General features: G+C 69.8%; 49 protein-coding genes, 1 tRNA gene and 1 pseudogene. 3 read left to right on the top strand and 48 right to left on the bottom strand.

Annotated elements, in window-relative coordinates; all coding sequences use genetic code 11:
- The 33 genes and pseudogenes from AB0L21_RS25095 to AB0L21_RS24935 form a co-directional block, all read right to left on the bottom strand.
- On the bottom strand, nucleotides 1-286 hold a 286-nt coding region (locus AB0L21_RS25095), incomplete at its 3' end, for an IPT/TIG domain-containing protein (RefSeq protein ID WP_365786486.1).
- Between the two features lie 148 nt (nucleotides 287-434).
- Nucleotides 435-1,181 carry an IPT/TIG domain-containing protein gene (locus AB0L21_RS25090; protein ID WP_365700558.1) on the bottom strand — a complete coding sequence of 249 codons (747 nt, stop codon included), beginning with the start codon at nucleotides 1,179-1,181 and terminating at the stop codon, nucleotides 435-437.
- A 498-nt stretch (nucleotides 1,182-1,679) separates the two neighbouring features.
- Nucleotides 1,680-2,738 (bottom strand): right-handed parallel beta-helix repeat-containing protein, encoded by a 1,059-nt coding sequence (locus tag AB0L21_RS25085; protein WP_365786549.1) that lies wholly within the window; start codon nucleotides 2,736-2,738, stop codon nucleotides 1,680-1,682.
- Nucleotides 2,739-3,169: 431 nt separating this feature from the next.
- Entirely contained in the window at nucleotides 3,170-3,616 is a 447-nt protein-coding gene (locus AB0L21_RS25080; protein ID WP_171152787.1) for a DUF2550 domain-containing protein, read from the bottom strand.
- Nucleotides 3,617-3,767: 151 nt separating this feature from the next.
- A complete protein-coding gene (locus AB0L21_RS25075) occupies nucleotides 3,768-4,142 on the bottom strand; it encodes a F0F1 ATP synthase subunit epsilon (RefSeq protein ID WP_356341311.1) in 375 nt (124 codons plus the stop codon).
- Between the two features lie 118 nt (nucleotides 4,143-4,260).
- Complete coding sequence (gene atpD, locus AB0L21_RS25070; protein ID WP_014675014.1) at nucleotides 4,261-5,697, bottom strand: F0F1 ATP synthase subunit beta; 1,437 nt, start codon at nucleotides 5,695-5,697, stop codon at nucleotides 4,261-4,263.
- Nucleotides 5,698-6,615, bottom strand: a complete 918-nt coding sequence (locus tag AB0L21_RS25065) for a F0F1 ATP synthase subunit gamma (protein WP_365700553.1) — start codon at nucleotides 6,613-6,615, stop codon at nucleotides 5,698-5,700.
- A gap of 21 nt (nucleotides 6,616-6,636) precedes the next feature.
- Nucleotides 6,637-8,229 (bottom strand): F0F1 ATP synthase subunit alpha, encoded by a 1,593-nt coding sequence (gene atpA, locus AB0L21_RS25060; protein WP_365700551.1) that lies wholly within the window; start codon nucleotides 8,227-8,229, stop codon nucleotides 6,637-6,639.
- A 132-nt stretch (nucleotides 8,230-8,361) separates the two neighbouring features.
- A complete protein-coding gene (locus tag AB0L21_RS25055) occupies nucleotides 8,362-9,177 on the bottom strand; it encodes a F0F1 ATP synthase subunit delta (RefSeq protein WP_365700549.1) in 816 nt (271 codons plus the stop codon).
- On the bottom strand, nucleotides 9,174-9,725 hold the full coding sequence (locus AB0L21_RS25050; protein WP_365700547.1) for a F0F1 ATP synthase subunit B: 552 nt from the start codon (nucleotides 9,723-9,725) through the stop codon (nucleotides 9,174-9,176). Before AB0L21_RS25050 ends, AB0L21_RS25055 begins: the two co-directional genes overlap by 4 nt.
- Nucleotides 9,726-9,764: 39 nt before the next feature.
- The gene (atpE, locus tag AB0L21_RS25045; RefSeq protein WP_009190636.1) at nucleotides 9,765-10,004 is read right to left on the bottom strand and encodes an ATP synthase F0 subunit C; all 240 of its coding nucleotides are present in this window, start codon (nucleotides 10,002-10,004) and stop codon (nucleotides 9,765-9,767) included.
- 76 nt (nucleotides 10,005-10,080) lie between these two features.
- Nucleotides 10,081-10,851 carry a F0F1 ATP synthase subunit A gene (atpB, locus tag AB0L21_RS25040; protein WP_365700694.1) on the bottom strand — a complete coding sequence of 257 codons (771 nt, stop codon included), beginning with the start codon at nucleotides 10,849-10,851 and terminating at the stop codon, nucleotides 10,081-10,083.
- Nucleotides 10,852-11,124: 273 nt separating this feature from the next.
- Nucleotides 11,125-11,562, bottom strand: a complete 438-nt coding sequence (locus AB0L21_RS25035; protein WP_030656103.1) for a hypothetical protein — start codon at nucleotides 11,560-11,562, stop codon at nucleotides 11,125-11,127.
- A 300-nt stretch (nucleotides 11,563-11,862) separates the two neighbouring features.
- Complete coding sequence (locus tag AB0L21_RS25030; protein WP_365700544.1) at nucleotides 11,863-13,188, bottom strand: MraY family glycosyltransferase; 1,326 nt, start codon at nucleotides 13,186-13,188, stop codon at nucleotides 11,863-11,865.
- Between the two features lie 127 nt (nucleotides 13,189-13,315).
- Nucleotides 13,316-14,557 carry an ABC transporter permease gene (locus tag AB0L21_RS25025; protein WP_365786484.1) on the bottom strand — a complete coding sequence of 414 codons (1,242 nt, stop codon included), beginning with the start codon at nucleotides 14,555-14,557 and terminating at the stop codon, nucleotides 13,316-13,318.
- On the bottom strand, nucleotides 14,554-15,333 hold the full coding sequence (locus AB0L21_RS25020; RefSeq protein WP_365786547.1) for an ABC transporter ATP-binding protein: 780 nt from the start codon (nucleotides 15,331-15,333) through the stop codon (nucleotides 14,554-14,556). The genes AB0L21_RS25025 and AB0L21_RS25020 overlap by 4 nt, the downstream gene beginning before the upstream one ends.
- An 86-nt stretch (nucleotides 15,334-15,419) precedes the next feature.
- Nucleotides 15,420-17,036, bottom strand: coding sequence for an HlyD family efflux transporter periplasmic adaptor subunit (locus AB0L21_RS25015; protein ID WP_365786483.1), 1,617 nt, complete (start codon nucleotides 17,034-17,036; stop codon nucleotides 15,420-15,422).
- Nucleotides 17,037-17,099: 63 nt separating this feature from the next.
- Entirely contained in the window at nucleotides 17,100-18,062 is a 963-nt protein-coding gene (locus AB0L21_RS25010; protein WP_365786481.1) for a hypothetical protein, read from the bottom strand.
- A gap of 101 nt (nucleotides 18,063-18,163) precedes the next feature.
- A complete protein-coding gene (locus AB0L21_RS25005; RefSeq protein WP_365700538.1) occupies nucleotides 18,164-18,556 on the bottom strand; it encodes a hypothetical protein in 393 nt (130 codons plus the stop codon).
- Between the two features lie 186 nt (nucleotides 18,557-18,742).
- Nucleotides 18,743-19,981 (bottom strand): serine hydroxymethyltransferase, encoded by a 1,239-nt coding sequence (gene glyA, locus AB0L21_RS25000; protein ID WP_365700536.1) that lies wholly within the window; start codon nucleotides 19,979-19,981, stop codon nucleotides 18,743-18,745.
- 85 nt (nucleotides 19,982-20,066) lie between these two features.
- The gene (locus AB0L21_RS24995; protein WP_365700534.1) at nucleotides 20,067-20,744 is read right to left on the bottom strand and encodes a protein-tyrosine-phosphatase; all 678 of its coding nucleotides are present in this window, start codon (nucleotides 20,742-20,744) and stop codon (nucleotides 20,067-20,069) included.
- On the bottom strand, nucleotides 20,741-21,388 hold the full coding sequence (locus AB0L21_RS24990; RefSeq protein WP_132788657.1) for an L-threonylcarbamoyladenylate synthase: 648 nt from the start codon (nucleotides 21,386-21,388) through the stop codon (nucleotides 20,741-20,743). The genes AB0L21_RS24995 and AB0L21_RS24990 overlap by 4 nt, the downstream gene beginning before the upstream one ends.
- 52 nt (nucleotides 21,389-21,440) lie before the next feature.
- Nucleotides 21,441-22,286 (bottom strand): peptide chain release factor N(5)-glutamine methyltransferase, encoded by an 846-nt coding sequence (prmC, locus tag AB0L21_RS24985; RefSeq protein ID WP_030656095.1) that lies wholly within the window; start codon nucleotides 22,284-22,286, stop codon nucleotides 21,441-21,443.
- A 45-nt stretch (nucleotides 22,287-22,331) separates the two neighbouring features.
- A complete protein-coding gene (prfA, locus tag AB0L21_RS24980; protein ID WP_365700531.1) occupies nucleotides 22,332-23,399 on the bottom strand; it encodes a peptide chain release factor 1 in 1,068 nt (355 codons plus the stop codon).
- 105 nt (nucleotides 23,400-23,504) lie between these two features.
- Entirely contained in the window at nucleotides 23,505-23,729 is a 225-nt protein-coding gene (gene rpmE / locus AB0L21_RS24975) for a 50S ribosomal protein L31 (RefSeq protein ID WP_014675000.1), read from the bottom strand.
- A gap of 151 nt (nucleotides 23,730-23,880) precedes the next feature.
- Nucleotides 23,881-25,014: an LCP family protein gene (locus tag AB0L21_RS24970; RefSeq protein ID WP_365700529.1), complete on the bottom strand. Its 1,134-nt coding sequence runs from the start codon at nucleotides 25,012-25,014 to the stop codon at nucleotides 23,881-23,883.
- 339 nt (nucleotides 25,015-25,353) lie between these two features.
- Nucleotides 25,354-27,342 carry a transcription termination factor Rho gene (gene rho, locus AB0L21_RS24965; protein ID WP_365786479.1) on the bottom strand — a complete coding sequence of 663 codons (1,989 nt, stop codon included), beginning with the start codon at nucleotides 27,340-27,342 and terminating at the stop codon, nucleotides 25,354-25,356.
- A 403-nt stretch (nucleotides 27,343-27,745) separates the two neighbouring features.
- On the bottom strand, nucleotides 27,746-28,663 hold the full coding sequence (gene thrB / locus AB0L21_RS24960; RefSeq protein ID WP_365700525.1) for a homoserine kinase: 918 nt from the start codon (nucleotides 28,661-28,663) through the stop codon (nucleotides 27,746-27,748).
- A 430-nt stretch (nucleotides 28,664-29,093) separates the two neighbouring features.
- Nucleotides 29,094-30,152: a threonine synthase gene (gene thrC, locus AB0L21_RS24955; RefSeq protein ID WP_365700523.1), complete on the bottom strand. Its 1,059-nt coding sequence runs from the start codon at nucleotides 30,150-30,152 to the stop codon at nucleotides 29,094-29,096.
- A gap of 6 nt (nucleotides 30,153-30,158) precedes the next feature.
- Entirely contained in the window at nucleotides 30,159-31,448 is a 1,290-nt protein-coding gene (locus AB0L21_RS24950; RefSeq protein ID WP_365786545.1) for a homoserine dehydrogenase, read from the bottom strand.
- 159 nt (nucleotides 31,449-31,607) lie between these two features.
- Nucleotides 31,608-32,999, bottom strand: coding sequence for a diaminopimelate decarboxylase (gene lysA / locus AB0L21_RS24945; protein WP_365786477.1), 1,392 nt, complete (start codon nucleotides 32,997-32,999; stop codon nucleotides 31,608-31,610).
- 53 nt (nucleotides 33,000-33,052) lie between these two features.
- Nucleotides 33,053-34,360: an ArgS-related anticodon-binding protein NrtL gene (gene nrtL / locus AB0L21_RS24940; protein WP_365786476.1), complete on the bottom strand. Its 1,308-nt coding sequence runs from the start codon at nucleotides 34,358-34,360 to the stop codon at nucleotides 33,053-33,055.
- A gap of 542 nt (nucleotides 34,361-34,902) precedes the next feature.
- Nucleotides 34,903-35,277, bottom strand: a pseudogene (locus tag AB0L21_RS24935) (response regulator); the annotation flags it as partial.
- Nucleotides 35,278-35,443: 166 nt separating this feature from the next.
- Here AB0L21_RS24935 and AB0L21_RS24930 point away from each other — a divergent pair.
- Nucleotides 35,444-35,515 (top strand) — tRNA-Arg (locus tag AB0L21_RS24930).
- A 211-nt stretch (nucleotides 35,516-35,726) separates the two neighbouring features.
- Here the strand turns inward: AB0L21_RS24930 and AB0L21_RS24925 are convergent.
- The 14 genes from AB0L21_RS24925 to AB0L21_RS24860 all read right to left on the bottom strand — a co-directional run bounded on the left by AB0L21_RS24925 (nucleotide 35,727) and on the right by AB0L21_RS24860 (nucleotide 43,490).
- Nucleotides 35,727-36,071 (bottom strand): hypothetical protein, encoded by a 345-nt coding sequence (locus tag AB0L21_RS24925; RefSeq protein WP_365786474.1) that lies wholly within the window; start codon nucleotides 36,069-36,071, stop codon nucleotides 35,727-35,729.
- A gap of 31 nt (nucleotides 36,072-36,102) precedes the next feature.
- A complete protein-coding gene (locus AB0L21_RS24920; protein WP_365786543.1) occupies nucleotides 36,103-37,476 on the bottom strand; it encodes a tyrosine-type recombinase/integrase in 1,374 nt (457 codons plus the stop codon).
- Entirely contained in the window at nucleotides 37,473-37,646 is a 174-nt protein-coding gene (locus tag AB0L21_RS24915; protein ID WP_365786541.1) for a helix-turn-helix domain-containing protein, read from the bottom strand. Before AB0L21_RS24915 ends, AB0L21_RS24920 begins: the two co-directional genes overlap by 4 nt.
- An 11-nt stretch (nucleotides 37,647-37,657) precedes the next feature.
- Complete coding sequence (gene repSA / locus AB0L21_RS24910; RefSeq protein WP_365786472.1) at nucleotides 37,658-39,040, bottom strand: replication initiator protein RepSA; 1,383 nt, start codon at nucleotides 39,038-39,040, stop codon at nucleotides 37,658-37,660.
- Nucleotides 39,037-39,240 (bottom strand): hypothetical protein, encoded by a 204-nt coding sequence (locus AB0L21_RS24905; protein ID WP_031169608.1) that lies wholly within the window; start codon nucleotides 39,238-39,240, stop codon nucleotides 39,037-39,039. Before AB0L21_RS24905 ends, repSA begins: the two co-directional genes overlap by 4 nt.
- Nucleotides 39,240-39,422, bottom strand: a complete 183-nt coding sequence (locus tag AB0L21_RS24900) for a hypothetical protein (RefSeq protein WP_365786470.1) — start codon at nucleotides 39,420-39,422, stop codon at nucleotides 39,240-39,242. Before AB0L21_RS24900 ends, AB0L21_RS24905 begins: the two co-directional genes overlap by 1 nt.
- An 85-nt stretch (nucleotides 39,423-39,507) precedes the next feature.
- Nucleotides 39,508-40,059: a GGDEF domain-containing protein gene (locus AB0L21_RS24895; RefSeq protein ID WP_365786468.1), complete on the bottom strand. Its 552-nt coding sequence runs from the start codon at nucleotides 40,057-40,059 to the stop codon at nucleotides 39,508-39,510.
- Nucleotides 40,060-40,152: 93 nt separating this feature from the next.
- On the bottom strand, nucleotides 40,153-40,467 hold the full coding sequence (locus AB0L21_RS24890; RefSeq protein WP_365786466.1) for a SpdD-like protein: 315 nt from the start codon (nucleotides 40,465-40,467) through the stop codon (nucleotides 40,153-40,155).
- A gap of 15 nt (nucleotides 40,468-40,482) precedes the next feature.
- Entirely contained in the window at nucleotides 40,483-40,641 is a 159-nt protein-coding gene (locus AB0L21_RS24885) for a hypothetical protein (protein ID WP_107051289.1), read from the bottom strand.
- Nucleotides 40,642-40,652: 11 nt separating this feature from the next.
- Nucleotides 40,653-40,844: a mobile element transfer protein gene (locus tag AB0L21_RS24880; RefSeq protein ID WP_365786464.1), complete on the bottom strand. Its 192-nt coding sequence runs from the start codon at nucleotides 40,842-40,844 to the stop codon at nucleotides 40,653-40,655.
- Nucleotides 40,845-40,867: 23 nt separating this feature from the next.
- A complete protein-coding gene (locus AB0L21_RS24875) occupies nucleotides 40,868-41,536 on the bottom strand; it encodes a DUF2637 domain-containing protein (protein WP_365786462.1) in 669 nt (222 codons plus the stop codon).
- Nucleotides 41,536-41,694 carry a hypothetical protein gene (locus AB0L21_RS24870; protein WP_199808486.1) on the bottom strand — a complete coding sequence of 53 codons (159 nt, stop codon included), beginning with the start codon at nucleotides 41,692-41,694 and terminating at the stop codon, nucleotides 41,536-41,538. The genes AB0L21_RS24875 and AB0L21_RS24870 overlap by 1 nt, the downstream gene beginning before the upstream one ends.
- A gap of 81 nt (nucleotides 41,695-41,775) precedes the next feature.
- Nucleotides 41,776-43,131: an FtsK/SpoIIIE domain-containing protein gene (locus tag AB0L21_RS24865; protein WP_365786460.1), complete on the bottom strand. Its 1,356-nt coding sequence runs from the start codon at nucleotides 43,129-43,131 to the stop codon at nucleotides 41,776-41,778.
- A 2-nt stretch (nucleotides 43,132-43,133) separates the two neighbouring features.
- Nucleotides 43,134-43,490: a hypothetical protein gene (locus AB0L21_RS24860; RefSeq protein WP_365786458.1), complete on the bottom strand. Its 357-nt coding sequence runs from the start codon at nucleotides 43,488-43,490 to the stop codon at nucleotides 43,134-43,136.
- A 156-nt stretch (nucleotides 43,491-43,646) separates the two neighbouring features.
- On the opposite strand from AB0L21_RS24860, the gene AB0L21_RS24855 reads away from it, so the two are divergent.
- Both AB0L21_RS24855 and AB0L21_RS24850 read left to right on the top strand, forming a co-directional pair.
- Nucleotides 43,647-44,378, top strand: coding sequence for an XRE family transcriptional regulator (locus AB0L21_RS24855; protein ID WP_365786456.1), 732 nt, complete (start codon nucleotides 43,647-43,649; stop codon nucleotides 44,376-44,378).
- A 27-nt stretch (nucleotides 44,379-44,405) separates the two neighbouring features.
- Nucleotides 44,406-44,876, top strand: coding sequence for an NUDIX domain-containing protein (locus AB0L21_RS24850; protein ID WP_365786454.1), 471 nt, complete (start codon nucleotides 44,406-44,408; stop codon nucleotides 44,874-44,876).
- Here AB0L21_RS24850 and AB0L21_RS24845 read toward each other — a convergent pair.
- Nucleotides 44,864-45,793, bottom strand: coding sequence for an HDIG domain-containing metalloprotein (locus AB0L21_RS24845; RefSeq protein WP_365786452.1), 930 nt, complete (start codon nucleotides 45,791-45,793; stop codon nucleotides 44,864-44,866). The two genes, AB0L21_RS24850 and AB0L21_RS24845, sit on opposite strands and share 13 nt — an antisense overlap.
- Nucleotides 45,794-46,559: the final 766 nt, after the last annotated feature.

The following is a 46,559-nucleotide window of genomic DNA, read 5'->3' as shown; positions in this document are numbered from 1 at the left end:
CACTCGGCGAAACAGACGACAGGGACGGAACGGCGGAATAGGTGAAGGTCACGGACTGCGTGCTGGTTCCCTGGCTCGTGGAGACGCTGACGTTCACGGCGCCGGTTCCCGAGGGAGTCACTGCCGTGATCTGGGTGCTGCTGTTGACGGTGAACGACGTGGCGGCCTTGGCGCCGAACCGGACGGCCAGCACGGAGGTGAAACCGGTACCGGTGATGGTGACGGTGGTACCGCCCGATTCCGGCCCCTGGTTGGGACTGACCGAAGAGACCACAGGGGCAGCCATGGCTGTACTCCTTCATTGAGAACGGGCGTCACACACGTGTGGCCACTGGGGGCGCGGCTGGCGGGGTTGACCCCGTCCGGGCAGAGGGGGGGCTGCCGCCCGGACGGGGCGCTCTCGTCACCTCCTCAGGCGGAGGCGACCGGACCGGTCAGATACCGGGGCCCGCGACGTAGGTGAAGGCACCGACCGCGGTGTCCGATCCGGCGGGGTTGGTCACGACCACGTCGGCCGCCCCGGCGGTGCCGGGCGGGGTCACCGCCGACAGGGTGGTGGCGTTGATGACGGAGAACGGCGCGGCGACACCGTCGAAGGTGACCGAGTCCGTGCTGTCGAGGTTGGTTCCGGTGATGGTCACCGCCGTGCCGCCCGAGGTCGGTCCCGAGGTCGGGCTGACGGTGCCGATGGTGGGGTCGGCCACGTAGGTGTAGCTGAGGCCGTTGTTGGTGCCGCCCGCGGTGGTCACGCTCACCGACACCGGCCCGGCCACCGTCCCCGCGGGAACGGTGACGCTCAGAGAGCTGTCGCTGTTGACCGTCGGGGTGGAGGTGACACCGCCGAACGACACACTGGTGGCCGTGGACAGGCCGGTGCCGTTGATGGTGATGGTGTTGCCGCCGGCCAGCGGCCCGGAGGTGCTGCCCAGGGAGGACTTGAACGGGGCGCCGACGTAGAAGAACGGCACGGGGTTGCTGGTACCGCCCGGGGTGGTCACGGTGACCCCCACCGTGCCCGTCCCCGAGGGGGAGATGGCGGTGACCTGGGTCGGTGAGACGTTGGTGACGTTCGTGGCAGGCTTGCCGCCGAAGCGCACCGCGGTGGTGTTGGACAGGTTCGTGCCCGTGATGGTCACCAGGGTCCCGCCCCCGGTGGAACCCTGGTTGGGAGAGATCGGCATGAGGAAACTCCTCGTCCTCGCTCGCTGATGGGGACATGCGAGGAACCGGCAGGAAACAGGTCAGCCACTGGCTGCCGTGTACGGGAAGGAACCGCCGTCGGCCGGCTGCGCACGTCAGTCTCTTCCCGACTCTTCCGATGCGGCCGGCGCCCTCGACAGGGCCACCGCACCCGGGGTGACGAACCGACACGGATGTCCCGCGCAGCAGCGTCCGCCATCCGTCCCGGGCAAGGAAAAACCGGCAAGCGCTGCCTGTCCGAACGTTCCCCCGGCTCGGGGATGGGCAGCCCGCCGGTTCAACACTCTCAGTGACCCATACCGCCGATCGGGCGACAAGACTCGTTTACCACTAATCACCCGAACGGAGTAATCCCCCCTTTACTTCTTACCAATTTCTCCCTTCCTGTCACTTCTTGGTTATTCATTCTGTTTTGAGTCATCTCATCGAGCGAGGACGGCCAGGCCCCGTGACCTCTCGGGGCCTGGCTCCACCCGCCGCTACGGCGCGCAGCCGGGGACGGCTCCAGAAGGCGCGCAATTGTCGGGGCTGTTGCCGGAGACCTGCGTCCCTGCCAGGACCGACGGGCCGCTGGTGGTGACGCGGAAGATTCCGCCGCCCTGGCCGCCGGCCTGGTTTCCGGAAACTCTGCCGCCGACCAGGGTGGAACTGCCGGCCTGCTGGTACAGGCCGCCGCCGTCAGCCCCGGCGCGGTTGTTGTCCACGTTCGCGTTGACCAGCCGCAAGGTGCTGCCGAAGTTGGCGATGCCGCCGCCGGACGAGGCGGCCACGTTCTCCGCCACGCGACCGCCGCTGACGGTGAGCGGCCCGAAGCCCGCGATGACGCCGCCACCCTCGAAGTTACGGGTGCTGTTCGCCACGACCTCTGTACCGCTGAGGACCGTGGTGCCGAAGGTGGCCAGCCCGCCACCCGTGAACACCGCGGTGTTCCCCTCGACGGTCCCTCCGGCCACCGTCAGCCGGGCGGATTCGCCCACATGGATGCCGCCGCCGTCGCCACCGTTGTTCTCCGACACGGTGCTGCTTCTGAGACTCGCCGTCGCCCCGGGCGCGACGGCGATCCCGCCTCCGAGCCCGGAAGCGGTGTTCTGGGTGATCCGGCTGTCGACCAGGACCAGCGTCCCCTCGGTCAGGATGCCGCCGCCGGCCGTGCCGGAACCCTCGGTCGCACTGCCGCCCGACACGGTGACCCCCTTCAGGGTCAGGGAGCCCCCTCCAGCCACTTCGGCGATACGGAAGGCCGCGGATCCCGCACGGCTGATCGTGGTCCGATCACCGGTGATGGTGAGATTTCCGGTGATGGCCGGGAGCCCACTGGCACCGTTGGCGCCCTCGGTGCCGGCCGGAGCATGGAGCACGTAGGTGCATCCCGGCGCCAGCAGGATGGATCCGCCTCCGCGGGCGTTCGCCTCGGTGATCCGTTCGATCAACTCGGTGACGTCCCCGCATGCCACCCCTGTCGTCTGTCGTGCGGGCAGGGCCTGCGCGGTGGCCGGCATGGCGGTACTCACCAGTGCGGCCACGGCCAGGACACGCATCTTCTTCACGCTCAGCACTTGCTCTCCCTCGGGTCGTTTTTCTCCAACACGACCGGAAGTCACAGCGCTTGGCACCCAGGGAGATCTGGACGGGTGAAGGCGTACAGCAGCGTGGCCCAGCGGCTGCGACGGTCCGTCACACGACCGGGTGGGGCACTGGGCCATTCGAGTGGCATATGCACAAAGCCCAGCGGCTGCCGGGCGGCGAGTGGATTACTGGAATGGATCTAGCCGGTGGGCCGCCCATTCCCACCGGGGATGCGGAAGTGGGACCACCTGTGGCGTTTCTGCAGAAGCCCAGGTATCGCGCCCACATGCCGCGATGGGCACCCCGGTGGTGAACTGGATCCCGATCAGCCGGTGCCGTTCGCGGCACCGGCTGATTCGGCAGCCCTTGTCACACCGGTGCACCACACGATCGGCGACTGCGGCTAGGCCACATTCACGCGCTGTCCGGGCGGGGCTGCCTCCAGCCACGCGAGAAACCCGGTCAGCGCGTCTTCGCTCATGGCGAGTTCCAGGCGCGTGCCCCGGTGCGCACAGGCCAGCACCACCGAGTCGGACAGCAGCGCCAGCTCCTCCTCGCCCTCGGGCAGCCGGCGGCCGGCCACCTCGATCTGCCCGCGCTCCAGGACGCGGCGGGGGCGGGGGGCGTAGGAGAAGACCCGGTACCACTCGATGCGGTCGCCGTTGTAGCGGGCGACGCCGTAGGACCAGCCCTTGCCGCCCGTGTCCGGTTTCTCGGGCAGGTCCCAGCGCAGCGAGCAGTCGAAGGTGCCGCCGGAGCGCTGGATGAGCCTGCGGCGCAGCCCGAACAGGAACAGTCCCACCACCACGAGCGCGACCACGATCCCGCACACAGTCAGAGCGAGGACCATCGGCACCGACCTCCTCGTCTCCTAGGTAGAACTGCTTCTACGACTGAGTAATGAAACGGAAAAAACACCCACATCTGCCTCAGCCGCGACCGGCACCGGATTGCTCCGGGCCGGCCGCGGCTGAGTGACGTCAACGTACAGCGCGGCTGGTTCAGCGCGCCGTCGCAGCACGCAGTCGGACGTCCGCGCGGCGCTCGGCGACGGCGTCGCCCTCCGCCTTCGCACGCTCCAGTTCCCGCTCCGTGCGCTGGACATCGATCTCGTCCGACAGCTCGGCGATCTCGGCCAGCAGGGACAGCTTGTTGTCCGCGAACGAGATGAAACCGCCGTGCACCGCGGCGACGACCGTTCCACCGTCACTCGTACGGATGGTCACCGGGCCCGACTCCAGCACACCGAGCAGCGGCTGGTGACCGGGCATGACGCCGATGTCGCCGGACGTGGTGCGCGCGACGACCAGGGTGGCCTCGCCGGACCAGACCTGGCGGTCGGCGGCGACCAGCTCGACGTGCAGCTCAGCAGCCAAGGGTGGCTCCTCGGGTCACCACCCGGCAGGGGCGCCGGGTGTTGGGGTCAATTCTAGTGGGCGTGGATGAGGGGGCGGGACGCACCCCGCCCCCTCACGACTCAGGCGAGTGCCGGGGTCAGGAGACGCCCAGCTCCTTCGCGTTCTTCTTGAGGTCCTCAAGACCACCGCACATGAAGAACGCCTGCTCGGGGAAGTGGTCGTACTCGCCGTCGCAGATCGCGTTGAACGCGGCGATCGACTCGTCGAGCGGCACGTCCGAGCCGTCCACGCCGGTGAACTGCTTGGCGACGTGGGTGTTCTGGGACAGGAAGCGCTCCACACGACGGGCACGGTGGACGACGAGCTTGTCCTCCTCGCCGAGCTCGTCGATACCGAGGATCGCGATGATGTCCTGGAGGTCCTTGTACTTCTGCAGGATCGTCTTCACGCGCATGGCCGCGTTGTAGTGGTCCTGCGAGATGTAGCGCGGGTCCAGGATCCGGGACGTGGAGTCCAGCGGGTCCACGGCCGGGTAGATGCCCTTCTCGGAGATCGGACGGGACAGAACCGTCGTCGCGTCGAGGTGGGCGAAGGTGGTGGCCGGGGCCGGGTCGGTCAGGTCGTCGGCGGGGACGTAGATCGCCTGCATCGAGGTGATCGAGTGACCGCGGGTCGAGGTGATGCGCTCCTGGAGGAGGCCCATCTCGTCGGCCAGGTTCGGCTGGTAACCCACCGCGGACGGCATGCGGCCGAGCAGCGTGGAGACCTCGGAACCGGCCTGCGTGAAGCGGAAGATGTTGTCGATGAAGAACAGCACGTCCTGCTTCTGGACGTCACGGAAGTACTCGGCCATGGTCAGGCCGGCCAGCGCGACGCGCAGACGGGTGCCCGGGGGCTCGTCCATCTGACCGAAGACCAGCGCGGTCTTGTCGATGACGCCCGAGTCGGACATCTCCTCGATCAGGTCGTTGCCCTCACGGGTGCGCTCACCGACACCGGCGAACACGGAGACACCGTCGTGGTTGTTGGCGACACGGTAGATCATCTCCTGGATGAGCACCGTCTTGCCGACGCCGGCGCCGCCGAACAGACCGATCTTGCCGCCCTTGACGTACGGGGTCAGCAGGTCGATGACCTTGACGCCGGTCTCGAACATCTCGGTCTTCGACTCGAGCTCGTCGAAGTTCGGGGCCTTGCGGTGGATGGACCAGCGCTCGCCCTCGTACTGCTCGTCGACGTTCAGCACCTCACCGAGGGTGTTGAACACCTTGCCCTTGGTGAAGTCGCCGACCGGGACGGTGATGCCGTCGCCGGTGTCGACGACCGGGGCCTGGCGGACCAGACCGTCGGTCGGCTGCATGGAGATGGTGCGGACCAGGCCGTCACCCAGGTGCTGGGCGACCTCCAGGGTCAGCGTCTTCTTCTCGCCCGCGTTGGCCGGGTCGGCGACCTCGACGTGGAGGGCGTTGTAGATGTCCGGCATCGCGTCGACGGGGAACTCCACGTCGACGACCGGGCCGATGACCCGGGCGACGCGGCCCGTAGCCGTCGCGGTCTCAACAGTGGTGGTCATTTATCGGTCACTCCCCGCGGTCGCGTCGGCCAGGGCGCTGGCGCCACCGACGATCTCGCTGATTTCCTGGGTGATTTCGGCCTGGCGGGCCGCGTTGGCAAGACGGGAGAGCGTGTTGATCAGCTCGCCCGCGTTGTCGGTGGCCGACTTCATCGCGCGCCGCGTGGCGGCGTGCTTCGAAGCGGCCGACTGAAGCAGCGCGTTGTAGATGCGGCTCTCCACGTAGCGCGGCAGCAGGGCGTCGAGGACGTCCTCCGCCGAGGGCTCGAAGTCGTACAGCGGGAGGATCTCGCCCTTGGGGTGAGCCTCCTCGGCGACCTCTTCGAGGCGCAGCGGCAGCAGCCGGGCGTCGAGCGCCGTCTGCGTCATCATCGAGACGAACTCGGTGAAGACGATGTGGAGTTCGTCCACGCCGCCCTCGGCCGTCTCCTTCTCGATGGCCTCGATGAGCGGCGCCGCCACCTTCTTGGCGTCCGCGTACGTCGGCTCGTCGGTGAAGCCCGTCCACGACTCCGCGATCTTGCGCTCACGGAAGTTGTAGTGGGCCACACCGCGCCGGCCGACGATGTACGTGTCGACCTGCTTGCCCTCGCGCTCCAGGCGCTCGGTCAGCTGCTCCGCCGCCTTGATGGCGTTGGAGTTGAAGGCGCCGGCCAGACCGCGGTCGCTCGTGAGGAGCAGGACCGCGGCACGGGTCGGGTTCTCCGCCTCCGTGGTGAGCGGGTGCTTGGTGTTCGAACCCGTACCGACCGCCGTGACGGCGCGCGTGAGCTCCTGCGCGTACGGCGTGGAGGCCGCCACCTTGCGCTGCGCCTTGACGACGCGCGAGGCGGCGATCATCTCCATCGCCTTGGTGATCTTCTTGGTCGCGCTGACGGATCGGATGCGACGCTTGTAGACCCGGAGCTGGGCTCCCATGAGTCAGGTCCCTTCCTTACGTCACTTGGAAGCAGCGGCAGGAGTGTCCTCGCCGAGCAGCTTGCCGTCCGAGGTCTCGAACTGCTTCTTGAACTCCGCCACCGCGTCGTCGATCGCCTGGATGGTGTCGTCCGACATCTTGGCGCCCTCCTTGATGGAGGTCATCAGGCCCTGGTGCTTCCGGTGCAGGAAGTCCAGCAGCTCCCGCTCGAAGCGGCGGATGTCGGCGACCGGCACGTCGTCCATCCGGCCGTTGGTACCGGCCCACACGGAGACGACCTGGTCCTCGGTGGCCATCGGCTGGTACTGGTCCTGCTTCAGCAGTTCCACCATGCGCTGACCGCGCTCCAGCTGGGCCTTCGAGGCCGCGTCCAGGTCGGAACCGAAGGCGGCGAACGCCTCCAGCTCACGGAACTGGGCGAGGTCCACGCGGAGGCGGCCGGAGACCTGGCGCATCGCCTTGTGCTGCGCGGAACCACCGACTCGGGAGACGGAGATACCGACGTTCAGCGCGGGGCGCTGACCGGCGTTGAACAGGTCCGACTCCAGGAAGCACTGGCCGTCGGTGATGGAGATGACGTTGGTCGGGATGAACGCCGAGACGTCGTTGGCCTTGGTCTCGACGATCGGCAGACCGGTCATCGAACCGGCACCCATGTCGTCGGAGAGCTTGGCGCAGCGCTCCAGCAGCCGGGAGTGCAGGTAGAAGACGTCACCCGGGTAGGCCTCGCGGCCCGGCGGGCGGCGCAGCAGCAGCGACACGGCACGGTAGGCGTCGGCCTGCTTCGACAGGTCGTCGAAGATGATCAGGACGTGCTTGCCCTGGTACATCCAGTGCTGGCCGATGGCCGAACCGGTGTACGGCGCCAGGTACTTGAAGCCGGCCGGGTCGGACGCCGGGGCGGCGACGATGGTCGTGTACTCCAGCGCGCCGTTCTCCTCCAGCGCGCGGCGCACGCCGGCGATGGTGGAGCCCTTCTGGCCGATGGCGACGTAGATGCAGCGGACCTGCTTCTTCGGGTCGCCCGTGCGCCAGTTGTCGCGCTGGTTGATGATCGTGTCGACGGCCAGGGCGGTCTTGCCGGTCTGGCGGTCACCGATGATCAGCTGACGCTGACCACGGCCGATCGGGGTCATCGCGTCGACGGCCTTGTAGCCCGTCTCCATCGGCTCGTGCACCGACTTGCGCTGCATGACCGTGGGGGCCTGCAGCTCAAGGGCTCGGCGGCCGTCGGTCTCGATCTCGCCGAGGCCGTCGATCGGGTTGCCGAGCGGGTCGACGACACGGCCGAGGTAGCCCTCGCCGACCGCGACGGAGAGGACCTCACCGGTGCGCGTGACCGGCTGACCCTCCTCGATGCCGCTGAACTCGCCCAGGACGACCGCACCGATCTCGCGCTCTTCCAGGTTCAGCGCGAGACCGAGGGAGCCGTCCTCGAACTTCAGCAGCTCGTTCGCCATGGCCGAGGGCAGACCCTCGATCTTGGCGATACCGTCGCCGGCGACGGTGACCGTACCGACCTCCTCGCGCGAGGCCGCGTCCGGCTTGTACGACTGGACGAAGTTCTCCAGCGCGTCCCGGATCTCCTCCGGCCGGATCGTGAGCTCCGCCATCTGGGTTCCCTGCTCTCCTTGTTGGGCCCGAAGTTTCACTTTGGGGGTCTGGGGGCGACCCCCAGGAATCCTCTGCACGGCCCAACCAGGGCCGTAAGTACGTACTGCTCTTCTCGAAATATCGAGTTGCTGCTAGCTCGCCATGCGGCGGGCGGCCTCGTCCAGCCGGTCCGCGAGGGAGCCGTTGATGACCTCGTCACCGACCTGCACCCGGATCCCGCCGACGACCTCGGGGTCGACGTCGAGGTTCAGGTGCATCCGACGTCCGTAGAGCTTGGTCAGGGCGGCACCGAGGCGCTCGCGCTGTCCGTCGCTCAGCGGCACCGCCGAGGTGACGACGGCGACCATGCGGTTCCGGCGCTCGGCGGCGAGCTTGGACAGGGACTCCAGTCCCGTCTCCAGGCTACGTCCACGCGGCGCGGTCGCGAGGCGCGTCACCAGCCGCTCGGTGGCCGGCTTGGCCCGCCCGCCCAGCAGCCGGTTCAGCAGCTCGGTCTTGGCCGAGGTGCCGGCGGCACGGTCGGTGAGCGCGGCGCGCAGCTCGGTGTTGGAGGAGACGATCCGGCCGAACCGGAACAGCTCGTCCTCGACGTCGTCGAGGGTGCCCGTCTTCTCCGCGGCCGTGAGGTCGGCGATGTTCGCCAGCTCCTCCAGCGCGTCCACCAGGTCGCGCGGCTGCGACCAGCGGGACCGGGCCAGCCCGGACACCAGGTCGGCGGCGGTGCCGCTGACCTGGCCGCCGATCAGGCGCTGGACCAGCTGCGCCTTGGCCTCCCCGGGCTGCGCCGGGTCGGTGAGGACCCGGCGCAGGCCGGCCTCGCGGTCGAGCAGCGCGGTGACGGCCGCCAGCTCGTCCGCGAGCTTCGCGGCGTCGACGGACGTGGAGTCCGTCAGCGCGTCGAGACGCTCACGTGCGGCTGCCAGGGCCTCGCGGCTCGCTCCGTTCATCGCGTGGCCTCGGCCTTCTCCTCGAGCTCGTCGAGGAAGCGGTCGATCACACGGCTCTGGCGGGCGTGGTCCTCGAGGGACTCGCCGACGAGCTTGCCGGCCAGTTCGGTGGCGAGCTTGCCGACGTCCTGACGCAGCGCGGACGCGGCGGCCTTGCGGTCGGCCTCGATCTGGGCGTGGCCGGCGGCGACGATCTCCTCGCGCTGCCGCTGGCCCTCGGCCCGCATCTCGGCGATGAGCGCGGCACCCTGCTCCTGCGCCTCCTGGCGCAGGCGCGCGGCCTCGTGCCGGGCCTCGGCGAGCTGGGCCTTGTACTGCTCAAGGACGCTCTGGGCCTCGACCTTCATGGCGTCGGCCTCTTCGATGCCGCCTTCGATCGCCGCGCGACGCTCCTCCAGAACCTTGTTGATGTTCGGAAGCAGCTTCTTCCAGAAGAAGAAGAACACGATGGCGAAGGCGATGGTGCCGACGAGCAGCTCGGGACCGGCCGGGAGGAGCGGGTTCTGCTCCGTCTCCTCGGCCGCCAGCTGTGCCAGGTTGGCGATCACATCAGTGCCTTTCGTCGAAACGTGTCGGTGGGGGGTTGATTACCGACCGAACACGAACGGCATAACGATGCCGATGAGGGCGAGCGCCTCACAGAAGGCGAAGCCCAGGATCTGGTTGGCGCGGATCAGACCGGCGGCCTCGGGCTGACGGGCCAGGGCCTGGGTGCCGTTACCGAAGATGATGCCGACGCCGATGCCGGGGCCGATGGCCGCGAGGCCGTAGCCGATGGAACCGAGGGAACCGGAGACGCCGGCGGCGAGGTCGATGGCAGCGGACATGCCGTTTCTTCCTTCTCTTTTACGGACCGGTGGGGGTTGGCCACCGGACGGCTGGGGTTGGGGCGGGTGGTTCGGCTCAGTGGTGCTCGGCGAGAGCGCCCTGAATGTAGGAGCAGGCCAGCAGTACGAAGACGTACGCCTGGACGGCCTGCACGAAAAGCTCGAAGCAGATCATGGCCATGGTCATCACGAAGGAGACACCGGCGGCCGGGACCATCCAGCTGTTCAGCAGGTACCAGGAGGCGACGGTGAACATCACCAGCATCAGGTGACCGGCGAACATGTTGGCGAAGAGTCGCACCGCGTGCGTGAACGGGCGGACGATCAGGTTCGAGAGGAACTCGATGACCATGACCAGCGGAAGGACCGCGCCGAGCGACTTGTCGTAGCCCGTGACGTTCTTGAAGAAGCCGACGAAGCCGTGGCGCTTGAAGGTCAGCCCGACCCAGAGGATCCACACGAGCGCGGCCAGGACGACCGGGAAGGCGAAGACCGACGAGACCGGGAACTGGGCCAGCGGGACCACGGACCAGATGTTCATGATCCAGATGAAGAAGAAGAGGGAGACCATGAGCGGCACCCACTTCTCGCCCTCGCGCTTGCCGAGGGTCTCGTACACGATGCCGCGGCGGACGAAGTCGTAGCCGGCCTCGCCGATCATCTGGAGCTTGCCCGGCACGACCTTGGCCTTGCCGAAGGCGGCCGAGAAGAACAGAACGACCAGCAGCGTGGTGATGAGCGCGAGCAGCATCACCTTGTTGAACTCGAAGCCGCCTACCGTGGCGAGCGGCTTGAACAGGAAGGAGTGCAGGCCCGGAGCCGGGAAGCCACACCCGTTGTCGGACATGATCCGACAACTCCAGTCGAAGGCGAGCTGGGTCTGGTCAGCACTCACCGCGGGCTCCTTCGGCGTGACGCATGGGTTCGGCAACCTCGTTGTGTCGGCGCGGCACACGGCCGCGGATCGGCACCGGACTGGTGTTACGGATGTGGGGGCGGCTGGGGGGCATCGAGCCTCGCGATCGAGCAGGCGTCAGCTCAGATGCCCGCGCCCGCGATGCCGCAGTTGGCACCGGACGATAGCAGGAGATCTCACAAGCCTTTATCCCGCCCCTACTCCTCACGGCTTCGGCCCTGTCTTCTCGGGCTTCTCACTCTTCGCGGAGTCCGGGTCGATGTAGAAGATCTTGGCCTTCATGTGCGCGCGTGCCTGCGCGGCCATCCACACGACGGTCGCGACGACGAGCGACACGGCGAACGTCTTCGCGTTGAAGAGGGAGGTGTCCTTGAAGACAGCGACGAAGATCAGGAGGAGCAGCAGCTGGGCGACGTAGAGCAGCAGCCCCATCGCCTGGAACAGCTGCGGGAGCGTTTTTGCCGTCCACTGCAGCACGTAGAGGCCGAGTCCCATGAACAGGATGGCCAGCACCGTGCCGACGACCGCGCCGAGCGCGCCCTTGCCCCCCGCGACCGCGGCGCTCACGGCGACGGCGATCACGCCGGCAGCCGCTGTGGGCACAGCGATCTGCGCAAGGTTCCGGACGTCATTGGACGGCATGGCGGCAACTCCGCTTTCACAGGGGGCAGGGTGTCGTCATGGACGAGCGTAGTCCCGGGCTGAGTGATCGAGACCTCACACCAATGGACCGTCGCACTCGGGTCCTTCGGTTCTATCCGGGGTTCTCGTGAACCGTATCACAAACTATTTGATGAGGTCTTTACCTGGTGGGTGTGCTCGCTGTCACACATGAGAGTGACAGTGCGCGTCTGTGCAAAAACCGCGCCCACTTGTCTGGTATTGGGGGTGTTTACTCCCCCACGAGTTGGCAATGCTCTAGTCAGATTCTTACCTTGGCCGTCAACGGCGATCGAGGAATCGTGACCTGGCGCCGATCGCGGTCGCCCCGTTGACGCCCGAGACGCCGGCCGTGACCGGGGTCCTCTCCTCGCCGCCAGAGGCCTCCGCTTGCGTGGCGGTGGCGGCCTCCGCCGCCGCGGTGGCCCCGGGGGCCCGGCGCCGCCTCCGGTATCGCGGCGGCACGAACCGCTGGGCCCACACCGGCACGCGCGGGGTGAAGCGCGGGAGCAGCAGCAGGACCAGACCGACCGCGCTCAGGAAGACCACGCCCAGCACGATCCACATCGACGCCGAGTTGACCGAGTACGCCAGCGCCCCGAAGCCGATCAGCGCCGACCAGAAGTACATGATCAGCACGGCCCGGCTGTGCGAGTGGCCGATCTCCAGCAGGCGGTGGTGCAGATGGCCACGGTCGGCGGCGAACGGCGACTGGCCGCGCCAGGTGCGGCGCACGATCGCCAGCACCAGGTCGGCGGCCGGCACGGCGATGATCGTCAGCGGCAGCAGCAGCGGGATGTAGACCGGGACCGTCTGGTGGACCGCAGCCTTCTCCGAACCCGTGAACAGCGCCAGGGCGTCCGGGTCCACCTGGCCGGTGATCGAGATCGCGCCGGCCGACAGCACCAGGCCGATCAGCATCGACCCCGAGTCGCCCATGAAGATCCGCGCGGGGTGCATGTTGTGCGGCAGGAAGCCCAGGCACATGCCCATCAGGATGACCGCGAAGAGCGTGGCGGGGGCTGCCGCTTCGATGTTGTAGCCGAACCAGATGCGGTAGGCGTACAGGAAGAACGCGCACGCGGCGATGCACACCATGCCGGCCGCGAGCCCGTCCAGGCCGTCCACGAAGTTGACGGCGTTGATGGTGATGACGACGAGCGCGACGGTCAGCAGCGTGCCCTGCCACTGGGTCAGCGCCACGTTGCCGACGCCCGGGATGGGCAGCCACAGGATCGACAGACCCTGCATGACCATGACACCCGCGGCGATCATCTGACCGCCCAGCTTGATCAGCGCGTCGATCTCGAACTTGTCGTCCAGGACGCCGATCAGCCAGATCAGGGCGGCGCCGGAGAGCAGCGCCCGCGGCTCGTTCGACTTGACGAAGACCTCGTTGAGGTTGGTGAGATGGTCCGCGACCAGCAGGCCCGCGCACAGGCCGAAGAACATGGCGATCCCGCCGAGGCGCGGAGTCGGTTCTCGGTGCACGTCACGCGCCCGGACCTCCGGCATGGCTCCCGCCACGATCGCGAACTTCCGTACCGGCCCAGTCAGCAGGTACGTCACCGCGGCCGTGACGCAGAGCGTCAGCAGGTATTCACGCACAGATATGCCCCACGAGTTCCGGTTACCGACCTCAAGCTCACACAATAGCTCCCCGGCTTCTTCCGGGGAGCTGCGAGCGACGGGACGGGCACACGCCCTGTCCCCGTACGCGAACGCTCGGTGGGGCTCAGCGCCGCAGTGCCTCCGCCGGCTGGACACGGGCCGCCCGCCAGGCGGGGTAGAGACCGGCGACGACACCGGTGACCAACCCGATGAAGGGTGCGAGGGCGACCGTGAGCGGGTGCACGACGGGCGTCCAGTCGTTGATGACGGCCACGGCCACCACGGTGACGACGCCGAGGCTGGTGCCGATGAGTCCGCCGAGCGCTCCGAGCGTGCCGGATTCGGTGAGGAACTGCAGGGTGATGTGGAGTCCCTGTGCCCCCAGGGCCCGGCGCAGGCCGATCTCCCCGGCGCGCTCCAGCACCGCGACGAGCGTGGTGTTGGCGATGCCCACGGCACCGATGGCCAGGGAGATCGCGGCGAGGACGAGGAAGAGCTGACGCAGGTCCGCGGTGACCGTGCCGCGCAGAGCCTTGGGCGCGGGGGGCGGGACGGCTTTGAGGTACTCGGGATGGTCCGGGCGCAGTGCGGTGGGTGCCTCATGGGCGATCTGCGTGGCGGCGCCGCGCCGGGTGGCGATGAGCATCCTGGCCGCACTGCCCTGGGGTGGCCCCCACAATCGCTCGGCGGTGGTACTCGGGACCACCACGGACAGGAGGAGGTCGGCCTTGCGCTGGACGTCGTCCATGATGCCGATGACGGTGAACGGCTCGTCGCCGATGAAGACCGCCGGCTGGGTGTCCAGGGTGGTGATACCGAGCCGGGCGGCCATGCCGGAGCCGAGGACGGCGACCTGGGCTGCGGAGTCCTCGTGGTAGTCGTCGTAGACGCGGCCCTGCGCGAGCGTGGGCAGTGCCGCTCGGAGCACCCCCGGGGAGGCGGCGACGATCTCGGCCCGCTCCCCGTCGTCCGCGGTTCCCACAGGGGCGGAACGCACGGTCAGGGGACGTTCGGTCCGCACGTTCCAGTACACCCCCGCGTGCTCGACGCCGTGGAGGGCCTCGACGCGGGCGGCTGCGTCCTCGGGGAAGGCGGGGCCTGCCAGTTCGTCGTGTCCACCGGCGACGTCCTCGACCGTCACCTCGGTCGCTGCGAGCCGGTCGAAGCGGGAGTCGATCTGGGACGAGGCCGTGGCGGTGATCCCGAGGATGGCCACGAAGGTGCCCATGGCGAGAACCGTACCGAGTGCGGTCAGCGCGGAACGGGCCGGGCGCTGCAGCATCCCGGCCAGCGCCTCAGCGAAGAGGTCCCGGGCATGGAACCTGGACGGCACGGCGAGGCGTCCGTCGCGTCGGCCCCTCATCATGCGCTCGCCTGTCTTTCGTCACCGGCGGGGGCCCACGGTCCGGCCGGCACGGACGGTTCGCCGTGTCCCGGCTCTGCCGGGGGCCGGTCCGGTGATCGGCCGGCGGGCGGTTTGGGAGAGTGCTCGGTGAGGAGACCGTCACGGATGGAGATGGTGCGTGTGCCATGGGCGGCGACGCCCGGGTCATGGGTGATCACGATCAGGGTCATGCCGTCGCGGTGCAGTTCGTCCAGGACGGCGAGGACGCCGTCCGCCGTGGCCGTGTCGAGGTTTCCGGTGGGCTCGTCGCACAGCAGCAGCGAAGGGCCGGCGACCAGCGCACGGGCGATGGCCACGCGCTGCCTCTCTCCGCCTGACAGCCGGGGCGGCAGCGCGTGGGTACGGTGGGCGAGCCCCACGCGCTCCAGGGCCTCGCTCGCCCGCCGGGCGCGCTCTTTGCGCGGGATGCCGTTGTAGACCATGGCCAGCATGACGTTTTCCAGTGCGCTGCGGTGCGGGAGCAGGTGGAAGGACTGGAACACGAAGCCGATGGCCCGGCCCCGCAGCGCCGCGCGGTCGCTCTCCCGCAGCCGGGCCGTGTCGACCCCGTCCAGCAGGTAGGCGCCGCTGGTGGGGGCGTCCAGCAGCCCGGCGACATTGAGGAAGGTCGATTTGCCCGAGCCGGACGGACCGACCACGGTGACGAACTCCCCACGTCGTACCGTCACATCGCACCGGCACAGCGCCTTCACCGGCGGCGGTCCGGGATACGTCAACTCCACCCCGCGGAATTCCATCACCGGGGCGTCGGGCGTCGCGAGGACGTCCGTGGTCAGCGGGGACGGAGCCGGGTGCCCGCGGGCCCCCGCACGGCGGGGCCACCTCATGCGCCACCGCCTTCCGGGCCGCCGCTCGTCCCGTACGCATCCGTGCCGCCCGCGGCGCCCCCATCGCCACGTATCCCGGTGACCACGCGGTCGCCCTCCTCCAGACGCCCGCCGCCGACGGGGGCGACCTCGACGAACCCGTCGCCGTCCGTGCCGGTCCTGACCTCCACGCGGCGTCGGCGGCCGTCGCCGTCCACCACGGTCACCGTGGTCTTGCCATCGGCACCTGAGGACACGGCAGTCAGGGGCACCACCAGTGCCTTACCGTCGGTGGACGCGGCCTCGATCGTCAACCGGACGTCCTGCCCGACGAGTTGACCGTCCAGCGCCTTGTCCGGCTCCACCACCATCAGATAACCACGAGGGGTGCCGGTGCCTGCGCCGCCCTGTCCCCCAGCACCGCTGGACCCGGTGCCCCCGGACGTGTCCGCCCCGCCCTGGTCCGGGGAGCCGGCGACGGACCTGACCTTCGCCGGCACGGCGAACCCGCTGCTCTCTGAGCGAATCTCCACTCGCTGACCCGCCCTGACCAGGCCCTTCTGGTGATCCTGGAGGTAGCCGTGGACCTCCAGCCTGCCCGCTGACACGGTCATCACCGACTCGTCCGTCCGGGCGCCGACCCCAGCGGTGATCCTGTCGACCCTGGCCGGGAAGTCCGAGAGGAAGACCACCTCGCTCGAGGGCAGCATCGGTCCGGACGCGGCCCGCACGTCGTCCAGTTCCCGCTGGGCGTCGGCCAGGTCCTCCGCGGCCCGCTCGACGGCACGCCGTCCGTCACCCGTGGTACCGGCTGGGCTGCCGCCGGACGCATCCGAGCCGACGTCGCCCGTGCCGGTCGTGCCCGCATCCGACACCTTGGCGCCGTCCGCCTCGGAACCACCCGAGGCTCCGGAGCCGCCCGAGTCGGAGGTGCGGGCCGCGTAGCGGGCGTCCTCCAGGTTCCTGCGTGCCTGCTTCACCGCCTCCTCGGCGGCCTTGACGCCCTTGCCGTCGTCGTCCGTGGCCGGCACCGGCTCGTAGCCGAGGGAGGAGTACAAGGACCGCAGCGCCGCCTTGGTGCCGGCCCCGAAGCCGTCCGAGGCATCGGCACCCGTCCCGTAACCCAAGGACCTGAGCGCACGCTGGAGTTGGGCCACGTCCTGTCCGACGGCTCCTGGCCGCAGGTCCCGGTAGGCGGGGACCACGCCCTTGAGGGCGATCACCGGGCGGCCGGAGACCTCCAGGAGGAGTTGCCCGGCCTTGACCGTGCTCCCCGCCTTCACCGGGATCTTCGTCACCACGGGGGCGACCGCGCCCTTCTGTCCGCTCGCCACCGGCGTCACCGACACGGACTGGTCGGCGGTGACGGTACCGCGCAGCACGACGGTGTCCTTCAGCGTCCGCCACTCCACCGGGGCCGTGAGCACATCGGGAGCGGGCGGCCGCGAGTCCGCCAACGCCTGGGCCGGTGACTTGACCAGCCGGGCGGCGGCCACACCGCTCAGGGCGAGGAGCACCGCCCCGACGGCGACTGCGGCGAGCCAGCGGCGGCGGCGCGTCAGGTCGGAGCGGACGGTGCCCTCCTCCGGCGCGTGCTTCGTCTCCCGGGGACTCGCGGCGATGTCGTCGGACATTTCTGCGCTCCCCGTCTCGTCCTTCGGGCCCATGCCTTTCCCCTCCCGGCCCCGCCCTTGGCCCTACTCCGCCGGCTTTCCGCTGATCAGTGAATTCGCGTAACGAAGACGGTCCCGGCTCTGCTGCTTGTATGTGGAGAGGGTTTCGACGTTGTCATCGATGGCACGCTTCTGATAGGCCGACTCCACGGAGAACCAGACGCCCACCAGATTGACCTTCTCCTTGCACTGGACGTCCAGTACGGCCGCCTTCACCGCGGCGTCACCGGACGGGTCCTGCTCGACACCGAGTTCCTTCATCGGGCTCACGGGGTCCTTGACGTCGTAACCGCCGTCACGCATGCACGCCGACCACTTCTTGATGACGGCGATGACGCGGGGGTCGGTACGGGACTTCATATAGGCCTGGCGTTCCAGCGTCTGGGCGAACGCGATGTCGATCATTCCCTTTTTCGGAGCGTAGAGCTTCAGATACGACTCCCTGGAACAACCTCCCACGGGAACGCCATCGCCCTTCCTGGCCTCCGCCTCCGCCTGGGTTTCGGGGAGCGAATCGGGGTTGAGGTCGTCAGAGCCGTTCAGCACGGCGAGCATCGCCGGATCGAGTTCGTGGTCGCTGCCCCGGCCGGCAGGCCGGACCCCAGGGTCCGCATACCCGTACCGTTGCGCGTCCCTGGCCTCGGAGAGGCCATAGCGGCGCGCGGTGTCCGACTCGGCACCCGTCGATGAGGAGTCCGGCGCGTCGTAGGTGAAGCCGTACCGCCGCATGCACTGCTGTGTAAGGACCTGCTGGGCCTGCGACAGCCTTCTGATCTCGCCCGCCGCCGGGGCGAAGGCCTGCATCGGGTACTTCAGGTCGGCGGACCGGACCACCTTGGGCGCGGCGCCCACGTCGGGGAGCTTCGGCGATCCGGATCCCTGCGCCGAGTCCGAGGAGCCGGAGCAGCCGCTCAGCAGCAGACCGGCGGCCACGGCCAGACATCCGGCGGACTTCGTCCCCAGTGCCCTCAGGTTCGCAAGAGCCATGAGTTTCTCCATCGATAAGAAAACGAAGGGCCGCCCCACCCGGGAAACGGTGAGGCGGCCACTCGTCACTCATTTCGCGGCAGTCAGCCCGAGGGGACTGATCAGTCGAAGTCGTACGCGGACGAGATGCTGTTCTGGAAGTTCGTCGAAGCGTCGCCCTTGTAGCCCGCGGGAACCCAGCCGTGGATGCCACCGCGGAAGGAGTCCGTGTAGACGTGCCATTCCTTGGAGGAGCGGTTCCAGTAGGACATGGTGTTGTCGTTCGGCGAGATGTTGGTGTTGCGGGTGTAGACCATCGGGGCGAAGTTCGGGATGTTCATCTCCGGATCGAAGATGTAACTTCCCTGCTGCTTCAGGTAGTAGAAACAAGGGTCACCGGATTCGCAGTACCCGTTGCCGCTGGTCGCGGCGCTCGCGGTGCCCGCGAGGAGCCCGACGGCACCCAGGGCCATCGTCGTGACCAGCACGGACCGGATTCCACGCTTGAAGTTCATTTCCCGCCTCTGTCGCTCGCATAGTTGGAGCCTTTCGGCCCAAAAGAGAACAGCAGGGGCAGGCGCCTTTACCCCCGATTGCGCTTGATCAGCAGCTTGTCATGACCATCTCGTAACCAACAGAGCTGACAGATAACTCACAACGTGATCTGGATCACTGCCGGATGCGGCTGTGCCGGGGTCCCGTCAGCCTGGATACGGCGGAAACTGGCCGGTGAGCGCGCGCACCTCGTCCCGCGCCGCGGCCGGCTCCGTCTCACCGCGCAGCACGGCCGCCAACAGCGCCGCGATCCGCACCATCTCCGGCTCGCCCATGCCCTGAGTGGTCACCGCGGCCGTACCCAGGCGCAGCCCGCGGCCGTCGCCGTGCGGCAGCGCGCAGCAGTCCAGCACCAGGCCCGCCGCCAGCAGCCGGCCGCGCGCGCTGCGGCCGTCCACGCCGAGCGGGGCGGGGTCGGCGGTGATCAGGTGGGTGTCCGTGCCGCCGGTGGTGACGACCAGGCCCTCCGCGGCCAGATGACCGGCCAGCACCCGCGCGTTGGCGACCACCTGATGGGCGTACACGGTGAACGCCGGGGTCGCCGCCTCACCGAACGCGACGGCCTTGGCGGCGATGGTGTGCATCTGGGCGCCGCTCTGGGTGAAGGGGAAGACAGCCCGGTCCACGCGTTCGGCCAGCTCGGCACCGCACAGGATCATCCCGCCGCGCGGGCCGCGCAGCACCTTGTGCGTGGTCGCGCACACGATGTCCGCGTACGGCACCGGGCTCGGCGCCGCTCCCCCGGCGACCAGGCCGATCGGATGCGCCGCGTCGGCGATCAGATAGGCCCCGACCTCGTCGGCGACCTCGCGGAAGAAGGCGTAGTCCAGGTGCCGGGGGTAGGCGATGGAGCCGCACACGATCGCCTTGGGCCGGTGGTTGCGGGCGAGATGGCGCACCTGGTCGTGGTCGATCAGCCCGGTCTCGGCGTCGACGCCGTAGCCGACGAAGTCGAACCAGCGGCCGGAGAAGTTCGCCGGGGAGCCGTGGGTGAGGTGGCCGCCGTAGGGCAGGCCGAGGGCGAGGACGGTGTCGCCGGGGCGCAGCAGGGCCGCGTAGGCCGCCAGGACGGCCGAGGAACCGGAGTGGGACTGGACGTTGGCGTGCTCGGCGCCGAACAGGGCCCTGGCCCGGTCGACGGCCGCGCGTTCGGCGACGTCGACCAGCTCGCAGCCGCCGTGGTGGCGGGCGCCGGGGTAGCCCTCGGCGTACTTGTTGGCGAGCGCGGAGCCGAGGGCGGCGAGCACGGCCGGCGAGCAGAAGTTCTCGGCGGCGATCAGCTGGAGGGTGGTCGACTGCCTCTCCAGCTCGGCCAGGAGGATCTCGGCCATCGCCGGGTCCTGCCGGCGCAAGACGTCGGTCTCTAGGGAATGGGTGACCGACATGGCGGGCTCCCGGGGCGGTCGACGGTGACGTAACCCCAATGTAGGCCGGGGAGGTGCGGGGCGCCCGGTATTGCGGCCACGCGGCCTACGTCCGTGCCGGAACCCCGGTCAGCGCCGTCACCACCGGGTCCAGGGCGTCCCGTATCTCGTCGCCGATCGACCGGAAGAAGGTGAGCGGGGCGCCGTACGGGTCGTACACCTCGTCGGCCTCGGCGGTCGGGGCCAGCAGCCAGCCGCGCAGCGCCGCCGCCGCGCGCACCAGCGCCCGGGCCCGCATGACCAGGCCGTCCTCCAGCGGCGGCAGAGTGGCCGGATCTATCGCCCGGACCAGACGGGTGAACTCCTTCAGGGTGAAGGTGCGCAGGCCCGCCGAATGGCCCATGGAGATGACCTGGGCGCGGTGGTCGCGGGTGGCGGTCAGCACCAGGTCGGCCATGATCACGTGCTCGTCCAGCAGCTCCCGGCCGACGAAGCCTGAGGCGTCCGCCCCGAACTCGGCCAGCACGGTCTCCGCGTGGGACTCCATGGGCGCGCCCTCGTGCCCCCAGGTGCCGGCGCTCTCCACGATCAGCCCGCCGCCGAGCACGCCGAGCCGCTCCGCGACGAAGTGGCGGGTCAGCCGCTCGGTGATGGGCGAGCGGCACACATTGCCGGTGCTGACGTGGAGGATGCGGAAGGTGTCGCGGGGGAACCCGAACGTGGTCGTCTCCTCCGCGCTGTAGCCCCCGCCGCCTATGCCACGCCCCGCTTCAGGGGCCGTCAATTCGCCACCTCAAGGTCGGGTACGACCTTGCGCAGCTCCTCCGCCGAGAGCGCGCCCGCGCGCAGCAGCACCGGCACCTCGCGGGAGACGTCCACGATGGACGACGGCACGTTGCCCGGGGTGGGGCCGCCGTCGAGGTAGACGGAGACGGAGTCGCCGAGCATCTCCTGGGCGGCGTCGCAGTTCTCCGGCGCCGGGTGGCCGGTGAGGTTGGCGGAGGAGACCGCCATCGGGCCGACCTCGGTGAGCAGTTCGATGGCGACCGGGTGCAGCGGCATGCGGACGGCGACCGTGCCGCGGGTGTCGCCGAGGTCCCACTGGAGGGACGGCTGGTGCTTGGCGACCAGCGTCAGGGCGCCCGGCCAGAACGCGTCCACCAGCTCCCAGGCCAGCTCGGAGAAGTCCGTGACCAGGCCGTGCAGGGTGTTCGGGGAGCCGATGAGGACAGGGGTGGGCATGTTGCGGCCCCGGCCCTTGGCGGCGAGCAGGTCGGCGACGGCCTCCGAGGAGAACGCGTCGGCACCGATGCCGTACACCGTGTCGGTCGGCAGGACCACCAGCTCGCCCCGGCGGACGGCGGACGCGGCCTCGCGCAGACCCGTCACTCGGTCGGTCGCGTCGTTGGTGTCGTATCGCCGTGCCATGTCTAGCTGGCCTCCTCGTACACGTACTGCGGGGTTGAGAACTGGGGGGTGCTCACGGCAGCGCCTTGCGGGCGGTGGCGAACCGCGGGCGGTTGTTGAGGTCCGGGTGATCGGCCGCGTCGGCCCAGCCCCGCTCCTCGGTGAAGATCCACGGCACCTGGCCGCCCTGGGTGTCGGCGTGCTCGATCACGACGACCCCGCCCGGGCGCAGCAGCCGGTGCGCGGTGCGTTCGATGCCCCGGATGAGGTCGAGGCCGTCCTCGCCGGAGAACAGGGCCATCTCCGGGTCGTAGTCGCGGGCCTCCGGGGCGACGTACTCCCACTCGGTGAGCGGGATGTACGGCGGGTTGGAGATGACCAGGTCGACCTGGCCGTCGAGGTCCGGGAAGGCGGTCAGCGCGTCGCCCTGGCGCAGGTCGACACGGGAGCCAGCCATGTTCTTGCGGGTCCACACCAGGGCGTCCTCGGACAGCTCCACGGCGTGCACGCGCGAGCGCGGCACCTCCTGGGCGAGGGCGAGCGCGATGGCGCCGGAGCCGGTGCACAGGTCGACGATGCAGGGCTCGACCACGTCCATGGCACGCACGGCGTCTATGGCCCAGCCGACCACCGACTCGGTCTCCGGCCGGGGCACGAACACCCCCGGCCCGACCTGGAGCTCCAGGTACCGGAAGTAGGCCCGCCCGGTGATGTGCTGCAGCGGCTCGCGCTGCTCGCGCCGGGCGATGACCTCCCAGTACCGGGCGTCGAAGTCGGCGTCCTTCACGGAGTGCAGTTCGCCGCGCTTCACGCCGTGCACGAACGCGGCCAGCTCCTCCGCGTCGGTGCGCGGCGAGGGCACGCCGGCGTCGGCCAGCCGCTGGGTGGCCTGGGCCACCTCCGCGAGCAGCAGGTTCACGCGAGTCCTCCGTGTCGTACTCGTGCTCGTGCGTGCGTACGGCTCTCAGGCGGCGGCGAGCTTCGCCGCCGAGTCGGCGTCGACACAGGCCTGGATCACGGCGTCGAGGTCGCCGTCCAGGACCTGGTCCAGGTTGTACGCCTTGAAGCCGACGCGGTGGTCCGAGAGGCGGTTCTCCGGGAAGTTGTAGGTGCGGATCTTCTCGGAGCGGTCGACGGTGCGGACCTGGCTGCGGCGGGCGTCGGCGGCCTCCCGCTCCGCCTCCTCCTGCGCCATGGCGAGCAGCCTGGAGCGCAGGATACGCATCGCCTGCTCCTTGTTCTGCAGCTGGCTCTTCTCGTTCTGGCAGGAGGCGACGACTCCGGTCGGGATGTGCGTGATGCGCACGGCGGAGTCGGTGGTGTTGACGGACTGGCCGCCCGGGCCGGAGGACCGGTAGACGTCGATGCGGAGGTCGTTGGGGTTGATCTCCACGTCCACCTCCTCGGCCTCGGGGGTCACGAGGACACCGGCGGCGGAGGTGTGGATACGGCCCTGGGACTCGGTGGCCGGGACCCGCTGCACGCGGTGCACCCCGCCCTCGTACTTCAGCCGGGCCCACACGCCCTGGCCGGGCTCGATCTGCCCACGGGCCTTCACCGCGACCTGGACGTCCTTGTAGCCGCCCAGCTCGGACTCGGTGGCGTCGATGATCTCGGTCTTCCAGCCGACGCGCTCGGCGTAGCGCAGGTACATGCGCAGCAGGTCGCCCGCGAACAGCGCCGACTCGTCGCCGCCGGCGCCCGCCTTGATCTCCAGGATGACGTCCTTGTCGTCACTGGGGTCGCGCGGGACGAGCAGCAGGCGCAGCTTCTCGGTCAGCTCCTCGCGCTGCTTCTCCAGGTCCTTGACCTCGGCGGCGAAGTCCGGGTCGTCGGCGGCCAGCTCGCGCGCGGTCTCGATGTCGTCGCCGTTCTGCTTCCAGGAGCGGTACGTGGCGACGATCGGGGTCAGCTCGGCGTAGCGCTTGTTCAGCTTGCGCGCGTTCGCCTGGTCGGCGTGGACCGACGGATCGGCGAGCTTCTTCTCCAGGTCGGCGTGCTCGGCGACGAGTTCCTCGACGGCCTCGAACATCTTGGGCTCCTGTACTGCGGTGAAGGGAAGGGCGGGCGACCAAAAACGCCGGTCCCGGGCACACCCCCGGGAGGGCGTGACCGTGGACCGGCGAAATGGGGCTCGCTACTTCTTGGAGCCGGCGGCAGCCTTGCCGAAGCGGGCCTCGAAGCGGGCCACACGGCCACCGGTGTCGAGGATCTTCTGCTTGCCCGTGTAGAACGGGTGGCACTCGGAGCAGACCTCGGCCCGGATGGTGCCGGACTCGATGGTGCTGCGGGTGGTGAACGACGCGCCGCAGGTGCAGCTGACCTGCGTCTCGACGTACGCGGGGTGGATGTCGCGCTTCAAGGTGTCTCCTAGGTTCCGGGAGGGCGCCGGGTCGCTACCGCGGGATGCGGAGGCGTGAACCGGAGCCGACGTACCAGTCTGCCAGGACTGGGGCCATCCCCCAAAACCGGGGGTGCGGTTGTTCTATTCCTGGGGGTGAGTGCCCGCGCCCCTACGGGGCGCTGACGACGCCCTCGGCCTCGCCGGCGGCCGTTCCCTTCGTGGCCGAGGCCGGGATCGGCCGGTCGTTCTTCAGGGCGTTCCAGACCAGCTGGGCCTTGGTCTCGGACAGCAGGACGCGGTTGGGGTTGGCCGGGTCGTACTGGACCGGCATCGTCACCATCTTCATGTGCGACGAGCTGATGCCCTTCAGACCGCCGGCGAAGTCGATCAGGGAGTTGACCGAGCCGAGGTCCGAGTCGGTGGTGACGGCCTTGGTGGCGGTGTCGGCGAGGTCGTACAGCTTCTTCGGGTTCGTGAGGACACCGACCTGCTTGACCTGGTCGATCAGGGCCTTGATGAACGCCTGCTGGAGCTGGATGCGGCCCAGGTCGGACCCGTCGCCCACGCCGTGCCGGGTGCGGACCAGGCCGAGGGCCTGCTCACCGTTCAGGGTGTGGGTGCCGGCTTTCAGCTCCAGGTGGCTCTGCCGGTCGTCGATGTCCTTGGTGGTCCTGACCTGGACCCCGCCGAGGTCGTCGATGAGCTTCTGGAAGCCCTCGAAGTCGACCTCCAGGTAGTGGTCCATGCGGATGCCGGTGATCGACTCGACGGTCTTGACCGCGCAGGCCGCGCCGCCGGTGGAGTACGCCTCGTTGAACATCACGCCGGACGCGGCGGGGTGGACGGTGCCCTTGGCGTCGGTGCACCGGGGGCGGTCCACCAGGGTGTCCCGGGGGATGGAGACCACGCCGGCCCGCTTGTGGCCCTCGTACACGTGGACGATCATCGCCGTGTCGGAGCGGGCGCTGCCGTCGTCCGTGCCGCCGCCGAGCTTCTTGTTCTTGCCGGAGCGGGTGTCCGAGCCGAGGACCAGGATGTTCTCGGAGCCGTTGTCGACCTTCGAGGGCCGGTCGGTGCCGAGGGCCTGGTTGATGTCGACGCTGTGGAGGTTGCCGTTGAGCTTGAAGTACAGGTACCCGGCGCCGGAACCGCCCAGCACCACCACGCCGGCCGCCGTCCAGGCGGTCGCGCGCAGTGCCTTGCGTCCCGTGCTGGGCGCCTTACGGCGGCGGCCCTTGCCCCGGCGGCGCGAGGTCGTGCCCGCCTCGGTTATGGCGGGCTGAGGCGTACTCTCGGCGGCCACATCGCTCCTAGGTCTCGTCGTCCGGTTACCCCCTGCGGTCAGGGTCAGGCGCGGTCGTCACCGCTCCATCGTCGCTCCGCCCGGTCAGACGGAGAAACTCGGGAAAGGGTTGCACGACGCACCGTGCCCACCCCGTACGGCGATGAGCACGGTGCGTAGTCACTCGGGGCGAGCGCACGGCCCTCACCTGCGGATTCAGCCCCAGAGGCCGTGCGCCTGGAAACCGGTGCCCACCGAGCCCCCTGTGGCAAAGATCTCGCTTGTGGCCTTTGTGCCAGAAGCCCGCCCCCGTCGCAGCGGACGGGGGCGGGCTTCTGTTCTCTTCCCTGGAACGAACCGTCAGTCGCCGTTGCCCGGCGTCGGCGTCGTCTTCTGGATCTGCATCAGGAACTCGACGTTCGACTTGGTCTGCTTCATCTTGTCGAGAAGCAGCTCGATCGCCTGCTGCTGGTCCAGGGCGTGCAGGACACGGCGGAGCTTCCAGACAACGGCCAGCTCCTCGCTGCCGAGCAGGATCTCTTCCTTACGGGTACCGGACGCGTCCACGTCCACCGCCGGGAAGATGCGCTTGTCGGCGAGCTTCCGGTCGAGCTTCAGCTCCATGTTGCCGGTGCCCTTGAACTCCTCGAAGATCACCTCGTCCATGCGGGACCCGGTGTCCACGAGAGCCGTGGCCAGGATGGTCAGCGAGCCGCCGTCCTCGATGTTGCGCGCCGCACCGAAGAACCGCTTCGGCGGGTAGAGCGCGGTCGAGTCGACACCACCGGACAGGATGCGGCCGGAGGCGGGCGCCGCCAGGTTGTAGGCACGGCCCAGACGCGTGATCGAGTCGAGCAGCACGACCACGTCGTGGCCCAGCTCGACCAGTCGCTTGGCCCGCTCGATGGCCAGCTCGGCGACGGTCGTGTGGTCCTCGGCCGGGCGGTCGAAGGTCGAGGAGATGACCTCGCCCTTGACCGACCGCTGCATGTCGGTGACCTCTTCCGGACGCTCGTCGACGAGGACGACCATCAGGTGGCACTCGGGGTTGTTGTGCGTGATCGCGTTGGCGATCGCCTGCATGATCATGGTCTTACCGGTCTTCGGCGGGGCCACGATCAGACCGCGCTGGCCCTTACCGATCGGCGAGACCAGGTCGATGATGCGGGTGGTGAGCACCCCCGGGTCGGTCTCCAGGCGGAGCCGGTCCTGCGGGTAGAGCGGGGTCAGCTTGTTGAACTCCGGGCGGCCACGGCCGTGTTCGGGCGCCATGCCGTTGACGGAGTCCAGGCGGACCAGCGCGTTGAACTTCTCGCGGCGCTCGCCCTCCTTCGGCTGGCGGACCGCACCGGTGACGTGGTCACCCTTGCGCAGGCCGTTCTTGCGGACCTGGGCGAGGGAGACGTACACGTCGTTCGGACCCGGCAGGTAGCCGGAGGTCCGGATGAAGGCGTAGTTGTCGAGGATGTCCAGGATGCCCGCGACCGGGATCAGGACGTCGTCCTCGGCGAGCTGCGGCTCGGCGATCTCGTCGCGGCCACGGCGGCCCCGGCGGTCGCGGTAGCGGCCGCGACGGCCACGCCGGCCGCCCTCGAAGTCGTCCTCGTCCTGCTGACGGTCCTGCCGGCCGCCCTGCTGCTGGCCCTGCTGCTGACGCTGCTGGCCGCCCTGCTGCTCGTCGCCCTTGTTACGGCGGTCACGGTCGCGGTCCCGGCCACGCTCGCGGCGGTCCCGGCGGCCACGGCCCTCGCCGTCGGCGTCGCCCTTGGCCTCGCCCTGCGGCTGCGACTGGTGCTGCGCGGGCGTCTCGGCCTTGGACTCGCTCCTGGCCTCGGCGGCGACGGTCTCGGCGCCGCCCGCGGCCGGGCTGCCCGCCTCGGCGGTGGCGCGGCGGCGACGGCGCTCGGTCGGGGCGTCGTCGGAGGCCGGCTGGCCGGGGATCTCGATCTGCTGCTGGGCCACGGCCTTCTCGGCGGGAGCCTCGGTCTTGGCCTCCGCCTTCCTCGCCGTGCTCTCGCCGCTCTCGGCGGACTCGCCGGTGCGGGCCTTGGAGGTGGCCCGGCGCTTCGGCTTGGTCTCGGTGGCGGTGTCGGCCTTGGCGGCGGGGGCACCCCCGGCGGCCTGCGCCTCCTTGATGACCTCGATCAGCTGGCTCTTGCGCATCCGCGCGGTGCCCCTGATCCCGAGGCCCGAGGCAACCTGCTGCAGCTCGGCCAGCACCATGCCCTCGAGGCCGGTACCGCGGCGCCGCCGGGAGCCGGCACCGGTGGCAGGCGCGGAGGCGTCCGTGGCGGGCGCGGCAGCGGTCTCCTCGACACGTGCGCCCATCAGATCGGTGGTGTCGCTCACGAAGGGTCCTTCCCTGGAGCGGACGTCGGCCTGTCTGGCTCGGCGACCGGTTGTGCTGTCCGGCTACGGTCCTGTCTTCTGTGAACCGTGCCGGGGCGGTGGTCCGCCAAAGCGGCGGAAGAAATGTGCGGTGATGGCGCTTCCGCGAGCCGTGGCACCCAGTGTCACGTGGCGTGGTAGCACCGATTCCGAAGCGTGCCCGGCGGCCCGCTCAGTGCTCGCATACGACGTACTGCCCAGGTACGGCGCAAGGAACACGGAGTGGCGCGGGAGGCTCCCGGAAGAATGTCTGTCCCGGACGGGGACACGAGGCACCTCGCCATGGTCAGGTCGGGTGCAGACTTGAGATTAACACTACCGGATCCAACAAACATTCCCCCTCTCCAAATCCGGCAACCGTGTGTCAGGTCGCAAGCGGCAGCACACTCGCTCCCTGGACGTCCAGGTCCAGCCGGTTGGCGGCCCAGCCCTCACCTGCGAGGTGGGACACCTTGTCGGCGCTGTCGGTGTCGGCGAGCGCCATGACGGTGGGCCCGGCGCCCGAGATCACGGCCGGGATGCCGTCGGCGCGCAGCCGCTCCACCAGCGCGGCGCTGTCCGGCATGGCCGGCGCGCGGTACTCCTGGTGCAGGCGGTCCTCGGTGGCGGGCAGCAGCAGCTCGGGGCGCCTGGTCAGGGCCTCGACGAGCAGGGCGGCGCGGCCCGCGTTGGCGGCGGCGTCGACGTGCGGCACGGAACGCGGGAGCAGGCCCCGCGCGGTCTCGGTCAGGACCGGCTTCCCGGGCACGAAAACCACCGGAACGATGGAACGGTGCGGGTCCATCCTGATGGCCCGGGCGGCGCCGGCCTCCATCCAGGACAGGGTGAAGCCGCCGAGCAGACAGGCGGCCACGTTGTCCGGGTGGCCCTCGATCTCGGTGGCCAGCTCCAGCAGCGCCGCGTCGTCCAGGCGGGCCTCGCCGCCTATGGTCACCGCGCGGGCGGCGACGATGCCGGCGCAGATGGCGGCGGAGGAGGAGCCGAGGCCCCGGCCGTGCGGGATGCGGTTGGCGCAGACGATCTCCAGGCCGCGGGGCTGTCCGCCCAGCAGGTCGAAGGCCGTGCGCAGGGAACGGACGAGGAGGTGACTCTCGTCCCGCGGCAGGGTCTCGCTGCCCTCTCCCGCGATGTCGATGTGCAGCCCGGAGTCGGCCACCCGGACGACCACGTCGTCGTACAGCCCCAGCGCGAGGCCCAGGGCGTCGAAGCCCGGACCGAGGTTGGCGCTGGTGGCGGGAACGCGCACCCGGACGGCGGCGGCGCGGAACGCTGGACCGGCCATCGCTCGTTGACTCTCCTTGAGCTGCGTGACTGTCGAAGACATTCGATACGTACGGGAGACCCTCGGCCGCGCGGCCGGCGCGGCGTCGCCCATGTGCCAGGGCATGTGCAACGGGCGGGGTTCGGTACAGCCTATCGAAGGAAGGTTCTGTGGCGACATAGGGCGCACAGGAGGCGCACGATGCGTGTCGTAAGCCCCCTGTGCACCCTGTCAGGGATTTCCCGGACCCGGAGCGCTCGGGACCGGCGCTCGGGCTCGGTCGCCGGGCGCTCGGGCTCAGGCACCTCGGTGCTCGGGCTCGGGCGCCTCGGCGCTCGGGCTCAGGCACCTCGGTGCTCGGGCTCAGGCGCCTTGGCGCTCAAGGTCGGGCACCAGGGCTCTCAAGGTCCGGCTCCGGTTCGGGTCCGGCTCTGGCTCCGGCTCCGGGCGCTCAGGCCAGGCCGAGGCGCTCGGCCGCGGTGGCCGCGTCGACCGGGACGGTGACCGGCTGCGGGGCGCCGGCGACGGCCCAGTCGGGGTCCTTCAGGCCGTTGCCGGTGACGGTGCACACGATGCGCTGGCCCGGGTCCACCTTGCCCTGCTCGGCGGCCTTGAGCAGACCGGCCACGGAGGCGGCGGAGGCGGGCTCCACGAAGACGCCCTCCTGCGCGGCCAACAGGCGGTAGGCGCGCAGGATCTCACGGTCCGTCACCTCGTCGATGGCACCGCCGGACTCGTCCCGCGCGGCCAGGGCGTAACTCCAGGACGCGGGGTTGCCGATGCGGATGGCGGTGGCGATGGTCGACGGGTCCTTGACGACCTCGCCCCGCACGATCGGGGCACTGCCGGAGGCCTGGAAACCCCACATACGGGGGGTTTTGCCGGCGATGCCGTCGGCGGCGTACTCCTTGTAACCCTTCCAGTAGGCCGTGATGTTGCCCGCGTTGCCGACCGGGAGGACGTGGATGTCGGGAGCGTCGCCGAGCATGTCCACGATCTCGAAGGCAGCCGTCTTCTGGCCCTCGATGCGTACCGGGTTGACCGAATTCACCAGCGCCACGGGGTAGTTCTCGCTCAGTGCGCGCGCCAGGGTGAGGCAGTCGTCGAAGTTGCCGTCGACCTGGAGGATCTTCGCACCGTGCACGAGGGCCTGGCCCATCTTGCCGAGGGCGATCTTCCCCTGCGGTACAAGCACGGCGGAGACCATGCCGGCCCGCACCGCGTACGCGGCGGCGGAGGCGGACGTGTTGCCCGTGGAGGCGCAGATGACGGCCTTCGCCCCCTCCTCCTTGGCCTTGCTGATGGCCATGGTCATGCCGCGGTCCTTGAAGGACCCGGTGGGGTTGGCCCCCTCCACCTTCAGGTGGACCTCACAGCCCGTGCGCTCGGAGAGCACCTGCGCGGGCACGAGGGGCGTGCCGCCCTCGCGGAGCGTCACGACCGGCGTGGTGTCGGAGACCGGCAGCCTGTCCCGGTACTCCTCGATGATTCCGCGCCACTGGTGGGTCATTGCTGGTTACTCTCCTTCAACCCGCATGATGCTGGCGACACCCCGCACGGTGTCGAGCTTGCGCAGTGCCTCGACGGTCCCGGACAAGGAGGCGTCAGAGGCCCGGTGGGTGACGACGACGAGGGATGCCTCGCCATCCTTGCCCTGCTGCCGAACGGTGTCGATCGACACCCCGTGTTCGGCGAAGACGGTGGCGACCTGGGCGAGCACGCCCGGTTTGTCGGCCACGTCGAGGCTGATGTGGTACCGGGTGACGACCTCGCCCATCGGGGAGACGGTCAGGTCGGCGTACGCCGACTCGCCCGGCCCGGTGGACCCGCTCAGCCGGTTGCGGCAGACCGCGACCAGGTCGCCCAGCACGGCCGAGGCGGTGGGCGAACCGCCGGCGCCGGGCCCGTAGAACATCAGCTGCCCGGCCGCGTCGGACTCCACGAAGACGGCGTTGTACGCGCCGCGCACGGAGGCGAGCGGGTGGCTGAGCGGGATCATCGCGGGGTGCACGCGCGCGGTGACCGACGTACCGTCCGCGGACCGCTCGCAGATGGCGAGCAGCTTGATGGTGCAGCCCATCTCCTTGGCGGAGCGGAAGTCGGCGGCGGTGACCTCGGTCATGCCCTCGCGGTAGACGTCGTCGAGGCGTACGCGCGTGTGGAAGGCGATGCCGGCGAGGATGGCGGCCTTGGCGGCGGCGTCGAAGCCCTCGACGTCGGCGGTCGGGTCGGCCTCGGCGTACCCCAGGGCGGTGGCCTCGTCCAGGGCCTCCTGGTACCCGGCGCCGGTCGAGTCCATCTTGTCGAGGATGAAGTTGGTGGTGCCGTTGACGATGCCGAGCACGCGGTTGACCTTGTCGCCGGCGAGGGACTCGCGCAGCGGCCGGATCAGCGGGATGGCGCCGGCGACGGCGGCCTCGTAGTAGAGGTCGCGGCCGTGCTCCTCGGCGGCGGCGTGCAGAGCGGCGCCGTCCTGGGCGAGCAGGGCCTTGTTGGCGGAGACGACGGAGGCGCCGTGCTCGAAGGCGGTGGTGATGAGCGACCGGGCGGGCTCGATACCGCCGATCACCTCGACCACGACGTCGATGTCCCCGCGTTTGACGAGAGCGGTGGCGTCGGTGGTGACGAGGGAGGGGTCGATGCCCTCACGCACCTTGGCGGGCCGCCGTACGGCCACGCCCGCGAGCTCCACGGGCGCCCCGATCCTCGCGGCGAGGTCGTCGGCGTGCGTCGTCATGATGCGCGCCACCTCTGAGCCGACCACTCCACAGCCCAGCAGCGCCACCTTCAGCGGACGCGTACGCATCATCCGACCTCGTTTCCTCTCACCGTCTACGGTTGGACCAGTCTCACTCACCGGACGGGAGTTTCTACCCTTCGTCCGGATCGTGAGACATCTATTTCATTTGTACGGGACCGCAGGACCGCAGATCTTCCGGCCCCTCTGCGGGGGCGGCCGTCCGGGTCACCCGACATCGAGACGCAGGAGGTCCTCCTCCGTCTCCCGCCGGACGATCGCCCGCGCCTCGCCGTCCCGTACGGCGACGACGGGCGGCCGGAGCACGTGGTTGTAGTTGCTGGCCATGGACCGGCAGTACGCGCCCGTGGCCGGTACGGCGATCAGGTCGCCCGGCGCCAGGTCCGAGGGCAGGAACGCGTCCTTGACCACGATGTCCCCGCTCTCGCAGTGCTTGCCGACGACCCGGGCGAGCATCGGCTCGGCGTCGGACGCGCGGGACACGAGGGCGACGCTGTACTCGGCGTCGTACAGCGCGGTCCGGATGTTGTCCGACATGCCGCCGTCGACGGAGACGTACGTGCGCAGCCCGTCGAGCGGCTTGACCGTGCCGACCTCGTACAGCGTGAAGGCGGTGGGGCCGACGATGGCGCGCCCGGGCTCGACGGAGATCCGGGGCGTGCGCAGCCGGGCGGCCTCGCACTCCCGCGTGACGATCTCGGTGAGCGCCTTGGCGATCTCGTGCGGCTCCCGGGGGTCGTCGTCACTGGTGTAGGCGATCCCGAGCCCGCCCCCCAGGTCGATCTCCGGCAGCTCGACCCCGTGCTCGTCCCGGATGTCCTTCAGCAGCCCGACGACACGGTGGGCGGCGACCTCGAAGCCCGACATGTCGAAGATCTGCGACCCGATGTGGGAGTGGATCCCGATCAGCTCCAGCCCGTCGAGCTGAAGGGCCCGCCGTACGGCCTCGGCGGCCTGCCCCCCGGCGAGCGGAATCCCGAACTTCTGGTCCTCGTGGGCGGTGGCGATGAACTCGTGGGTGTGCGCCTCGACGCCGACGGTGATCCGGATCTGCACCTTCTGCCGCGTGCCGAGCGACTGCGCGATGTGCGCGACCCGCACGATCTCCTGGAAGGAGTCGAGCACGATCCGCCCGACACCGGCCTCGACGGCCCGGGTGATCTCGGCGACGGACTTGTTGTTGCCGTGGAAGGCGATGCGGTCGGCGGGCATCCCGGCGGACAGCGCGGTGGCCAGCTCGCCACCGGAACACACGTCCAGGTTGAGGCCCTCCTCGTTCAGCCACCGCACGACGGCCCGGGAGAGGAAGGCCTTCCCGGCGTAGAAGACATCGGCGTCCGGCCCGAACGCGGTACGCCAGGCACGCGCGCGGGACCGGAAGTCGGCCTCGTCGAGGACGTAGGCGGGGGTGCCGAACTCCTCGGCGAGCCGGCTGACCGGAATCCCGCCGACGGTGACCACGCCGTCGTCGCCGCGCGTGACGGTCTGGGCCCACACCTTCTGGTCCAGGACGTTGAGGTCGGCGGGCGGCGCGGAGTAGTGGCCCTCGGGCAGGACGTCGGCGTGGCGGGGCCCGGCGGGGTGGGCGGAACGGCTCATGACGTGACTCTCAGACTCTCTGTCTCTCTCCGGGGCGCGTCTGCTCGCGCGCCTCAGAGGTGTTCGGGTGCGTCGATGCCGAGCAGGGACAGGCCGCCGGCCAGCACCGTCCCGGCAGCTTCGGCGAGGGCCAGCCGGGCGCGGTGGGCGGCCGAGGGTTTCTCCTCGCCGACGGGAAGCACGCAGGGCAGCAGAGGCAGCACGGCATCGGCGACGGTGACGAGATGCCGGGCAAGCCGATCCGGGGCACGACGGGTGGCGGCCACGGCGAGGATGCGGGGGTGGGCGGCCAGGGGGGTCAGGAGGGGGGTGGGGGTGGCGGGAGTGCTTTCGGCGTTGACGTCGGCGGGGGTGCTCGCGTCGGGGCCGAGGGGCATGGCGTCGGCGGGCGCGAAGGGGACCGCGCCGGCGTTCGCGGGGCCGAGAAGGCCGATGCGGGCGTTCGTGGGACCGAGTAGGCCGTTGTCGGCGTTCACGGGGGCGGGGAGGGGGCCGGCATCGGCGTGCGTGAGGACCCCGAGAAGGCTGCGGCCACCGGCGCTCGCGGAGGTCCCGAAGGGATCGGCAAGAGCCTCCGCGGGAACCCCCGGACGGCGGACACCACCAGGCGCACGGGTGGCGGAGGGCCCGGCGCCGGAATGCGCGACGAGTCCGATCGGGCCGGGCTCCGCGGAGAAACCGAGGCGGGCGGCATTGCGGCTGAGAGCACGGATACGGGCGTGGGCGTACCGCACGCGGAACAGCGGATTGCTCTCCCGCTGGATCAGGTGATCGGCGGTGATCCGGGGCCGGTCGTGCGGGGCGGGGTAGAGGAGGGCCCACTGGGCGGCGTCGGGCCCGAGCGGGGCGGGATCCTCCGGCGCGGGCACGGGCCGCAGATTGACGGGCTCGCCGTGCGCGACGGTGGCGCGCCCGCCCTGGGTCCCCACGAGACGCACGACGGCGTCGGCGACGACCTCGGCCCGCACCTCGTACGGCACGCGCAGCGCGACGACCTGTCCGGCGAGGGCGTCTCCGTAGCCGTACCGGGTGCCCTTCTCCCGGATCTCCCGGACCAGCCCGGCGACGGGATCGACCTGCGCGTCGAGGCTGATGTTGAGAAACCCGGGCCCGGTGACGACGACGTCCCGGATGCCTTCGGCCTCGGCGAGCCGGGCGCGCAGAATCTCGGCGACCCGCGACGCCGGCTGCCCGGCCGGCCGGGCGAGCTGGAGCGCGATGGTGGTGGCGAAGTCCCCGCACCCCCCTGGCCCCGGCTCCGTCACCACGGCCCGCTCGGGCACGGTCACACTCAGCTCCCCGTCATCGACAGCACGACGCACCGCGTGCAGCACGGTGCGGGAGAGCTCGACGGGGGTCACGGGACAAGCGTAGGGGAGGAGGGGGGTGGGTACGCGAGGCGGTTGTCACTACCCGGTTGTCCCTGCCCGGTTGTCCCTGCCCGGTTGTCCCTGCCCGGTTGTCCCTGCCCCCGGCCGACCTACCCTCCGAAGGACACCCCGCCCGGCACACCGTCGGAAAGACCGCCGTCCCGGGAACCACGACCGTCGAGCACCCCGGAATGGCTGACGCTGCCGGAATCCTCGGACGACCCGGAAGAAGGGGTGACTGGATGAGCGGGGATGTCTCTGTGAACGTAGGAGGCTCCATGAGCGGAGCAGGCTGCATTGGCGGAGGGAGGGTCGGGAGGGGAAGCGGCTCCATGAGCGGGAGAGCCCCCATCACAATCGAACTCTCCCTCACCACCCCCACTCTGTTCTCCGCCACCGGGACCTCCCTGACCGGGGCTTGCCTCACCGGGGCTTCCCTCACCGGGGCCTCCACCGCTGCGGTCTCCCCCGGAGCCCCCTGGCCTGCCAGGCCCCCCGGATCCGACAAGGCCTTCATGGCCCCCGGGCCCGATCCGCCGCTCCATGAGCTGCTTCACGAGCCGTACCAGCTCGGCGGGCTCGAAGGGCTTGGCGAGGAAGGCGTCCACACCGACGTCGAGGCCGGTCTCGACCTCGTACTGCGAACACGCGCTGATGATGGCGAGGGGCAGATGGTGCGTACGGGGATCGGCCCGGAGACGGGCGGCGGTGCGTAGCCCGTCCAGCCGGGGCATGACGACGTCGAGCGTCACGACGTCGGGCCGCACCTCGTGCACCACGTCCAGACACTCGGCACCATCGGCCGCGGTCACGACCTCTAGCCCTTCCAGTTCGAGGTTGACCCTGATCAGCTGCCGGATGACCTTGTTGTCGTCCACAACAAGCACCCGGCCCGAAGCGCCTGGCACAAGTCGAGAGTAGGTCCGGACCGGCCACCGCGTCCGGGTTTTCCCCACTTCCACCCCGTACAGGGGACCAGCCGACCCCGACCCGGGGAAACGGGTTCCTGATCACCCCGCCGGACCTGCTAATGTTCTACCCGTCGCCGCAAGCGAGAAGCTCAGCGCCCGACACGCCCCCGTAGCTCAGGGGATAGAGCAACGGCCTCCGGAGCCGTGTGCGCAGGTTCGAATCCTGCCGGGGGCACCCAGCATGAGGTGCCCAAAGACCCCGTCACCAGCGGAAACGCTGAGGCCGGGGTCTTCGCGTATGTGCAGGCGTGTGCCGCTCGTAGCGGCCGTATGTCGGGGTCTGTGGACTATTCGTGGACAGGATCTTGGGTTGTTTCCCCAGGTCAAGCCCGGAAAACGCGAAGGCTCCCGGACGCGTCCGGGAGCCTTGAGCGCGGTTCGTCGAGTCAGGCTCGGACCTTGCGGACCAGGATGCCGTCCCCGTCATAGAGCTCCAGGGAGCACGTCAGCCCGAAACGGCGGAGGAGGCCGGCGAGGTCATCGAGCCGCCGCGGGTCGACGACTCCGTTGAGCAGGACGTCCGGCCCATCGACGGGGTCGAGCTCCACTTCGCACCAACGGGTTCCCACCTCGTAGCCATTCCAGGAGGACGACCTCGACCTCCAGCCGGCCCGCACGAAGCGCTCGGCGACAGGCGAGGCGTCTCGGCAGCCGTGCAGGATGCCATTCACGTTGTTGCCCAACTCGACCCACTCAGGATCGAGCGCTTCGCCTTCCTCCGACATGTCCACCCTTGGAGTATGGGGTCCCTTGGTCCCGTGATCACTCGTACTCCCGCAGCAACTCCTCGATCTTGCGGTTGGCGATCTCCTGTCGTCCATCGATGCACTTGGCGTAGCGGCTCAGCAGGACCTCCACGCTGTTGCCCGCACGCTCGGCGACCTCAGTCGGATCCACCCCGGAGTTGAGCCAGGTCGACAGTGCCGAGTGCCGAAGATCGTACGGACGCGCGGCGAGCGGGGAGGAGACCGCGGCCGGCGGGAGCGCCAGCGCCCGAGCCTCCTGCCAGACGCGGTAGTACGTCGAGGAGCCGACCACTCCCCCGCGTTCGTTCGTGAACAGGCGCCCGTCATCCGCAGTGCCGAAGGTGTCGAGGTGTTGCCGAAGGATGGCGACGAGCTGGGGCGGGATCGGAACGAGCCGGACCTCTTCGGCCGGCCGGTTCTTCAAGCCGCGGTCGTCGTGGGTCTCGCCGGAGTCCGTCCACTGCTTGCCGACACTCGGGCGGGTCCGGTTCAGCAGGGCCGTTCCCCAGCCTGTCTCCGGCAATTTCAAGTCCGCACGGGTGAGACCGACAGCCTCAGCGGGACGGAGAGCGCCGTAATACATGCAGGCGAACAGGCCGACGAGTCGACGACCACGTGCCCGACCGTACCCACCAACGTACGAGACCGCAGTCAGCAGGGATCGTGCCTGCTCCGGATTGGCAACTACCCGGGGATCTACTTCCCCGGCCACCTTCGGTTTCTTCCAGCGGATAGCAGTGATCGGGTTCTCTTTGAACTCCCCGAGATCCACCGCATAGTGCAGTGCGTTGACGAGCGTCCGCCGCTTGCGCCGAACAGTTTCCGCGGCCGCCGCCGTCCCGTCGAGCTTCAGTTTGAGGGAGTCCAGGACCGCCCTGCCTATCGCAACGTCGCCGAGGTCGGACAGGGGCCGCGAAGCCTTGGCCACCCAGTGCAAGGTATTGGCAATCTCGATCGGCAATTCGCGATCATCAGGACCGGGCAGGACAAAGGCCCAGTTGCGCAGCGCCTTCCTGAGTAGATCATCGGACGGCCTGCCTGGGCGATCGTCCAGAAGAGCCATGGTCACGGCGGTTAGCGACTCATTGATCCCGTTGCGCGTGTTCGGAGCCGCGTGCGGCCACTTCATGGCGAGGTACTTCAGAGCGAAGGCGTACCAGGTAGTCGAAGGCGCCTTCTCGACCATCGAGTCAGGCAGCCCCGTGACCGTATCGAACTCTTCACCGTCACGAGCGGCCCGAAGAAGCTTGGCCCGGTAGTGGTCTGCAAGCCCCTTGGTGCGGAACTGCTCGGAGAACACGCTGCCGGAAACGGTCCACCTGACGTCATAGGACGACTTCTTGGTATTTCTCTTCCGGACCCCCCAGATCTTTACGTCAAGCGACTTCATGCCGCGGCCCGCTCTCGCGCGTTCAGCCATGCATTGAAGTCACTGCGCCACACGCGCAGTTCCCCGTTGGGCAACTTGAACGCCTGCGGCGCCTCGCCCAACTCGCGCCAGCGATAGAAGGTCCGACGTGAGATGCCCTTGAGTTCGGCGCAGACCTCTCGAACGGTCATCAGTTCGTCTTTCACGTCAGCGCTCCTTCCTGACTGAGTTGGTCGCGTAGGGCTTCGCGGGCGGTTTCGCGGCTGAGTTGGAGGTCGCGGGCGATGGTGGCGGCGAGTACGGATTCGCCGGGGGTGTGGCCGTGGCCGGCGTACTGCCAGTCGGCGAGGACCAGGACGGTGTCCGGCTCCTGGTCGTCGAGGCCGAGGGCTGCTTGCTCCTGTGCGGCGCGGTAGTCGGCACGGGCCTGGCGGAGAGCGCCGAGGGTGGTCGAGTAGCGACGGGACTTCGAGGAGAAGTGGCCGCGGAAGCCGAGCATGTGAGCCCAGGCCCACAGGCGCCGGTCCGGATACAGCGGGTCGAGCAGCTTGCAGGCCTCGATCAGGCGGCGGGTGTGCTCGGGGATGCCATGGCGGTCGAGTTCGGAGAGTTCGCCGATACGGCGGTCGAGCGTGCCGGTGTTCTCGGCGGCCTTGGTGGCGTACTTGGCGACGTAGGAGGCGACGGCCTGCTCGGTGACGTCGGAGCCGTCCCCGAAAGCCTTGACCGGCCGTACGTCGAGCTGTCGACCCCAGCGGAAGGTCCGGGCCGGTTGGTCGGCGACGGCCGGAACGGAGACCGAGGTGTAAGAGTGCGTGGCGGCGGCTCGGATCGCGTCGGTGAGGAGGTCGACTGTTGCCCAGGCCGGGGGCGGGGCGTCCGGCCCGTCGGGGCCGTCGAGGCGGATGACAGCGTGGAAGTGCACGGCGCCGCGTTTCTGGAACTCGGCGACCTTGCCGTACGACAGTCGGGCGCACTCTTTCAGTTCCCGCTGGGTGATGCCGGCGCGGGCGGCGATCTCGCGACGGAGCCGATTGGTGAAGCGCTGCCAGAGCTGTCCGGCGTGGTTGTTGAAGAGCACGGCGCCCGCGTAGTCGTACGTCTTCGGGTCGAGGGCGGTGCCAAGGGCGGGATCGTCGGCGCCGTGACGGGTGCCGCAGCGGCAGACGCCCCGGTCTGGACGGTTGTGGACCGGGCCGAAGGACGGGGCGGTGAGGGTGGCGAAGACGCGCGGGTGGTCGCGGACAGTGGCGGGGATGTCGCGGCGGTCGTCTCCGGCCAGGCCTGCACGGATCAGGTGGTAGGTGTCGCCCGCGTAGGTCCAAGCGCAGGCCGGGCAGCGGGAGAAGCGGCGGTTGCCGCAGGCGAGGCGGAGGCGCCCGCCCGGCTCGGTCTCGGTGGAGTAGTGGTGCAGGGTCTCGCCGGTGGTCTTGTCCTTGTGCAGGACCCAGCCGGTCAGGTGGATGGGGTCGGCGCAGCCGCCGGTGCGGCGGACCTGGTCTTCCCAGCGGGTGTAGTCGGGGGCCGAAGCCACCCTCAGCAGGTCGCCGAGGGTGGTCGGGTCGAGCAGGGCTTTCGAAGTCAACGGCGCCAACCTCGCTTCTGCGGGGTGTTTGCGTCTTCGCTCGCGGCGGCGTTGGAGGAGCGGCCGTGGCGATCGGGCTTGGTGGCCCGGTCGGTGTCGTGCAGCTGGTGGGCTTTGGCGGTCTTCTTCAGGCGGTCGTAGTCGCCGTCCAGTCCGTCGGACAGGATGCGGTCGACTCCGAGGCTCCAGCGGCGGGGCATCAGACGTTCACCCCCTGCCGGCGGGCAGGGCGGGCGGTGCCGGTGCCGTGGCAGGCCGGGCAGTGGGCGGTGACGGTGCGCAGGTGGCCACGGTGGTCGCGGCCGCCGAGGGTGATGGCGACGGAGGCGAAGCCGTCGCAGGCCGGGCAGATCCTCGCCCGCGGCGGGGTGTGGTGGGCCATGATGGTGGTTCCTTTCGATTGCGGTTGGAAGGAACGGCCCCGGGTGGCGGCGTGCTTGGCGGCTTGTGCGCCACCCGGTGGCCTTTCAGCGAGTGGTGCGGGAGCCCCGGCGGGTGCGGCCCTTGATCGCGTACATGGCCGCGTCGGCGGCGGCGAGCGCGTCCGTGAGAAACGGCACGGCCAGCTCTGAGACGGGGCAGACGCCGACCGAGGCGGCCAGCGGGAGCGACGTCCCGGCGTAGGGCAGCGGCCGGTGCAACGCGGCGGTCAGCGCGTCGAGGTCGACGGCGGCCAGGTCCCGGATCACGGCGACGAACTCGTCCCCGCCCAGACGGCCGGCGGTGCCGTTGCGTCCGCACCAGGCGCGCAGCCGGGCGGCGATCTCCACGAGGGCGGCGTCCCCGGCGGCGTGGCCGTGGGTGTCGTTGAGGGTCTTGAAGTGGTCGAGGTCGACCAGGAGGACGGCGGCGTCCGGGTGCCGGCGGATGCAGTGTTCGGCGCGGGCGGTCCATCCGGCGCGGGTGAGGAGGCCGGTGAGCGGGTCGCGGCGGGCGGAGACGAGGCGGCGGGTGAGGATGCCGCCGTGCACGGCCCAGCCGAGTAACGGCACGATGCTCGCGGCTGTCTGCAGGTCCATGTCTTTTCCCTTGGCGATGGCGGTTGGCTTGGCGGAACCCGGTCCCAGGAGCGGCGGCGTGCTTGGCGGCTTGTGCGTCGCCCCTGGGACCGTTCAGCGGCGGTGCTGCGAGGTGATGAGTGAGCGGATTACCAGGGCGCAGACGGCGACGGACGCGCCGGTGACGGCGACGGCCAGGAGCATCGAGACCAGGACGGCGCCGACGACCAGGACCACGGCCGTGCCGCCGCCGAGGAGGGCGAGGACGGTTCCCGGGGTGAGCTGGACGGTGGGCCGGGAAGGGACCTGGGCGGCCGGGGCCGGGGCAGGTGCCGGGTGGTGCTGGACCACGGTGGTCGGCTCGATGACGGCGGGCGGGGAGACGAGTCCGGTCGGGGTGGGCATGGTGGGGATCTTCGGCCGGAGCATGCGGTTCTCCCTTCGCTACTTGGTGAGGGCGGTGTCGATGGCGGGGGCGAGGACGCTGTCGGCGAGGAGGTAGCCGCCGAGGAGGAGGACGGCGATGAGCCAGGCGGGCGGGCGGATGAGCTTGACGCCGAGGTAGCCGACGACGGCCAGGGCGAACCAGAGCGGGACCTGCATGGCGGTGTCTCCTAGCGGACGCGGCAGCGGTGGGTGCGGGCGGCGAGCTGGGCGGCGGTCTGGCTGGAGTAGTCGGCGGACCAGCCGCAGCGGTCGGCGGTGCACACGGCGGCGTGCTTGGTCTGGCCGTTGCGGTCGCGGTGGGTGCCGATCTGCACGGGGCCGATCCGCATCAGGGAGTGGAAGTTGTCGCGGGCGGGCATGGCGGCTGGGTTCTCCTTTCGGGTCAGGCGAGTTGGGCGGCGATGGCGTCGGCGAGGTGGGGCGGGACGCCGAGGCGGGCGCGCAGGGTGTCGGTGTCGATGGGGGCGCCGGTGCGGTTGCGGTAGTCGGTGGCGACCTTGCGGGCGTGGTCGATGAGAACGGCGGGGACCGCGGGCACTGGGTCGGCGGGCGGGAGCGCCGGCGGTTCCTCGCCCGGGGTCGGGGCGGGCTCCGGGTCCGGGGCGAGTTCGGGGGCCGGTTCGTGGTCGTCCGCGATGTCGGGTTCCGGGGCCGGGGCGGGTGCCGGCGGTTCGGTCGTCGGTTGCTTGGCGGAGTGGGCGAGGAGGGTGCCGCCGAGGAAGGCGAGGGCGGGCCATCCGGCGATGCCGAGGCGGAGTAGCGCGGGCGGGTCGGTCAGGTCCAGGAATCCGGCGGTGGCGACGTTGGCGCCCAGCGAGGCGAAGAGGGCGATGAGGAACCAGCACCAGGCCAAGCGGGACGGGCCCTCGCTGCGGAGCCGTCGCCAGGCGGCGACCAGGAGCAGGTCGACGGAGACGGGGTAGGCCCAGGCCTTCCAGCCGTCCTGTCCGGCAGCGGCGGCCAGGTCGTGCAGGTGGGCGAAGGACAAGGCTCCGGCGATGACGGCCTGGACCAGGACGGCGTCGACGCGCAGGCCGTGACGGGCGGCCATCAGGACTCCTCCCCGGTCGGCGGCTGCGGGAGCGAGGCGGCCAGGGACGGGCTGACGGCGTCCACGAAGTCGAGGTCGGCGCCGGTGGTGTCGGCGTAGAGGGCGAGTTGGCCCAGGAGCAGGACGGTGCGGGCGAAGTCCTCGCAGTCGGGGCACATGACGGGGGTTCTCCCTTCATCAGGCATGGCAGGGGTAGGGACCTGGCGCGAAGCGGTTGCGCCGACCGGGGAGCGGGGTGGTCAGGCCGTGGCAGGAGCCGTCTTGGACAGTGGCACTGCGGTTGCAGCGGCAGCGGTCAGCTCGGGCCGGAAGGGGGCCAGCTCGGGCAGGTCCGGGGTGCGGTCGGCATGCCGGTTGCAGGTGTTGACGGCTTGCCGGAGCGAGGTGTGCGGGGCACGGATGCGGTGCCAGCCCCCGGTGGAATCCCCGGCGACGGCAAGGCCGCGCAGCTCGGCGGGGATCTGGATGGCAGCGAGGACGGCGTCCGGGGAGATGTCGCCGAAGGCCATGTTGGCGGATGTCTCGTCGTTGACGCGGTGGGCGGTGCGGCCGGTGAGCTGGGCGCGGAGCATGGTGATGCCCTTGCCGAGTTCGGAGCCGAAGCGCTGCCCGCAGATTTCCAGGTAGATGCCGGCCGCTCGGCCGAGCTGGGCGAGGCGGACCAGGGCGGTGATGATGCGGTCGCGCCGCTTCTCCTCCTCCTTGCTGGCGAACAGGGCCAGCTCGGCGACCTCATCGACCAGCATCACGACCGGCACCGGCCGTAGATGGTCGGGCAGGTCCCAAATGTCGGCGGCTATCTCGGCGTCCGGGACGGCGGCGGTGATGCGCTGTTCGGCGCGGATGAGCTGGTAGATCCCTTCCATGCGGGACACAAGCGCGTCCAGCAGTTCGGCGGCGGTGTCGGGGTTGTCGGCGAGGGCGGAGAACCGGCGGGCCAGCGGGAACAGCTCGACCCCCTGCTTGCAGTCGATGCCGACCAGAGCGACATCCATCGGGGCGAGCCCGGCGACCAGGTTGCGCTGATAGACGGACTTGCCCGACTCGGTGGCGCCGAGGGTGAGGGCGTGCGGGACGGCGCGGTAGTCGCGGTAGTGCACCGAGCCGTCCTCGCGCAGAGCGACCGGAACCCGCATCGCGCGGGTGTCGACCTTGGCAGGCATCTGCACCCGCTTGAGGACGTCGTAGCCGGTCATCCGCACCTCCACGACACCCGAGCGCAACTCACGCGAGGTGACGCCGTACATCGAGAACGAGTGCCGCAGCCGGTCCGAAGCGGCGGCGACGTCGAAGGCGTCCTGGCCGGGGCGCAGTCCCAGCCGCAGGACCAGACCCGTCCTAGTCGGCCGGAGGCGCAGGATGCGCGGCGGGCGCGAGTCCGGCACGGGCCGGTTGGTGACCCGGGCCAGGGCCAGGCGCCAGCGGGAGGGCGGGACCGTCAGCCCGCACGCGTCCATGACGGAGGCGTAGCGGACCAGGACCCGCAGGCTCGCCAGGGTGACGCCGAAGGTCATCCAATACCAGGCGGGGCGCCGCCACCGCAGGAGACCCGCAGCGGCGACGACCAGCACCAGAGCGACCGTAAACGCGGCCATGATCAGGCCGCCTTGGAGTTCGCGGCAGTGGCGACAAGGGACGTGACCGCGACGGCGCGGAAGGCGATGCCGTGCCGCTTCTGGCCGTTGAAGTCGTTCTCCCACGGCCGGGCGATCAGACCCGTGAGCGCGACCGGGGTGCCCATGGTCAGCTCACCGGAGATGCCCGGCTCGGGGACGGTGATGGAAAGGATCTCCACCTCGTCGTTCGCCGCGAACATCACGTCGACGGTCATCAGCTTCGCGCCGGTCTCGGCGTCGGTGGCGATCTCGCCGGTACGGCGGTCCTTCACCTTGGGCTGCGGCATCTTGGCGACCATCACGGTCGCGGCGGAGGTGTCCACGGGAATCTGACGCATCGTCTTGTCTCCTGCTGAGGTGACTTCTTGACCGACGTTCGTCGGTGAGATCAGGAGACCGCGATATGGGGTGGACGCATCACGGCCTCTATGGACGTTTAGGGACGTCTGAGCTACCGTCAAAACGTCCCTACAGGTCCCCGGAAAGGCCACGCCATGGCGAACGAGCGTTTACGCGCAGCGATTTCGGCGAAGGGCGAGACGATCCAGTCCGTCGCCGAGCACGTCGGAGTGGACCCCAAGAGCGTCGAGCGCTGGATCACTACCAACCGCACGCCTCACAGGGGGCACCGCTGGAAGGCCGCGAGCTTCCTGGGGGCCGATGAGGTCTACCTGTGGCCGTCAGCTGAGAAGCAGGCCCAGAAGGCGAGCGCGTCCGAGCTGATCACGTACTACCCGCACCGTGGTGCGGTCCCTGCCCCGCTGTGGTCGTCCCTGATCGAAAAAGCGACGGATCAGATCGACATCCTGGTGTACGCGGGGCTGTTCTTCTTCGACAGCCACCCGGACCTGCCCGACCAGCTGGCCGACAAGGCGAAGGCCGGCGCGCAGGTTCGGGTCCTGCTGGGCGACCCGGAGTCCGAGGCTGTTCGCCAGCGTGGCGAAGAGGAGGGCATCGGTGACGACCTCGCGGCGCGAGCCCGAATCACTCGCCGGTACCTGCAGCCCGCCATGTCGACGCCCGGTGTAGAGGTACGGCTGCACGACACGATCCTCTACAACTCCATCTACAGGTTCGATGAGGACGTGCTGGTGAACCCCCATGTGCTTGGAGCTCCCGCTGGGCAGAACCCGGTGATGCACTTCAAGTACCTGCCGGGAGCGCGCACGTTCCGGCACTACATGCGGAGCTTCGACTACGCATGGGAGCAGGGCCGGACTGCGTAGCAAGGTGCGGCATGCGACGCTGAACGCATGGCACGTGTCGACTACTTCAACGATCCGAACGCCCCGAAGGCGAACAGCTTGGTCCCCTCCGTGACCGCCGTGGCCCGCAACGAGGCCGGAGAGGTCTTGCTGATCCACAAGACCGACAATGATCTGTGGGCCCTGCCTGGAGGCGGTATCGACCTGGGCGAGTCAGCCCCCGACGCGGCGGTACGCGAGACCAAGGAAGAGACCGGCTTCGACGTGGAGGTAACCGGCCTGGTCGGCATCTACACGAACCCCGGACACGTCATGGCGTACGACGACGGCGAAGTCCGCCAGCAGTTCTCCATCTGCTTCCACGCCCGCATCGTCGGCGGCCAGCTGCGGACGAGCAGCGAGAGCAAGGAAGTGGCGTTCGTCGCCCCAGGCAAGCTGGACGAGCTGAGCATCCACCCGTCGATGCGCATGCGGATCGAGCACGGCCTGTCTGGCCGCACCGAGCCCTACATCGGCTGACGCTTCCCGGTGCGGCCGCCCGGCAGATGCCGGCGCAGCAGCCGCATAGCAGGGGCGTGGTCGTAGTGCTCAGCTACCTGGAGCGGCGTCTGGCCAGTCGCATCGGGCAGTTCCGGGTCTGCGCCGTATGCGAGGAGTACCGCCGTCGTTGCCACGGTGAGCGGCTCACCGCTCTGCAGCGCGACATCGCCCTCCGTCCCAATCGCGTGCGTCAGCGGAGTCGCACCGTTGCCTTCATCGGGGTCTGCGCCCGCATCGAGCAGCCGAGCCAGCAGTTCCACGTCCTGGTGCTCCACCGCGAAGAGCGTCGGAGGCCACCAACCGCTTCCGTCGATGACCGCCCGTTGGCTCGGCGGCAGTGAAGTGAACGCAGCGATCCGTTGCTGGGTGCGCTCCACCGCAGCGCCGAGGTAGGGGCGCGCTTTGCTGATCGCGTTGTGCACTTCACTGCCCGGTTCGTAGCGGACCAGGATCTCGTCAATGCGGGTGTCGAAGCCGAAGGACTGCCCGGCAGGACCGGTCGTCATGTCAGCAAAGATCAGCGCGTCGAGGACCGGGGAGTCCTCCCGCTCGTAAACGGCCAGCTCTGCCGACAGCCCACGCTGCTCCGCCTCGTACACAGCGCCGGAGTGATGGGCGACCAGCCGGACCAGGCGCGCCGGCGCACCCAGTGCTTCCAGGTGACGGGCACCGTCGAGGGGATGGAACCCGGTGTCACGAAGTTCGGGGGCGTAACCGATGTCATGCAGCCAGGCTGCGGCGACGAGCAGGTCCCGATCAGCCTCACGCACAGCCGCGGCAGCCTCTTGAGCACGAGCAGCCACCGCCTGAGTGTGCAGCCAGCGGTTCCCGAGCTGAGGAAGCAGAGACTCAGCGAGTGCAGACGCTCCCTGAGGCGTGTCCAGTGCAGAAGGCATACCCGGAACGGTAGTCGAGACGCGCGGTGAGCCGACAGGGCCACGATCGAGCGATGCTGATCGCGGGTGCGGTACAACTTTCCCTACTTCATCAAGGCTCGCTTCGCTCGCTGGTCCGGCGGCCAACAGCGCTCTTGGACCATCGCCAACCCGACCGCCGCACCCTCCGCCCAAGCGCATCAACGGCCGCTCCCGGCCCCCACGCCACCGCCACCACGATCCGGCCTCAGAAGGGGAAGAGGCAACAGCATCTCGACCTCAACGCCCCGCTACCGAGGCCACCGCGCACCCCTTTCCACCCGGTTGCCTACTTCCGGTAGGTCGGATCAAGACCCGAGGGCCGCGCCAAGCGCGGCGGCGCCGGCCGGTCGCCGCCGCGCCGCCTCACCTGTCTTCGCCACCGGCCGCACGTCGCCGCCCGTCCGTCGCCGCACGCAGCGGCCACATTCCAACACGGGCACGGGGATTAACGGTGATTTCCAACGGTGCAGGCCAAAGACGCTTTGTGTTACCGCAAGAGGCCGGATCGTGGTGACGGCAGCATGCGGGCCGACGCTGCCAGATTCGCGAGCATTCGTACGGCCCCTGCTCCGACGCTAGGCCCCCGGCCGGGCGGCGGGCGTGACCATGAGAAGGGAAGAACCACGCTGTGGCTGGGGCGGTCGGCTCCGCGGCTTTAGAGGTCGTTCTCTTTCCGAACCTCGTGTGCGGATTCCGCTGGTCAGACATGGGATTGCGGCTGTCGCGGAAGCCTCGACTCGTTGCT

This window comes from Streptomyces sp. NPDC052721 (assembly GCF_040678315.1).
Taxonomy (GTDB): domain Bacteria; phylum Actinomycetota; class Actinomycetes; order Streptomycetales; family Streptomycetaceae; genus Streptomyces.
This window is presented reverse-complemented; position numbering and strand designations above follow the sequence as displayed.

Excerpts from the sequence above, each read along its gene's own strand:
- AB0L21_RS25090 (WP_365700558.1), bottom strand. The coding sequence starts at position 1,181 with ATGCCGATCTCTCCCAACCAGGGTTCCACCGGGGGCGGGACCCTGGTG.
- AB0L21_RS25085 (WP_365786549.1), bottom strand. The coding sequence starts at position 2,738 with ATGCGTGTCCTGGCCGTGGCCGCACTGGTGAGTACCGCCATGCCGGCC.
- AB0L21_RS25080 (WP_171152787.1), bottom strand. The coding sequence starts at position 3,616 with ATGGTCCTCGCTCTGACTGTGTGCGGGATCGTGGTCGCGCTCGTGGTG.
- atpD (WP_014675014.1), bottom strand. The coding sequence starts at position 5,697 with ATGACCACCACTGTTGAGACCGCGACGGCTACGGGCCGCGTCGCCCGG.
- AB0L21_RS25065 (WP_365700553.1), bottom strand. The coding sequence starts at position 6,615 with ATGGGAGCCCAGCTCCGGGTCTACAAGCGTCGCATCCGATCCGTCAGC.
- atpA (WP_365700551.1), bottom strand. The coding sequence starts at position 8,229 with ATGGCGGAGCTCACGATCCGGCCGGAGGAGATCCGGGACGCGCTGGAG.
- AB0L21_RS25055 (WP_365700549.1), bottom strand. The coding sequence starts at position 9,177 with ATGAACGGAGCGAGCCGCGAGGCCCTGGCAGCCGCACGTGAGCGTCTC.
- atpE (WP_009190636.1), bottom strand. The coding sequence starts at position 10,004 with ATGTCCGCTGCCATCGACCTCGCCGCCGGCGTCTCCGGTTCCCTCGGT.
- atpB (WP_365700694.1), bottom strand. The coding sequence starts at position 10,851 with ATGTCCGACAACGGGTGTGGCTTCCCGGCTCCGGGCCTGCACTCCTTC.
- AB0L21_RS25035 (WP_030656103.1), bottom strand. The coding sequence starts at position 11,562 with ATGCCGTCCAATGACGTCCGGAACCTTGCGCAGATCGCTGTGCCCACA.
- AB0L21_RS25025 (WP_365786484.1), bottom strand. The coding sequence starts at position 14,557 with ATGATGAGGGGCCGACGCGACGGACGCCTCGCCGTGCCGTCCAGGTTC.
- AB0L21_RS25020 (WP_365786547.1), bottom strand. The coding sequence starts at position 15,333 with ATGGAATTCCGCGGGGTGGAGTTGACGTATCCCGGACCGCCGCCGGTG.
- AB0L21_RS25015 (WP_365786483.1), bottom strand. The coding sequence starts at position 17,036 with ATGTCCGACGACATCGCCGCGAGTCCCCGGGAGACGAAGCACGCGCCG.
- AB0L21_RS25010 (WP_365786481.1), bottom strand. The coding sequence starts at position 18,062 with ATGGCTCTTGCGAACCTGAGGGCACTGGGGACGAAGTCCGCCGGATGT.
- AB0L21_RS25005 (WP_365700538.1), bottom strand. The coding sequence starts at position 18,556 with ATGAACTTCAAGCGTGGAATCCGGTCCGTGCTGGTCACGACGATGGCC.
- glyA (WP_365700536.1), bottom strand. The coding sequence starts at position 19,981 with ATGTCGGTCACCCATTCCCTAGAGACCGACGTCTTGCGCCGGCAGGAC.
- AB0L21_RS24990 (WP_132788657.1), bottom strand. The coding sequence starts at position 21,388 with ATGGCACGGCGATACGACACCAACGACGCGACCGACCGAGTGACGGGT.
- prfA (WP_365700531.1), bottom strand. The coding sequence starts at position 23,399 with ATGTTCGAGGCCGTCGAGGAACTCGTCGCCGAGCACGCCGACCTGGAG.
- thrB (WP_365700525.1), bottom strand. The coding sequence starts at position 28,663 with ATGGCCGGTCCAGCGTTCCGCGCCGCCGCCGTCCGGGTGCGCGTTCCC.
- thrC (WP_365700523.1), bottom strand. The coding sequence starts at position 30,152 with ATGACCCACCAGTGGCGCGGAATCATCGAGGAGTACCGGGACAGGCTG.
- AB0L21_RS24950 (WP_365786545.1), bottom strand. The coding sequence starts at position 31,448 with ATGCGTACGCGTCCGCTGAAGGTGGCGCTGCTGGGCTGTGGAGTGGTC.
- lysA (WP_365786477.1), bottom strand. The coding sequence starts at position 32,999 with ATGAGCCGTTCCGCCCACCCCGCCGGGCCCCGCCACGCCGACGTCCTG.
- AB0L21_RS24920 (WP_365786543.1), bottom strand. The coding sequence starts at position 37,476 with ATGAAGTCGCTTGACGTAAAGATCTGGGGGGTCCGGAAGAGAAATACC.
- AB0L21_RS24915 (WP_365786541.1), bottom strand. The coding sequence starts at position 37,646 with ATGACCGTTCGAGAGGTCTGCGCCGAACTCAAGGGCATCTCACGTCGG.
- AB0L21_RS24905 (WP_031169608.1), bottom strand. The coding sequence starts at position 39,240 with ATGCCCCGCCGCTGGAGCCTCGGAGTCGACCGCATCCTGTCCGACGGA.
- AB0L21_RS24900 (WP_365786470.1), bottom strand. The coding sequence starts at position 39,422 with ATGGCCCACCACACCCCGCCGCGGGCGAGGATCTGCCCGGCCTGCGAC.
- AB0L21_RS24895 (WP_365786468.1), bottom strand. The coding sequence starts at position 40,059 with ATGGACCTGCAGACAGCCGCGAGCATCGTGCCGTTACTCGGCTGGGCC.
- AB0L21_RS24890 (WP_365786466.1), bottom strand. The coding sequence starts at position 40,467 with ATGCTCCGGCCGAAGATCCCCACCATGCCCACCCCGACCGGACTCGTC.
- AB0L21_RS24885 (WP_107051289.1), bottom strand. The coding sequence starts at position 40,641 with ATGCAGGTCCCGCTCTGGTTCGCCCTGGCCGTCGTCGGCTACCTCGGC.
- AB0L21_RS24880 (WP_365786464.1), bottom strand. The coding sequence starts at position 40,844 with ATGCCCGCCCGCGACAACTTCCACTCCCTGATGCGGATCGGCCCCGTG.
- AB0L21_RS24875 (WP_365786462.1), bottom strand. The coding sequence starts at position 41,536 with ATGGCCGCCCGTCACGGCCTGCGCGTCGACGCCGTCCTGGTCCAGGCC.
- AB0L21_RS24870 (WP_199808486.1), bottom strand. The coding sequence starts at position 41,694 with ATGTGCCCCGACTGCGAGGACTTCGCCCGCACCGTCCTGCTCCTGGGC.
- AB0L21_RS24865 (WP_365786460.1), bottom strand. The coding sequence starts at position 43,131 with ATGGCCGCGTTTACGGTCGCTCTGGTGCTGGTCGTCGCCGCTGCGGGT.
- AB0L21_RS24860 (WP_365786458.1), bottom strand. The coding sequence starts at position 43,490 with ATGCGTCAGATTCCCGTGGACACCTCCGCCGCGACCGTGATGGTCGCC.
- AB0L21_RS24855 (WP_365786456.1), top strand. The coding sequence starts at position 43,647 with ATGGCGAACGAGCGTTTACGCGCAGCGATTTCGGCGAAGGGCGAGACG.
- AB0L21_RS24850 (WP_365786454.1), top strand. The coding sequence starts at position 44,406 with ATGGCACGTGTCGACTACTTCAACGATCCGAACGCCCCGAAGGCGAAC.
- AB0L21_RS24845 (WP_365786452.1), bottom strand. The coding sequence starts at position 45,793 with ATGCCTTCTGCACTGGACACGCCTCAGGGAGCGTCTGCACTCGCTGAG.